Source organism: Streptomyces sp. NPDC007971, assembly GCF_042958635.1.
Classification (GTDB): Bacteria; Actinomycetota; Actinomycetes; order Streptomycetales; family Streptomycetaceae; genus Streptomyces.
Map to the genome: position 1 here is coordinate 1 of NZ_JBIBJK010000037.1, position 55,319 is coordinate 55,319.

Annotated in this window: 55 protein-coding genes, 1 rRNA gene and 1 riboswitch (1 of these 57 running past the window's edge); of the genes, 34 read left to right on the top strand and 22 right to left on the bottom strand. The window is 71.4% G+C overall.

The annotated features are described in order from the left end of the window. From rrf to ACFZCP_RS43680, 11 genes are all read left to right on the top strand, one after another. Positions 1-95: ribosomal RNA gene (rrf, locus tag ACFZCP_RS43630) — 5S ribosomal RNA — on the top strand; the annotation flags it as partial. Positions 96-205: 110 nt separating this feature from the next. After that, a complete protein-coding gene (locus tag ACFZCP_RS43635; RefSeq protein ID WP_391442317.1) occupies positions 206-814 on the top strand; it encodes a CDP-alcohol phosphatidyltransferase family protein in 609 nt (202 codons plus the stop codon). 113 nt (positions 815-927) lie between these two features. Next, positions 928-3,423: a sugar phosphate nucleotidyltransferase gene (locus ACFZCP_RS43640; RefSeq protein WP_391442318.1), complete on the top strand. Its 2,496-nt coding sequence runs from the start codon at positions 928-930 to the stop codon at positions 3,421-3,423. A gap of 118 nt (positions 3,424-3,541) precedes the next feature. After that, a complete protein-coding gene (locus ACFZCP_RS43645) occupies positions 3,542-4,459 on the top strand; it encodes a DUF881 domain-containing protein (protein WP_391442319.1) in 918 nt (305 codons plus the stop codon). Beyond that, on the top strand, positions 4,456-4,788 hold the full coding sequence (locus tag ACFZCP_RS43650; protein ID WP_003988855.1) for a small basic family protein: 333 nt from the start codon (positions 4,456-4,458) through the stop codon (positions 4,786-4,788). The genes ACFZCP_RS43645 and ACFZCP_RS43650 overlap by 4 nt, the downstream gene beginning before the upstream one ends. A 5-nt stretch (positions 4,789-4,793) precedes the next feature. Beyond that, positions 4,794-5,630 (top strand): DUF881 domain-containing protein, encoded by an 837-nt coding sequence (locus ACFZCP_RS43655; protein ID WP_391442320.1) that lies wholly within the window; start codon positions 4,794-4,796, stop codon positions 5,628-5,630. A gap of 190 nt (positions 5,631-5,820) precedes the next feature. Then, complete coding sequence (locus tag ACFZCP_RS43660) at positions 5,821-6,651, top strand: FHA domain-containing protein (RefSeq protein ID WP_391442321.1); 831 nt, start codon at positions 5,821-5,823, stop codon at positions 6,649-6,651. Positions 6,652-6,691: 40 nt separating this feature from the next. Next, on the top strand, positions 6,692-7,429 hold the full coding sequence (locus ACFZCP_RS43665) for a MerR family transcriptional regulator (RefSeq protein WP_362700823.1): 738 nt from the start codon (positions 6,692-6,694) through the stop codon (positions 7,427-7,429). 85 nt (positions 7,430-7,514) lie between these two features. Further along, positions 7,515-7,988 carry a bifunctional nuclease family protein gene (locus ACFZCP_RS43670; RefSeq protein ID WP_026253112.1) on the top strand — a complete coding sequence of 158 codons (474 nt, stop codon included), beginning with the start codon at positions 7,515-7,517 and terminating at the stop codon, positions 7,986-7,988. Between the two features lie 260 nt (positions 7,989-8,248). Then, complete coding sequence (locus tag ACFZCP_RS43675) at positions 8,249-8,893, top strand: MerR family transcriptional regulator (RefSeq protein WP_391442322.1); 645 nt, start codon at positions 8,249-8,251, stop codon at positions 8,891-8,893. 246 nt (positions 8,894-9,139) lie between these two features. Beyond that, positions 9,140-10,492, top strand: a complete 1,353-nt coding sequence (locus tag ACFZCP_RS43680; RefSeq protein ID WP_391442323.1) for a DNA polymerase IV — start codon at positions 9,140-9,142, stop codon at positions 10,490-10,492. 175 nt (positions 10,493-10,667) lie between these two features. Here the strand turns inward: ACFZCP_RS43680 and ACFZCP_RS43685 are convergent, their stop codons facing one another. Beyond that, a complete protein-coding gene (locus ACFZCP_RS43685; RefSeq protein WP_362700817.1) occupies positions 10,668-11,036 on the bottom strand; it encodes a PRC-barrel domain-containing protein in 369 nt (122 codons plus the stop codon). Positions 11,037-11,155: 119 nt separating this feature from the next. Then, positions 11,156-11,250, top strand: a riboswitch (glycine riboswitch). Positions 11,251-11,424: 174 nt separating this feature from the next. Here ACFZCP_RS43685 and gcvP point away from each other — a divergent pair. Then, on the top strand, positions 11,425-14,310 hold the full coding sequence (gene gcvP, locus ACFZCP_RS43690; protein WP_391442324.1) for an aminomethyl-transferring glycine dehydrogenase: 2,886 nt from the start codon (positions 11,425-11,427) through the stop codon (positions 14,308-14,310). Between the two features lie 68 nt (positions 14,311-14,378). Here gcvP and ACFZCP_RS43695 read toward each other — a convergent pair whose 3' ends face one another. The 4 genes from ACFZCP_RS43695 to modA all read right to left on the bottom strand — a co-directional run bounded on the left by ACFZCP_RS43695 (position 14,379) and on the right by modA (position 17,854). Continuing rightward, positions 14,379-14,798 carry a TOBE domain-containing protein gene (locus ACFZCP_RS43695; protein ID WP_391442325.1) on the bottom strand — a complete coding sequence of 140 codons (420 nt, stop codon included), beginning with the start codon at positions 14,796-14,798 and terminating at the stop codon, positions 14,379-14,381. A gap of 28 nt (positions 14,799-14,826) precedes the next feature. Continuing rightward, a complete protein-coding gene (locus ACFZCP_RS43700; RefSeq protein WP_391442326.1) occupies positions 14,827-15,918 on the bottom strand; it encodes an ATP-binding cassette domain-containing protein in 1,092 nt (363 codons plus the stop codon). A gap of 266 nt (positions 15,919-16,184) precedes the next feature. Then, a complete protein-coding gene (gene modB, locus ACFZCP_RS43705; RefSeq protein ID WP_391442327.1) occupies positions 16,185-17,033 on the bottom strand; it encodes a molybdate ABC transporter permease subunit in 849 nt (282 codons plus the stop codon). After that, complete coding sequence (modA, locus tag ACFZCP_RS43710; RefSeq protein ID WP_391442328.1) at positions 17,030-17,854, bottom strand: molybdate ABC transporter substrate-binding protein; 825 nt, start codon at positions 17,852-17,854, stop codon at positions 17,030-17,032. The genes modB and modA overlap by 4 nt, the downstream gene beginning before the upstream one ends. Positions 17,855-18,046: 192 nt before the next feature. Here modA and ACFZCP_RS43715 point away from each other — a divergent pair, with 192 nt between their 5' ends. Then, positions 18,047-18,544 carry a molybdopterin-dependent oxidoreductase gene (locus tag ACFZCP_RS43715; RefSeq protein WP_391442329.1) on the top strand — a complete coding sequence of 166 codons (498 nt, stop codon included), beginning with the start codon at positions 18,047-18,049 and terminating at the stop codon, positions 18,542-18,544. A gap of 164 nt (positions 18,545-18,708) precedes the next feature. Here ACFZCP_RS43715 and ACFZCP_RS43720 read toward each other — a convergent pair whose 3' ends face one another. Beyond that, positions 18,709-19,104, bottom strand: coding sequence for a molybdopterin-binding protein (locus ACFZCP_RS43720; protein WP_067312120.1), 396 nt, complete (start codon positions 19,102-19,104; stop codon positions 18,709-18,711). 123 nt (positions 19,105-19,227) lie between these two features. Between ACFZCP_RS43720 and ACFZCP_RS43725 the strand changes: the two genes are divergently transcribed. Then, the gene (locus ACFZCP_RS43725) at positions 19,228-19,839 is read left to right on the top strand and encodes a DUF1707 domain-containing protein (RefSeq protein WP_391442330.1); all 612 of its coding nucleotides are present in this window, start codon (positions 19,228-19,230) and stop codon (positions 19,837-19,839) included. A gap of 108 nt (positions 19,840-19,947) precedes the next feature. Here the strand turns inward: ACFZCP_RS43725 and ACFZCP_RS43730 are convergent, their stop codons facing one another. Next, positions 19,948-21,900, bottom strand: coding sequence for an APC family permease (locus ACFZCP_RS43730; protein ID WP_391442331.1), 1,953 nt, complete (start codon positions 21,898-21,900; stop codon positions 19,948-19,950). A 421-nt stretch (positions 21,901-22,321) separates the two neighbouring features. Further along, entirely contained in the window at positions 22,322-22,852 is a 531-nt protein-coding gene (locus ACFZCP_RS43735; RefSeq protein WP_391442332.1) for a universal stress protein, read from the bottom strand. Between the two features lie 316 nt (positions 22,853-23,168). On the opposite strand from ACFZCP_RS43735, the gene ACFZCP_RS43740 reads away from it, so the two are divergent. Both ACFZCP_RS43740 and lysA read left to right on the top strand, forming a co-directional pair. Further along, the gene (locus ACFZCP_RS43740) at positions 23,169-23,519 is read left to right on the top strand and encodes an SAV_915 family protein (protein ID WP_391442333.1); all 351 of its coding nucleotides are present in this window, start codon (positions 23,169-23,171) and stop codon (positions 23,517-23,519) included. Beyond that, positions 23,516-24,964: a diaminopimelate decarboxylase gene (lysA, locus tag ACFZCP_RS43745; protein ID WP_391442334.1), complete on the top strand. Its 1,449-nt coding sequence runs from the start codon at positions 23,516-23,518 to the stop codon at positions 24,962-24,964. Before ACFZCP_RS43740 ends, lysA begins: the two co-directional genes overlap by 4 nt. Before the next feature lie 273 nt (positions 24,965-25,237). Here the strand turns inward: lysA and ACFZCP_RS43750 are convergent, their stop codons facing one another. Both ACFZCP_RS43750 and ACFZCP_RS43755 read right to left on the bottom strand, forming a co-directional pair. Further along, the gene (locus ACFZCP_RS43750) at positions 25,238-25,444 is read right to left on the bottom strand and encodes a DUF5999 family protein (RefSeq protein ID WP_116152356.1); all 207 of its coding nucleotides are present in this window, start codon (positions 25,442-25,444) and stop codon (positions 25,238-25,240) included. Positions 25,445-25,798: 354 nt separating this feature from the next. After that, positions 25,799-26,383: a hypothetical protein gene (locus ACFZCP_RS43755; protein ID WP_391442335.1), complete on the bottom strand. Its 585-nt coding sequence runs from the start codon at positions 26,381-26,383 to the stop codon at positions 25,799-25,801. Between the two features lie 566 nt (positions 26,384-26,949). Here ACFZCP_RS43755 and ACFZCP_RS43760 point away from each other — a divergent pair. Continuing rightward, entirely contained in the window at positions 26,950-28,467 is a 1,518-nt protein-coding gene (locus ACFZCP_RS43760; RefSeq protein WP_362700789.1) for a glutamate--cysteine ligase, read from the top strand. Between the two features lie 288 nt (positions 28,468-28,755). Continuing rightward, complete coding sequence (locus ACFZCP_RS43765; protein WP_362700787.1) at positions 28,756-29,595, top strand: type II CAAX endopeptidase family protein; 840 nt, start codon at positions 28,756-28,758, stop codon at positions 29,593-29,595. 12 nt (positions 29,596-29,607) lie between these two features. On the opposite strand, the gene ACFZCP_RS43770 is transcribed toward ACFZCP_RS43765, so the two are convergent. Next, a complete protein-coding gene (locus ACFZCP_RS43770; RefSeq protein WP_391442336.1) occupies positions 29,608-30,420 on the bottom strand; it encodes a PhzF family phenazine biosynthesis isomerase in 813 nt (270 codons plus the stop codon). 666 nt (positions 30,421-31,086) lie between these two features. Further along, positions 31,087-31,314: an NAD-binding protein gene (locus ACFZCP_RS43775; RefSeq protein WP_391442337.1), complete on the bottom strand. Its 228-nt coding sequence runs from the start codon at positions 31,312-31,314 to the stop codon at positions 31,087-31,089. A 475-nt stretch (positions 31,315-31,789) separates the two neighbouring features. Here ACFZCP_RS43775 and ACFZCP_RS43780 point away from each other — a divergent pair, with 475 nt between their 5' ends. Next, positions 31,790-32,425, top strand: a complete 636-nt coding sequence (locus ACFZCP_RS43780) for a helix-turn-helix transcriptional regulator (protein WP_391442338.1) — start codon at positions 31,790-31,792, stop codon at positions 32,423-32,425. A 177-nt stretch (positions 32,426-32,602) separates the two neighbouring features. Here the strand turns inward: ACFZCP_RS43780 and ACFZCP_RS43785 are convergent, their stop codons facing one another. Continuing rightward, positions 32,603-33,031 (bottom strand): SRPBCC family protein, encoded by a 429-nt coding sequence (locus ACFZCP_RS43785; RefSeq protein WP_362694728.1) that lies wholly within the window; start codon positions 33,029-33,031, stop codon positions 32,603-32,605. A gap of 317 nt (positions 33,032-33,348) precedes the next feature. Here ACFZCP_RS43785 and ACFZCP_RS43790 point away from each other — a divergent pair, with 317 nt between their 5' ends. Next, positions 33,349-34,011 (top strand): Clp protease N-terminal domain-containing protein, encoded by a 663-nt coding sequence (locus tag ACFZCP_RS43790; RefSeq protein ID WP_391442339.1) that lies wholly within the window; start codon positions 33,349-33,351, stop codon positions 34,009-34,011. Positions 34,012-34,095: 84 nt separating this feature from the next. Further along, on the top strand, positions 34,096-35,106 hold the full coding sequence (locus ACFZCP_RS43795; protein WP_391442364.1) for an EamA family transporter: 1,011 nt from the start codon (positions 34,096-34,098) through the stop codon (positions 35,104-35,106). 44 nt (positions 35,107-35,150) lie between these two features. Here ACFZCP_RS43795 and ACFZCP_RS43800 read toward each other — a convergent pair whose 3' ends face one another. Continuing rightward, positions 35,151-35,840, bottom strand: coding sequence for a pyridoxamine 5'-phosphate oxidase family protein (locus tag ACFZCP_RS43800; protein ID WP_391442340.1), 690 nt, complete (start codon positions 35,838-35,840; stop codon positions 35,151-35,153). 35 nt (positions 35,841-35,875) lie between these two features. On the opposite strand from ACFZCP_RS43800, the gene ACFZCP_RS43805 reads away from it, so the two are divergent. Then, positions 35,876-37,207 (top strand): aminotransferase class I/II-fold pyridoxal phosphate-dependent enzyme, encoded by a 1,332-nt coding sequence (locus tag ACFZCP_RS43805; protein ID WP_391442341.1) that lies wholly within the window; start codon positions 35,876-35,878, stop codon positions 37,205-37,207. Positions 37,208-37,400: 193 nt separating this feature from the next. Here ACFZCP_RS43805 and ACFZCP_RS43810 read toward each other — a convergent pair whose 3' ends face one another. Next, positions 37,401-38,336 carry a DMT family transporter gene (locus tag ACFZCP_RS43810; RefSeq protein WP_362694740.1) on the bottom strand — a complete coding sequence of 312 codons (936 nt, stop codon included), beginning with the start codon at positions 38,334-38,336 and terminating at the stop codon, positions 37,401-37,403. Positions 38,337-38,410: 74 nt separating this feature from the next. On the opposite strand from ACFZCP_RS43810, the gene ACFZCP_RS43815 reads away from it, so the two are divergent. Then, positions 38,411-39,313, top strand: coding sequence for a LysR substrate-binding domain-containing protein (locus ACFZCP_RS43815; protein WP_391442342.1), 903 nt, complete (start codon positions 38,411-38,413; stop codon positions 39,311-39,313). 3 nt (positions 39,314-39,316) lie between these two features. Here the strand turns inward: ACFZCP_RS43815 and ACFZCP_RS43820 are convergent, their stop codons facing one another. Continuing rightward, positions 39,317-39,784 carry a pyridoxamine 5'-phosphate oxidase family protein gene (locus ACFZCP_RS43820; protein ID WP_391442343.1) on the bottom strand — a complete coding sequence of 156 codons (468 nt, stop codon included), beginning with the start codon at positions 39,782-39,784 and terminating at the stop codon, positions 39,317-39,319. Positions 39,785-39,966: 182 nt separating this feature from the next. On the opposite strand from ACFZCP_RS43820, the gene ACFZCP_RS43825 reads away from it, so the two are divergent. Continuing rightward, complete coding sequence (locus tag ACFZCP_RS43825) at positions 39,967-40,611, top strand: isochorismatase family protein (protein WP_391442344.1); 645 nt, start codon at positions 39,967-39,969, stop codon at positions 40,609-40,611. Between the two features lie 6 nt (positions 40,612-40,617). Here the strand turns inward: ACFZCP_RS43825 and ACFZCP_RS43830 are convergent, their stop codons facing one another. Further along, positions 40,618-41,145, bottom strand: a complete 528-nt coding sequence (locus ACFZCP_RS43830; protein WP_391442345.1) for a Rieske 2Fe-2S domain-containing protein — start codon at positions 41,143-41,145, stop codon at positions 40,618-40,620. A gap of 205 nt (positions 41,146-41,350) precedes the next feature. On the opposite strand from ACFZCP_RS43830, the gene ACFZCP_RS43835 reads away from it, so the two are divergent. From ACFZCP_RS43835 to ACFZCP_RS43865, 7 genes are all read left to right on the top strand, one after another. Continuing rightward, positions 41,351-42,115, top strand: a complete 765-nt coding sequence (locus tag ACFZCP_RS43835; protein ID WP_391442346.1) for a HipA family kinase — start codon at positions 41,351-41,353, stop codon at positions 42,113-42,115. Continuing rightward, positions 42,112-42,561, top strand: a complete 450-nt coding sequence (locus ACFZCP_RS43840) for a DUF3037 domain-containing protein (protein WP_362694758.1) — start codon at positions 42,112-42,114, stop codon at positions 42,559-42,561. The genes ACFZCP_RS43835 and ACFZCP_RS43840 overlap by 4 nt, the downstream gene beginning before the upstream one ends. Positions 42,562-42,685: 124 nt before the next feature. Further along, entirely contained in the window at positions 42,686-43,447 is a 762-nt protein-coding gene (fabG, locus tag ACFZCP_RS43845; protein WP_362694761.1) for a 3-oxoacyl-ACP reductase FabG, read from the top strand. Positions 43,448-43,483: 36 nt separating this feature from the next. Beyond that, entirely contained in the window at positions 43,484-44,248 is a 765-nt protein-coding gene (locus ACFZCP_RS43850; RefSeq protein ID WP_391442347.1) for a glucose 1-dehydrogenase, read from the top strand. 202 nt (positions 44,249-44,450) lie between these two features. After that, the gene (locus ACFZCP_RS43855) at positions 44,451-46,028 is read left to right on the top strand and encodes an ABC transporter substrate-binding protein (protein ID WP_391442348.1); all 1,578 of its coding nucleotides are present in this window, start codon (positions 44,451-44,453) and stop codon (positions 46,026-46,028) included. A gap of 82 nt (positions 46,029-46,110) precedes the next feature. Next, a complete protein-coding gene (locus tag ACFZCP_RS43860; protein WP_362694770.1) occupies positions 46,111-46,794 on the top strand; it encodes a uracil-DNA glycosylase in 684 nt (227 codons plus the stop codon). A 154-nt stretch (positions 46,795-46,948) separates the two neighbouring features. After that, positions 46,949-47,470: a hypothetical protein gene (locus ACFZCP_RS43865; protein ID WP_362694773.1), complete on the top strand. Its 522-nt coding sequence runs from the start codon at positions 46,949-46,951 to the stop codon at positions 47,468-47,470. A 22-nt stretch (positions 47,471-47,492) separates the two neighbouring features. Here ACFZCP_RS43865 and ACFZCP_RS43870 read toward each other — a convergent pair whose 3' ends face one another. Next, on the bottom strand, positions 47,493-48,008 hold the full coding sequence (locus ACFZCP_RS43870) for a hypothetical protein (protein WP_391442349.1): 516 nt from the start codon (positions 48,006-48,008) through the stop codon (positions 47,493-47,495). A 385-nt stretch (positions 48,009-48,393) separates the two neighbouring features. Beyond that, a complete protein-coding gene (locus ACFZCP_RS43875; RefSeq protein WP_391442350.1) occupies positions 48,394-48,984 on the bottom strand; it encodes a TetR/AcrR family transcriptional regulator in 591 nt (196 codons plus the stop codon). Positions 48,985-49,068: 84 nt separating this feature from the next. Between ACFZCP_RS43875 and ACFZCP_RS43880 the strand changes: the two genes are divergently transcribed. Continuing rightward, the gene (locus tag ACFZCP_RS43880; RefSeq protein ID WP_391442351.1) at positions 49,069-50,271 is read left to right on the top strand and encodes an FAD-dependent monooxygenase; all 1,203 of its coding nucleotides are present in this window, start codon (positions 49,069-49,071) and stop codon (positions 50,269-50,271) included. 10 nt (positions 50,272-50,281) lie between these two features. Next, positions 50,282-51,187, top strand: a complete 906-nt coding sequence (locus ACFZCP_RS43885) for a Gfo/Idh/MocA family oxidoreductase (protein ID WP_391442352.1) — start codon at positions 50,282-50,284, stop codon at positions 51,185-51,187. Here the strand turns inward: ACFZCP_RS43885 and lnt are convergent. From lnt to ACFZCP_RS43900, 3 genes are all read right to left on the bottom strand, one after another. Continuing rightward, positions 51,111-52,679 (bottom strand): apolipoprotein N-acyltransferase, encoded by a 1,569-nt coding sequence (gene lnt, locus ACFZCP_RS43890; protein WP_391442353.1) that lies wholly within the window; start codon positions 52,677-52,679, stop codon positions 51,111-51,113. The genes ACFZCP_RS43885 and lnt overlap by 77 nt on opposite strands. Positions 52,680-52,762: 83 nt before the next feature. Beyond that, positions 52,763-53,245, bottom strand: a complete 483-nt coding sequence (locus ACFZCP_RS43895; RefSeq protein ID WP_391442354.1) for a nuclear transport factor 2 family protein — start codon at positions 53,243-53,245, stop codon at positions 52,763-52,765. 455 nt (positions 53,246-53,700) lie between these two features. Then, a complete protein-coding gene (locus tag ACFZCP_RS43900; protein WP_391442355.1) occupies positions 53,701-54,432 on the bottom strand; it encodes an alpha/beta hydrolase in 732 nt (243 codons plus the stop codon). Between the two features lie 378 nt (positions 54,433-54,810). On the opposite strand from ACFZCP_RS43900, the gene ACFZCP_RS43905 reads away from it, so the two are divergent. Beyond that, a protein-coding gene (locus ACFZCP_RS43905) for a VTT domain-containing protein (protein WP_391442356.1) crosses the window boundary here: on the top strand, positions 54,811-55,319 show its 5' portion. 268 nt of this gene lie beyond the right edge of the window; 509 of the gene's 777 nt are visible here — the first part of the coding sequence; its start codon is at positions 54,811-54,813; its stop codon lies off the right edge, out of view.

A 55,319-nucleotide genomic window follows, 5' to 3' on the forward strand; every position in this document is an offset into this window, starting at 1 on the left:
AAACGCCCGGTTACATTCCGAACCCGGAAGCTAAGCCTCACAGCGCCGATGGTACTGCAGGGGGGACCCTGTGGGAGAGTAGGACGCCGCCGAACTCCTTTTACAGCTCCGGCTCTTGGGCACACTGCCCAGGGGCCGGAGCTTTTTTGCGTTGAGGTAGGGTCAGGGGGCATCGTTGGCTCGTTTTCGCACAGGAGGCTCCCGGGTGGAGGTCCAGGAGACCCGTGTCCAGACAGACCGGGTCCTCACCATCCCCAACATCCTCAGCATGGCCCGGCTCGTCGGCGTACCGGTCTTCCTCTGGCTGATCCTCAGGCCTGAGTTCGGGGGACCCAACAGCGATGGCTGGGCCCTCCTCGTGCTGGCCTTCAGCGGGATCACGGACTATCTGGACGGCAAGCTCGCCAGGCGCTGGAATCAGATCAGCAGCCTCGGCCGGCTGCTCGATCCTGCGGCCGACCGGCTGTTCGTTCTGTCCACGCTGCTGGGCCTCACCTGGCGCGAGATCCTCCCGATCTGGCTGACCGCTCTCCTGCTGCTGAGGGAGCTGGTTCTGCTGGTGATGGTGGGCATCCTCAGGCGTCACGGCTATCCGCCGCCGCAGGTGAACTTCCTGGGGAAGGCCGCGACCTTCAACCTGATGTACGCCTTCCCACTGCTGCTCCTCAGTGACGGACACACCTGGATCGCGTCACCCGCTGCTATTTTCGGATGGGCGTTCGCAGGGTGGGGTACAACCCTCTATTGGTGGGCAGGAGTGCTCTACGTGGTGCAGGTCCGCCGCCTGGTTCGTGCGGACGCCGCGACCGATTGAGCTCGTTGATTGTCCGGACATGGCGGCCCGATGGCCCGCTGGCCACATCTGCGGGACAATCAGGACGGGTGAAGTCGGCTAGACCGTCGTCTCTTTAGGAGGACGCTTCCGACATGAAGGCCGTCGTGATGGCCGGTGGCGAAGGCACGCGCCTTCGCCCTATGACCTCCAGCATGCCCAAGCCGCTCCTGCCGGTGGTGAACCGCCCGATCATGGAGCATGTGCTGCGGCTGCTCAAAAGGCATGGGCTCAACGAGACCGTTGTCACCGTGCAGTTCCTGGCGTCGCTCGTCAAGAACTACTTCGGCGATGGCGAAGAGCTCGGAATGGAGCTCACCTATGCCAATGAGGAGAAGCCACTCGGAACCGCCGGTAGCGTCAAGAACGCCGAAGAGGCGCTGAAGACCGATGCTTTCCTCGTCATCTCCGGCGATGCCCTGACCGACTTCGACCTCACCGACCTGATCAATTTCCACAAGGAGAAGGGCGCACTGGTCACGGTCTGTCTGACCCGGGTGCCCAATCCGCTGGAGTTCGGCATCACGATCGTCGACGAGGAAGGCAAGGTCGAGCGCTTCCTGGAGAAGCCGACCTGGGGCCAGGTCTTCTCCGACACGGTCAACACGGGCATTTATGTCATGGAGCCGGAAGTCTTCGACTACGTCGAGCCCGACGTGCCCGTCGACTGGTCCGGTGACGTCTTCCCTCAGCTGATGAAGGAGGGCAAGCCGATCTACGGCTATATCGCCGAGGGCTACTGGGAGGACGTCGGCACCCACGAGAGCTATGTGAAGGCGCAGGCCGACGTCCTGGAGGGCAAGGTCAACGTCGACATCGACGGCTTCGAGATCTCCCCGGGCGTCTGGGTCGCCGAGGGTGCCGAGGTGCATCCCGACGCCGTACTCCGGGGGCCGCTCTACATCGGCGACTACGCCAAGGTGGAGGCCGGCGCCGAAATCCGCGAGCACACCGTCGTGGGATCCAACGTCGTCGTCAAGAGCGGTGCTTTCCTGCACCGGGCCGTCGTCCACGACAACGTGTATGTCGGCCAGCACAGCAATCTGCGTGGCTGTGTCGTGGGCAAGAACACCGACATCATGCGGGCTGCCCGGATCGAGGACGGGGCAGTCATCGGTGATGAATGCCTGATCGGTGAAGAATCGATCGTCCAGGGCAATGTCCGGGTCTACCCGTTCAAGACGATCGAGGCCGGTGCCTTCGTCAACACCTCGGTCATCTGGGAGTCCAGAGGCCAGGCCCAGCTGTTCGGCGCCCGCGGGGTGTCCGGAATCCTGAACGTGGAGATCACCCCAGAACTGGCCGTGCGGCTGGCCGGCGCCTATGCGACCACGCTGAAGAAGGGCGCCACGGTCACCACGGCCCGGGACCACTCCCGCGGTGCCCGTGCGCTCAAGCGGGCCGTGATCTCCGCGCTGCAGGCCAGCGCCATCGACGTACGAGATCTGGAGAACGTGCCGCTGCCGGTGGCCCGGCAGCAGACCGCGCGCGGCAGTGCCGGCGGCATCATGATCCGGACCTCGCCGGGCGTGCCCGACTCCGTCGACATCATGTTCTTCGACGGGCAGGGCGCGGACCTCTCGCAGGGCGGTCAGCGCAAGCTCGACCGGGTCTTCGCGCGACAGGAGTACCGCAGGGCATTCCCCGGAGAGATCGGTGACCTGTACTTCCCGGCGAGTGTGTTCGACTCGTACACCGGTTCTCTGCTGAGGAACGTCGACACCACCGGGATCGCGGAATCGGGTCTCAAGGTCGTCGTGGACGCCTCCAACGGCAGCGCCGGCCTCGTCCTGCCGAGCCTGCTGGGCAAGCTCGGTGTGGACTCGCTGACTGTCAATCCCGGTCTCGACGAGTCCAGGCCCACGGAGACGGAAGAGATGCGCCGGAGCGGGCTGGTGCGCCTCGGCGAGATAGTGGCGTCCTCAAGGGCGGCGTTCGGCGTCCGGTTCGACCCCGTCGGTGAGCGGCTGTCGCTCGTGGACGAGAAGGGCCGGATCATCGAGGACGACCGGGCGTTGCTGGTGATGCTGGACCTGGTGGCGGCCGAGCGGCGCAGCGGGCGGGTGGCGCTGCCGGTGACGACGACGCGGATCGCCGAGCAGGTGGCCGCTTATCACGGCACGCAGGTTGAGTGGACCACCACCTCTCCCGACGACCTCACGCGCGTGGGGCGCGAGGAAGGCACCATCTTCGGCGGTGACGGCAAGGGTGGCTTCATCGTCCCCGAGTTCAGCGGCGTCTACGACGGCACGGCGGCCTTCGTCCGGCTGATCGGGCTGGTGGCGCGCACCCAGCTCACCCTGAGCCAGATCGATGCGCGGATTCCCCGGGCGCACGTCCTCAAGCGAGACCTGGCGACGCCGTGGGCCGTCAAGGGTCTGGTCATGCGGCGCGTCGTCGAGGCGGCCGGAGATCGCTTTGTCGATACGACCGACGGTGTGCGGGTCGTGGAGACCGACGGCCGTTGGGTGATGGTGCTGCCCGACCCGGCGGAGGCGGTCACCCACCTGTGGGCCGAGGGCCCGGACGATGCCGGGGCGCAGGCCCTGCTGGACGAGTGGTCGTCCGTGGTGGACAGCGCAGGGCGGTAGAGCGGGCAGTTCGGACGGCAAAACCACCGCACGCGCGCGTGCCGGACAAGTGTCCCCAAGGGGGCCTGTCCGGCACGCCGGTGGGGCCATTCGGAGGTACTGGTCGCGACATGCGACGATGTGCGGCATGCCGCAGCAACCCCCCGTTCGGAGCAGCCCCCCGCGGCCGCAGCGTCCGGACGCTTCCATGTCGTTGATCACCAACGTCATGGACCACAGCCTGGACGACGGGTACGCCGAGGCCGCCGCCCGGAAGAAGACCGAGGGGGAGGGCGGGCTGCCGAAGACCCTCAGGGCGAAGCTGGGCCTGGCGGCCGGGCTGGTGCTCGCGGCGCTGGTGGTGACCGTGGGGGCGGCGCAGGCGCGCGTGGCGGCGCCCGTGGTGGCCAAGGAGCGCCAGGAGCTGATCGACCGCATCGACCGGGAGACCTCGGGCGCGGACAAGCTGGAGAGCACTGTCGACGCCCTGCGCGACGACGTCAGCGCGCGGCAGCGGGCGGCTCTGAAGAAGAGCGGCGCTGGTGCCGAGGCGGATCTGATGGGCGTCCTGTCGGGCGCCACCGCGGTGCACGGCCCGGGGGTCAGGCTCGTCGTGAACGACGCCAAGGAGGCCAGCACCGGCGGCGAGGGGACCAACCCGCGCGAGACCTCCGGTTTCTCCGACACCGGGCGGGTCCGGGACCGGGACATGCAGCGGGTGGTCAACGGGCTGTGGGCCTCCGGCGCCGAAGCCGTCTCGATCAATGGACAGCGCCTGACGGCCCTGTCCGCGGTCAGGGCCGCGGGTGACGCGATACTGGTCGACAACAGACCGCTCGTGCCGCCGTACACGGTGCTGGCGGTGGGGGACGGGGATCGGCTGAGCACCAGGTTCCAGAACAGCGCCGACGGGCTGTACCTGCACGCCCTGGAGCAGAGCTACGGGATCCGGGCCACCATCTCCGCGCAGGGTGACGTCCGGTTGCCCGCCGCACCGAGTGTGATCGTACGCACAGCACAGCCGAACGCCGAGAAGACTGAGAAGGGCACATCGTGATCGCCGTACTGGGCCTCGTCGTGGGAGTCGTGGCCGGCCTGTTGGTCCGGCCCGAGGTTCCGGCGGTCGTCGAGCCTTACCTGCCGATCGCCGTCGTGGCGGCGCTGGACGCCGTCTTCGGTGGTCTGCGAGCCATGCTCGACGGGATCTTCGACGACAAGGTCTTCGTGGTGTCGTTCCTGTCCAACGTGGTCGTGGCCGCGCTGATCGTGTTCCTGGGGGACAAGTTGGGCGTGGGCGCGCAGCTGTCCACGGGTGTCGTCGTGGTCCTGGGTATCCGGATCTTCTCCAACGCCGCGGCGATCCGGCGACACGTCTTCAGGGCGTGAGGCCGATGAGCAACCAGGAGGAGCAGCCGGAGAACAGGCTGCGCAAGGAACTGCCCGACGAGGTGCCTGCGTCGGCCGCGGAGTCCGCACAGGCTCCCGCCCACAGCGGTGAGCAGCCGCTCACCGGGCGTCAGCGGCTGGTGAAGGGGCTGTGGCCGCTGCGGCTCACGCGTGCCCAACTCATCGTCGCCCTGCTGCTGTTCGGGCTCGGCTTCGGGCTCGCCGTGCAGGTGGCGTCGAACAGCGACAGCGACAGTGCGCTGCGCGGCGCGCGCCAGGAAGATCTTGTTCGCATTCTCGATGAACTGGATTCGCGTACTCAGCGTCTTGAGGACGAGAAGCAGGGACTCGAGAAGCAGCGCTCGGAGCTGCAGAGCAGCTCCGACCAGGCTGCGGAGGCACGCAAGCAGACGGCCGAGAAGGAGAGGCAACTCGGCATTCTGGCGGGCACCGTGGCGGCGCAGGGTCCCGGCATCACCATGACGATCGAGGACACGAAGGGGACGGTCAAGGCGGACATGCTGCTCGACGCGATCCAAGAGCTGCGCGCGGCCGGCGCGGAGGCGGTCCAGGTGAACGGGGTACGAGTGGTCGCGAGCACCTACTTCACCGACTCGGGGAAGAGCGTGAGCGTCGACGGGAACAAGATCAACGCCCCCTATCGTTTCCAGATCATCGGCAAGCCGCAGGACCTCGAGCCGGCGCTCAACATCCCTGGAGGCGTGGTGCAGACCCTGGAGAAGGAGCAGGCCACGGTGACTGTGGAGCGGTCGAGCAAGATCGTCGTCGACGCCTTGCGACAGGCGAAGCAGCCTGACTACGCTCGGTCGTCCTCCCAGTGAACCGGTGGTGCATGGGGGACGTCCGGCAGGGGCATGAGGTTGCGGGGGGTCGGCGCACCGAAGGGGCGGTGCGTGGTGGAAACTGTCTGGTGGATACGGACGTTGTGAGGATGTCCGGGTCGGCCGGTGTAGGCAATCAGGGTTCGTCCTGCCCCACGGGCGGGTCTGTTTCGGTCAAGGGGAATCGCCCGTGAAGTTGTTTGCGAAGTTGTTCGGCAAGAGCGCGCGAGAGGGTAGCAACAACGCGACCGCTCGCCATCGCGCACAGCCTGACGCAGAGGGTCAGCGTCCGCTGTTCCGTGACCAGGTCGCTGGTCCGGGCGGTGACATTTCCGGAGGTCAGGGCGCGGCGTCTGTTGACCCTGCGCAGTCCGGCGGCATAGGTTTCGGGCAACCGTCAACCTCAGGTGCGGGTGGAGGGTTTGCCTCCGACCCGTACGCGACCCATGCCCCGTCGGGACAGCCGCGGCAGGAGGATCCGTCCATGTCGGCCCTGGTGTGTACGAGGTGCGGTAACCGCAATGCGGAGAACGCCCGGTTCTGCTCCAACTGTGGCGCGCCGCTGCGTGCCGGGGTGGCTCCGGAACGCGCCTCGGAGACGACGTCCACCATCTCCATCTCCGGCCTCGAGGCCTACGACGCGGAGGTGACCGGCCAGACGCCGCTGCCGATGCTCTCGCCCGAGGCGCAGGCCGCGGTCGACGCGTTGCCGCCGGGCTCGGCGCTCCTGGTGGTGCGGCGGGGCCCGAACTCGGGCAGCCGCTTCCTGCTGGACAGCGACCTGACCACGGCCGGCCGTCATCCGCAGAGCGACATCTTCCTCGACGACGTCACGGTCTCGCGGCGGCACGTGGAATTCCGGCGCTCTCCGGACGGCTCGTTCACGGTGGCCGATGTCGGCAGTCTGAACGGCACGTACGTCAACCGCGAGCGGATCGACCAGGTCCCTCTCGCGAACGGTGACGAGGTGCAGATCGGCAAGTACCGGCTGGTCTTCTACGCGAGCCGGCAGGGCATCTGACCCCGCCGGATCCCGTCCGGTGGGACCCCAGGGAAGGTCCATGCTTCAAACACCGAGCGGCGGTGCCCGAAACGGTACCGCCGCCACGGACAGTGGGCTGATGAGCATCGGCACGGTGCTGAACGCGCTGCGCGACGAGTTCCCCGAAGTCACCATCTCCAAGATCCGCTTTCTGGAGTCGGAGGGGCTCATCGAGCCGCGGCGGACCCCGTCGGGGTACCGCAAGTTCAGCGCCGGGGACGTCGAGCGCCTCGCTCACGTCCTGAGGATGCAGCGGGACCACTATCTGCCGCTCAAGGTGATCCGGGAGCACCTGGCGGCCATGGAGCGGGGCGAGGCCGTCCAGCTGCCCGTGGTGGGGCGCCAGCGTACCGGGGAGGACGTGCCGGAGCAGGTCCAGCGGCCGACGGTCGCCCGGGTCGGGCGGGCCGAGCTGCTGGCGGCCGCCGGCATCGACGAGGACGCCCTCAAGGAGTGGGAGTCGTACGGGCTCGTCGCTCCTGTGGAGGACGGGGCGTACGAGGCCGAGGCCGTCACCGTGGCCTCGCTCGTCGCCGAGCTGGGCCGGTTCGGGATCGAACCGCGTCACCTGCGGGTGATGAAGGCCGCGGCCGACCGCGAGGCGGGCCTCGTGGACCAGGTGGTGGCCCCTCTGAAGCGCCATCGCAACCCGCAGACCAGGGCACATGCCGAGGCCCGTACGAAGGAGCTGGCGGCGCTCACGGTGAAGCTGCACGCCGCGCTGGTACAGACCGCCCTCGGCGTGCGGCTGCCCTGAACGGCGGAGTTCCCGGACGGCCGGATCGGGCACCTGTTCCCGGCCCGACTACCCAAACGTCCCGGGCACGGCCTAGGGTTGCTGTGTGAACGAGCTCGATGTCGTAGGTGTCCGGGTCGAAATGCCCTCCAACCAACCGATCGTGCTCCTGCGCGAAGTGGGAGGCGACCGTTACCTCCCCATCTGGATCGGGCCGGGGGAGGCGACGGCGATCGCCTTCGCCCAGCAGGGCATGGCGCCCGCGCGACCGCTGACCCACGACCTGTTCAAGGACGTGCTGGAGGCCGTCGGCCAGGAGCTGACCGAAGTACGCATCACGGATCTGCGTGAGGGCGTCTTCTACGCGGAGCTGGTCTTCGCCAGTGGGGTCGAGGTGAGTGCCCGTCCCTCCGACGCCATAGCGCTCGCCCTGCGTACCGGAACGCCGATCTACGGCAGCGACACGGTGCTGGACGATGCCGGCATCGCGATTCCGGACGAGCAGGAGGACGAGGTGGAGAAGTTCCGCGAGTTCCTCGACCAGATCTCGCCCGAGGACTTCGGCACCAGCAGCCAGTGAGTCGGCTCCGGACGGGCGGCCGGAGGGTCTGTGACCGGCCCGTCAGCGGCGCGTCGGGCCCCCGCCCCGTGGCAATTGCCACCGGCCATTGAGAGCGTCCTACGGCTTCCCGCGAACGCATTCGGCTAGCCTTTCCCCGCGGTGGGGACGGGAAACCACTCCTAGGGTGATTATCACTCGGCGTGCCGAGTGTGGCGATCGTTGACGCACCCCTGGTGACTGCCTACCGTCGAGAAGGCAGGTCAAGGACGGAGGTCGGCGTGAGAACGAGCGGCGACGGTACGGTGGGGGGTGCCCCCGGACGCGGTCTCGGGGAGAACGGCCCGTACCCGCTTCACAGCAGCGCGGTCGGCCACGCCCAGCAGCGACCGACGGCGGTGCCGAACGGCGGAGGGGCGGCGTCCATGGCGTCCGAGGAGATCGGCTATCGAGGGCCCACGGCCTGCGCGGCGGCCGGCATCACCTACCGGCAACTCGACTACTGGGCCCGCACAGGTCTCGTCGAGCCCAGTGTGCGGCCTGCCCACGGGTCGGGCACCCAGCGTCTGTACAGCTTCCGGGACATCGTCGTCCTGAAGATCGTCAAGCGGTTCCTGGACACCGGGGTCTCGCTGCAGAACATCCGATCGGCCGTACAGCACCTGCGGGAACGCGGTTTCCGCGACCTGGAGCGCATGACCCTCATGAGCGACGGTGCCACGGTCTACGAGTGCACCTCGCCGGACGAGGTCCACGCCCTGCTCCAGGGCGGTCAGGGCATCTTCGGGATCGCCGTCGGCGTGGTCTGGCGGGATGTGGAAAGCGCACTCTCCCAGCTGCACGGGGAGCGCATCGACACCGGGGAGACGCTCATCGGGCACAACCCCGCGGACGAACTGGCGCGGCGCCGCAACCGGGCCGTCTGAACGGCCCCGGAACCCGGTCGTCTGAACGGCCTCGCAACCCGGCCGTCCGGGCAGCCCTGCCGAGCCGTCCGGGGGATCCCGCAACCGCAAGAGGGACGCCCGAGCGCACGCCCGCGCGCTGGGCTCTCGCGCGTGGAAGGGCCTGACGGCCCGGCTTGACCGCACGGGGGCCGTTCGGGCGTCGCAGCCCTGCTCCGGCCCGTCCCGTGCCGGTCCATTGTCAGTGCCGTGGTGCAGCATCGAGGTGTGAGAAACGCTCCCACGATCCTGCATCTCGACATGGATGCCTTCTACGCCTCGGTGGAACAGGCATCCAAGCCGAGCCTGCGCGGGAAGGCCGTCGTCGTGGGCGGACTGGGGCCTCGCGGGGTGGTGGCCACCGCGTCGTACGAGGCACGAGTCTTCGGGGTCCACTCGGCGATGCCGATGGCCCAGGCGCGCCGGCTGGCGCCGAACGCCGCGTACCTCGTGCCGCGCTTCACCCTGTACCGGTCGGTCAGCGACCAGGTGATGGCGCTGCTGCGCGCGCTGTCGCCGCTGGTGGAGCCGCTGAGCCTGGACGAGGCGTTCGTGGACCTGGAGGCCGGGTCGGCGGCCTGGGACGAGGAGTCGGCTCGCCTGGCGGGAGCGAAGCTGCGCGCGGACATACGGGCGGCCACGGGGCTCACGGGGTCGGTGGGGCTGGCCGCCTCCAAGATGCTCGCGAAGATCGCCTCGGAGGAGGCCAAGCCCGACGGAATGGTGCTCATCGAGCCGGGGACCGAGCGGGCGCTGCTGGGCCCCATGCCGGTGCGGACCCTGCCCGGGATCGGACCGGCCACCGGGGACCACCTGAGACGGGCCGGGATCACCACCGTCGAGGAGCTGGCCGAGGCAGGTGAGGACGAGCTGGTGCGGCTGCTGGGCAAGGCGCACGGGCACGCGCTGTACGCCATGGCACTGGCACGGGACGACCGGCCCGTGGTGGCCGAGCGGGAGACCAAGTCGGTGTCGGTCGAGGACACCTATGACGTGGACATCCACGACCGGCTGCGGGTCGGCCTGGAGGTGCAGCGGCTCGCCGAGCGGTGCGTGCGGCGGCTGCGCGAGGCCGGGCTGTCCGGGCGGACCATCGTGCTGAAGGTGCGCCGGTACGACTTCTCGACGCTGACCCGGTCCGAGACGCTCAGAGGTCCCACGGACGACCCGGCGGTGATCCGGGAGGCGGCCGCACGGCTGCTGGAGTCCGTGGACACCACGGGAGGTGTCCGGCTGCTCGGCGTGGGGGTCTCCGGGCTCGCCGACTACACGCAGGAGGACCTGTTCGCGCAGGCGGCGGGGGAGCGGGCCGCGTCCGTGGAAGCGCCGGAGGAGGTCGTTCCCGAGGCCGCGGCGGACCCGGAGCCCGCGGAGCGGCACTGGCGGGCGGGCCACGACGTACGGCACGCCGAGTACGGGCACGGGTGGGTGCAGGGCAGTGGCCTGGGGCGGGTCACCGTCCGCTTCGAGACGCCGCAGTCCCCTCCGGGGAGGGTGCGGACGTTTCTCGTCGATGATCCTGCGCTTGAGGTGGCGGAGCCGCTGCCGTTGGTGCTGGACGGGGTGGATTCCGAGGTGTAGAGGCCGCTTGTGCGGCCGTCGTCGGGTGCGGGTTGGTTGTGGTTTCTCGCGCAGTTCCCCGCGCCCCTGGGCGGGTGATGGTTGGTTGGCGGGTGCGGGTTCGTTGTGGCGTGTCACGCAGTTCCCGGCGCCCCTGGGCAGGTGACGTCGGCGGGAGGGGGCTGGCCGAGGGAGCTCAGCTTTCCTCGGTGCCTGCCAGCTTGCCGAAGTCGCGGTCCGGGGCGGGGGGTGGGGTCACGTCCAGGCCGTAGTGGTGGTAGAGCTGGAGTTCCTGCTCGGGAGAGAGATGGCGGCCCACGCCGAAGTCGGGGGCGTCCTTGATGAGCGAGCGTTCGAAGGGGACCCGGAGGGCACCCTCGACCAGTTCGCTCGGCTCCAGGGGGACGAAGGCGTCCCGGGAGAACAGCCCGGTGCGTATGGCCGCCCACTCGGGCACGCCCGTCGCGTCGTCGAGGTACACCTCGTCGACCGTGCCGATCTTGGTGCCATTGCTGTCGAACGCCTTGCGGCCGATCAGGTTGCGCGGATCGATGTCGGTCTGCACGGTCCCTCTCCCTCCACGTGGTCGCAACTCATCCGTAAGCACTACAAAAGAGCACATTCAGGGAGGCGGCCACTCGAGGGCTCGGGCGTTGACCTCGCTGGTAGGCTGACAGCGGCTGCTGATCCCGTGCGGGAGAGTCCTCCGAGCATCTCGGAGGCGCCGAAGGAGCAAATCCTCCCCGGAATCTCTCAGGCTCACGTACCGCACGGACGAGGTCACTCTGGAAAGCAGGGCGGGTGTCGACGGCGTCCGCCCTCACCGACGGTGAAAGCCGGCGCCTTCGGGTGTCCGGTGAAGCTCTCAGGTTGAGATGACAGAGGGGGAGGCCGTCGGGGCACCCACGCCGTGGTGCCCCTCGAAGGTCGTGTCAGACCAGGAGGCCTCCGCAATGACCGCCCACCGCATTCCGCTCTCCGAGCTCGAAGCGGGCATCCCCTTCGAGCAGCGCCACATCGGGCCCGACCAGGAGGCGCGGGCCAAGATGCTCGCGCACATCGGCTACGGCTCCCTCGACGAGCTGACCGCCGCCGCGGTCCCGGACGTGATCAAGAACGCGGACGCCCTGGACCTGCCGGGCGCCCGCACCGAGGCCGAGGTGCTCGCCGAGCTGCGCTCGCTCGCCGACCAAAACCAGGTCCTCGGCTCGATGATCGGTCTCGGCTACTACGGCACCTTCACCCCGCCGGTCATCCTGCGCAACGTCATGGAGAACCCGGCCTGGTACACGGCCTACACGCCGTACCAGCCGGAGATCTCGCAGGGCCGTCTGGAGGCGCTGCTGAACTTCCAGACGATGGTCGCCGAGCTGACCGGCCTGCCCACCTCCGGCGCCTCGCTGCTGGACGAGGGAACCGCGGCCGCCGAGGCGATGGCGCTGTCCCGGCGCATGGGCAAGAACAAGAAGGGCCTGTTCCTGGTCGACGCGGATGCCCTGCCGCAGACCGTCGCCGTCATCGAGACGCGTGCGGAGCCGACCGGCGTCGAGGTCGTCGTCGCGGACCTCAGCGACGGCATCCCGGCCGACATCGCCGCGCGCGAGATCAACGGCGTCCTGATCCAGTACCCGGGCGCCTCCGGTGCCGTACGTGACATCAAGCCGGTCGTCGACCAGGCGCACGAGCTGGGCGCCCTCGTCACCGTCGCCGCCGACCTGCTGGCGCTCACCCTGCTGACCTCGCCGGGTGAGCTGGGCGCGGACATCGCCGTCGGCACCACCCAGCGCTTCGGCGTCCCGATGGGCTTCGGCGGTCCGCACGCGGGTTACATGGCGGTGCACGAGAAGTTCGCGCGCAGCCTGCCCGGGCGTCTCGTCGGTGTCTCCGTCGACGCCGACGGCCACAAGGCCTACCGCCTCGCGCTGCAGACCCGTGAGCAGCACATCCGCCGCGAGAAGGCCACCAGCAACATCTGCACCGCGCAGGTGCTGCTCGCCGTGATGGCCGGGATGTACGCCGTCTACCACGGCCCCGAGGGCCTGCGTACCATCGCCCGCCGCACCCACCGCTACGCCACGATCCTCGCCGAGGGCCTGAAGGCCGGCGGTGTCGAGATCGTCCACGGCGCTTACTTCGACACCCTCACCGCGCGTGTGCCCGGCAAGGCCGCCGACATCGTCGCCGCCGCCCGTGACAAGGGCGTCAACCTGCTCCCGGTCGACGCCGACCACGTCTCCCTCGCCTGCGACGAGACGACCAACCGCGCCCAGCTGGACGCCGTCTTCGCCGCCTTCGGTGTCGCGGGCGACATCGAGACGCTCGACGCGGCCGCCGGGGAGGCGCTGCCCCAGGCGCTGCTGCGCACCGACGACTACCTCGCCCACCCGGTCTTCCACGACCACCGCTCCGAGACCGCGATGCTGCGCTACCTGCGCAAGCTGGCCGACCGCGACTACGCGCTCGACCGCGGCATGATCCCGCTGGGCTCGTGCACCATGAAGCTCAACGCGACCACGGAGATGGAGCCGGTCACCTGGCCCGAGTTCGGCCAGCTGCACCCCTTCGTGCCCGCCGAGCAGGCCGGGGGCTACCTCACGCTCATCCGTGAGCTGGAGGAGCGCCTTGCCGAGGTCACCGGCTACGACAAGGTCTCGCTCCAGCCGAACGCCGGTTCGCAGGGTGAGCTGGCCGGTCTGCTGGCCGTCCGCGGCTACCACCGGGCCAACGGCGACGAGCAGCGGACCGTGTGCCTGATCCCGTCCTCGGCGCACGGCACCAACGCCGCCAGCGCCGTGATGGCGGGCATGAGGGTCGTCGTCGTGAAGACCGCCGGGGACGGCGAGATCGACGTCGAGGACCTGCGCGCCAAGATCGAGCAGTACCGTGACGAGCTGTCGGTGCTGATGATCACCTACCCGTCGACGCACGGCGTCTTCGAGGAGCACGTCGCCGACATCTGTGCCCAGGTCCACGAGGCGGGCGGCCAGGTGTACGTCGACGGCGCCAACCTCAACGCCCTGGTCGGACTCGCCAAGCCGGGCCACTTCGGCGGCGACGTCTCGCACCTGAACCTGCACAAGACCTTCTGCATCCCGCACGGCGGCGGCGGCCCGGGTGTCGGCCCGGTCGGGGTCCGCGCGCACCTGGCGCCGTACCTGCCCAACCACCCCCTGCAGCCCGCGGCCGGCCCGGAGACGGGCGTCGGTCCGATCTCGGCGGCTCCGTGGGGCAGCGCGGGCATCCTGCCCATTTCCTGGGCGTACGTCCGCCTGATGGGCGGCGAGGGTCTCAAGCGCGCCACCCAGGTGGCCGTGCTCTCCGCGAACTACATCGCCAAGCGCCTGGAGCCGCACTACCCGGTGCTGTACACGGGCCCCGGCGGCCTGGTCGCGCACGAGTGCATCATCGACCTGCGTCCGCTGACCAAGGCGACCGGCGTGAGCGTGGACGACGTGGCCAAGCGTCTGATCGACTACGGCTTCCACGCGCCGACCATGTCCTTCCCGGTGGCCGGCACGCTGATGATCGAGCCGACCGAGTCCGAGGACCTGGCCGAGCTGGACCGTTTCTGCGATGCGATGATCGCCATCCGTGCGGAGATCGAGAAGGTCGGTTCCGGCGAGTGGCCCGCGGAGGACAACCCGCTGCGGGGCGCCCCGCACACCTCGGGCGCGCTCGGCGGTGAGTGGGCCCACGCCTACAGCCGCCAGGAGGCCGTCTTCCCGGCCGGAGTCTCGGTCGCCGACAAGTACTGGCCGCCGGTGCGCCGTATCGACCAGGCCTTCGGCGACCGCAACCTGGTCTGCTCCTGCCCGCCGCTGGACGCGTACGAGGACTGAGCGTCTTCGGGCCGAGCGCCCTGCCGGTGAGAGCCCCGCCCGTGCTTCGGGCGGGGCTCTCCCGTTGTTCACGCCGTCGCGAGCGACACCTCGGTGGATTTGATCAGGGCGATCACGTCCGAGCCCACGAAGAGGCCGAGGTCCTCGGCCGCGTCCCTGGTGATCACCGCCGTGAGTTCGCCGCCGGGCACGGCGATCTTCACGGAGGCCATGGCTGCGCCGTGGACGAGCTGGACGATCGCGCCGGGCAGCCGGTTGCGGATGGACAGACCCTCGACTTCGCCCGAGGCGAGGGCGATCTCCGTCGACTTCACCAGCGCGTGGACGCGGGACTGCGGGGCGAGGCCGAGCTGCTCGACGGCTTCCAGGGTGATGGCCGCCGTGAGCTCCTGCCCGCCGTCCAGGCGGATCCTGACCGTGGCCATGACCTCGCCGGGGTGGACCTCGGTGACGGTGCCGGGGAGCTGGTTGCGGATGCTCAGTGTCATGGGCACCCACGGTAGAGCGCGTGTCCGGTCAGGCCGGGTATGCGTGCGTCTGGGTCGCTTTCACCGTCGCCCAGACAGCTGCGCCGGGGTGCAGATCCAGGTCGGCGGCGCCGGCCGTGGTCAGATCGGCGGCGAGGGGAAGCTCGCCGGTGAGGTCGGCCCGGATCTGGTCGCCGTGGGTCTCCAGACCCGAGACCTCGCAGCGCCACAGATTGCGGGCGCTGGCGCCGGCGGGCCGCTCCCTGAAGAGGGTGACGGCGACCGGCGGGAAGGCCACGAAGACCGGGCCGGACAGGTCCTCCGTGGTCGTGACCGACGGCCCCGCCTCCAGCCGTACCGTGTGCCCGTCGGCCACTCCCCGGTAGAGGTTGAGGCCGACCAGCTGGGCGATGTAGTCCGTGCGCGGATGGCGGGCGATCTCGGACGGAGTGCCCTCCTGGACGACCCGGCCGTGTTCGACGACCACCAGCCGGTCGGCGAGCACCATGGCGTCGAGCGGGTCGTGCGTGACCAGGACGGCGACCGCCTCGAACTCGGCCAGATGGCGGCGCAGCTGGGCGCGCACCTCCAGCCGGGTGCGGGCGTCCAGGGCCGCGAGGGGCTCGTCCAGGAGCAGCAGCCGCGGCCGGGTGGCGAGAGCCCGGGCGAGCGCGACGCGCTGGGCCTGGCCGCCGGAGAGACGGCGGGGCTTGGCGCCGGCGTGCTCGGCGAGGCCCATCCGGTCCAACCAGGCGGCGGCCTGCGCACGGGCCTCGGCCTTGGTGGCGCCCTGGCAGCGCGGACCGAAGGCCACGTTGTCCAGGGCGGACAGGTGCGGGAAGAGCAGATAGTCCTGGAAGACGACGCCGACCGGGCGGGACTCGGGCGGGATGCGTTCCAGGGACGCGCCGTCGAGCCGCAGATGGCCGTCGCTGAGGGGGACCAGACCGGCGAGGGCGCGCAGGGCGGTGGTCTTGCCGGCGCCGTTGGGGCCGAGCAGCGCGACGACGTCGCCGGGGGCGGCGGTCAGCGCCACGTCGAGCCGGAAGGTGCCCTGGTCGACGACGAGGTGGGCGTCCAGCCCCTGCTCGCCCACGGCCTCGGGCGCGAGGCCGGCCTCAGGGGCGTCGATGTCGGTCATGAAGGGATCGTCCAGCCGGGTCTCGTCGGGGGCGGGGGATGGTCGTGCCGTGTCAGCGGGGGCGGCTCGGTTCGGTTGTGCACCGCCGGCGGGTGCCTGCGGTTGTGCGGTGTCGGCGCCGGCTGCGTGGCTCGTGCGGTGTCGTCGGCGGCTGCGTGGGGTCGTGCGGTGTCGTCGTCGGGCGGCTGGGTGTGGTGGTGCGGTGTCGTCGGCGGGGCCGCGTGCTGTCGTGCCACGTTCGATCGTCCCCCATGGGTGCCCGACCGTCAGGAGCCGGTCAGCCACCGGTCGCGCAATCCCGCCAGCACCGTGATCGACACGGCCAGCAGGACCAGGCTCAGGGCGATGGCCGCGTCGGGGTCGTTCTGCAGGGCGAGGTAGACCGCGAGGGGCATGGTCTGGGTGCGGCCGGGGAAGTTGCCCGCGAAGGTGATCGTCGCACCGAACTCGCCGAGCGCGCGGGCCCAGGCGAGAACGGCACCCGCGGCGATGCCGGGCGCGATCAGCGGCAGGGTGACCCGGCGGAACGCGGTGAAGCGGGAGGCCCCCAGCGTGGCGGCCGCCTCCTCGAAGCGCGGGTCGGCGGCGCGCAGGGTGCCCTCGACGCTGATGACCAGGAACGGCATCGCGACGAACGCCTCCGCGATGACGACTCCGGTGGTGGTGAACGGCAGGGTGATCCCGAACCAGGTGTCGAGCCACTTGCCGACCACTCCGTTGCGGCCCAGGGCCAGCAGCAGGGCGACACCGCCCACCACCGGCGGAAGCACCAGGGGCAGGGTCACCAGGGCCCGCACCAGGCCACGGCCGGGAAAGTCCGTGCGCGCCAGCAGCCAGGCCAGCGGTACGCCCAGGACGAGACTGACGGCGGTCGCGGCCGTGGCGCTGACGAGGGAGAGCTGGAGTGCCTGCCACACCTCGGTGCTGGTCAGCAGGTCCGGCAGGCTGCGCCAGGGAGCGCGCACGAGCAGGGCGACCAGGGGCAGCAGCAGGAACACCAGGGCGACCAGCCCGGGCAGCAGCAGCGGCAGCGGCAGCCCGGCCCGGATGCGGCGGCGCCGCGTCCCACCCGTGCGGGGCTGGGACGCGGCGCCGGGCTTGTCGAGCGGGGTCACGGCTTGAGGAACCCGGCCTCGCTCAGGACCTTCCGGCCCTCGGCGGACTGCACCAGGGCGATGAACGCCTTGGCCGTCTCCGCGTTCCTGGTGCTCTTCAGCAGGGCGATCGGGTAGTCGTTGATGGCCTTGGCGGACTCGGGGAACTCCACGCCCTCCACCTTGCCACCGGCCGCCTTCACATCGGTCCTGTAGACCACCGCGGCGTCGGCCTCCTTCAGCACCACCTTGTTCAGGGCGGACTTGACGTCCTCCTCGTAGGAGGCCGGGGTGAGCTTCAGCTTGTTGGCGTCCAGGGCCTTCTGGGCGGCGGCGCCGCACGGCACGGTCTTGTCGCACAGGACGACCTTCAGCCCGGACTTGGTGAGGTCCTTCAAGGAGGCCACCTTGTCGGGGTTGCCCGGCAGCGTGGCGATCTCCAGCTGGTTGCGGACGAAGGTGGCCGGGGTGCCGGTCGCGTCCTGCTTGTCCGTCACGATCGCCATGGTCTTGGGGCTGGCGGCGGCGAACACGTCCGCCGGGGCACCGCCGGTGATGCTCGCGGCAAGGGTGTCGCTGCCGCCGAAGTTGAAGTTGACCTTGGTGCCGGGGTGGGCCTTCTCGAACTCCTTGCCCAGGGCCGTGAAGCTCTCCTTGAGGGAGGCGGCGGCGAACACGTTGATGTCGCCGGAGAGCTTCGTGGAGGCGGAGGACGACGGGTCCGACTTGTTCGGCTCGGTCGAGTGGTCGGAGGAGGAGCAGGCGCTGAGTGCCATCAGGGCGGCAGCTCCCGCACCGGCCAGCTGCAGCATTCGCCGGGTCCGGCGCACGGAACGGGTCATCACGGATCTACTCCTCGGGATCTTGGAACAAAGGTCGCGCCCTGTCACGGCCGGAATCGGCCGTGCGGCGATGATACTGCCGCATCTGCGAGCTGTAAGTCTCCTGTCGCATTGCATGAGCTGCATACATGAGACGTGTGGCTGGCATGTGCGTTTGTACGGTGCTCAGGCGCGGGTACGGTCCTGCGGGAGGTGGTCGCGGTGACTCACGCGGAACTGGCCCTGACCGGCGATCTCGTACGACCGGACCGGCTGACCGTGCCGGACCTGCTCGCCTGGCCCCAGCACCGGGCCGACGTCAGCTTCGAGTGCGCGACCAGTGGCATCCAGCACCACCGGTTCTCCGGGCCGCGTCTGTACGACGTGCTCGCCGACGCCGGGCCCGGCTTCGACCCGGTCCGGCGCAAGGACCGGCTGCGCTTCCTGATCGCCGTCACCGGCACCGACGGTCACCACGCCCTGCTGTCCTGGGCCGAGATCGACCCGGACTTCGCCGACGCCCCCGTGCTGCTCGCCGTCACGATCGACGGCACCCCGCTCGATGCCGACGGGCCCCAGCTGGTGCTCCCGCAGGACCGCTGCGGGGCCCGGCACGTCAGCGGGATCACGGTGATCCGGGTGGACGGGGGCTACGGCTTCGACGGTCCGGCGTCCGCCACCCCCGGTCACGCGTCAGCGGCAGCTCAGTGAACCGCTCGCCCGTCGTGTCCCGTACGGCGTCGGCCAGGCCCGGTGCGGCCGGGCCCCGTAGGAGCCCCCGGATCTGCCAGGAGCCGGGGTCGGCCGCCACCCGCAACGAGTGAGCGGTCGGCTCGGTCTGTGGGCGGCGCTGCTGTGCCGGTGAGGGGGCCGGGTCAGACGCGGTCGATGTGCACGTTCGTGGACTTCACGCGTGCGGTGGCCTCCATGCCGACCTCCAGGCCCAGTTCCTCCACGGCTTCCCGGGTCAGCAGCGAGACCAGCCGGTGCGGGCCCGCCTGGATCTCCACCTGGGCGGCGACGTCACCGAGCTTGATGGCGGTGACGATGCCCGGGAAGGCGTTGCGGACCGAGGTGTAGGAGGCGTCCTCCTCGCCGCTTCCTCCCTTGGCCAGCTCGACCGAGAACGCGGCGAGGTCCTTGCCGTCGATGAGCCGCCGCCCGGCCTCGTCGCGATGGGTGGCCATCCGGCCCGCGTCGGCCCAGCGGCGGGCGGTGTCCGGGCTCACGCCGAGGAGCCGCGCGGCCTGGCCGATCGTGTAGGACTGCATGCCGGTCACCCTAGGGCCAGGTGCGGGAACCGTGGACATGGGGCTGGTCGTTGGGTATAACGCGATATAGCGTTAGTGCGTGACGGAGGAGCCCCGTGGGGGCGCCGGGATGGGGGTGAGGGCATGTCGGCCGAGCAGGTGCACGGGCAGGTGCACACGGAGATGCCGTCCGGGCTGCGGGCCTCGGACGCGGACCGGGACCGCGTACTGGACGCGCTGACCGCCGCCGTGGGGGACGGACGGCTCACGGCCGGGGAACACGAGGAGCGGGCGGCCGCCGCCCTGTCCGCGCGCACGCACGGCGAGCTGGAGGTGCTGACGACCGATCTGCCGGCCGTGACAGCGGGGCCGCTCCCGGTCAAGGACGTCGTCCGCATCGAGCAGCTGGGCTCCTCGACCGCGCGCGGCGACGAGTGGTCGGTGCCCCGCCGGATGGACATCAGCTCGGCCTGGGGCGATGTGACCCTCGACTTCACCCGGGCGGTGATCGGCCACGACACCCTCCGCATCGATCTGGACCTGCGGGGCGGGACCCTGCGGCTGATCACCCGGCCCGGCGTGGTCGTGGACAGCGACTGCCTGGCGATCGAGTACGGCACGGCAAAGGTGCGGCCGGCCGGGGAGCCCGGCACGCCCGTGGTGCTGCGCGTGGAGATACACGGGCGGCTGAGCATGGGCCGGCTGGAGGTGCGGCCGCGGCGGCGGCTGTTCGGCAGGAGGACGGCGACGGCCTGAGGCACGTGCCGTCCTGCGGAGGGAGGGCGCGGTCCCCGGCCTTGCCGTCCCTTGGGCCTCGCCGTTGCCCCATGCTCGTCGTTCTCCGGGCCGTGCCCGGTGCCGGTCTCAGCCGGTGTGCACGCGCGGGCGCCGGTCCCGGTCCGGCTCCGCCTCGCGCAGCACCTCGCGGGTGACCGGCGCGACCTCGCCCTGCCCGAACAGGAAGAAGCGCAGGAAGTTGGCGAACGGGTTGCCCTCGGTCCACTCGAAGTAGATGTGCGGAGTGCAGCCCGTCATGTCCCGGGTGTGGAGGAGGAGCGCGGCGAGGGCGTTGGGGATGGAGGCGGACTCCACGGTCAGCACGCGGTAGCGGTTGTGCAGGACCTCACCGCGTACGGTCAGGCACGCCTCGAACTCGGAAGGGTCGGTCACCGTGACCTCGACGAAGACGAAGTCCTCCTGCTCGGGCATCTCGTTGTCGGCCCGGATCTGCTCGATCTTGTCGCGGTACTCGGCCTTGTCGCGCCGGTCGGGCTCGTTGGCGATGAAGCGCATCTTGCGGCTGGCCATGTCCCGGACGAATCGCTCCGCCATCGGGTCCATCGACACGCTGGTCACGCGGAGCTCGAAGGCGCGGGCCAGCCGGGACAGCAGCGAGACGAGGATGATGCCCGCGATGAAGCAGGCGCCGATCTTCACACCGTCCGGGCGCTCGATGACGTTGACGACGGTCGTGTAGAGGAACACCACCGAAATGATCGCGAACGTGATGGTCCAGCCGCGCTGGCCCGCCTTGCGGGCGGCGATGGTCACCGCGATCGCCGCGGAGCTGATCAGCACCAGCACACCCGTGGCGTAGGCGCCGCCCTGGGCGTCGACGTCGGCGTCGAAGATCCAGGTGACCAGGAAGGCGACGAGTGTGAAGACGATGACCATGGGCCGGACGGCCCGCGCCCAGTGGGGAGCCATGCCGTACCGGGGCAGATAGCGCGGCATCAGGTTGAGCAGGCCGGCCATGGCGGAGGCGCCGGCGAACCACAGGATGGCGATGGTCGAGACGTCGTACACCGTGCCGAAGGCGTTGCCGAGGTACTCGTGCGCGAGGTAGGCGAGCGCACGGCCGTTGGCCGGGCCGCCTGCCTTGAAATCGTCCGCCGGGATCAGCAGCGTGGTGATGAAGCTGGTCGTGATCAGGAAGACGCTCATGATCAGGGCGGCGGTGGTCAGCAGCTTCTTGGCGTCCCGGATCCGGCCGGTCGGCCGCTCCTCGGTGTCGTCCGGGTCGCCCTTGACGTGGGGCATGACGGCGACGCCGGTCTCGAAGCCGGACAGACCGAGTGCGAGCTTCGGGAAGACGATCAGGGCCACGCCGATCATGACGAACACGTTGCCGTGTTCCGCGGTCAGGGCGCTGGTCCAGTCGGTGATCACGTGCCCCGCGGTGACGACGTGCCACAGGCCGACGATCACGACGACGACGTTGAGCGCGAGGTAGATGCCGACCAGGGCGACGGCGACGCCGATGGCCTCCAGGAAGCCCTTGAGGAACACCGCGCCGAGCAGGGCCACCAGGAAGAGTGTGATCACCATCTGGTGGCCGCTGAGCGCGCTGTTGAGGTGCGGGTTCTCCACCAGGTGGGTCGAGGCGTCGGCGGCGGAGAGGGTGATGGTGATCAGGAAGTCGGTGGCCGCGAAGCCCAGCAGGGTCAGCACGAACAACTTGCCCTGCCAGAAGGAGAGCAGCCGCTCCAGCATGGCGATGGAACCCTCGCCGTGCGGGCTCTCCTCGGCGACCCGGCGGTACACCGGAAGGGCGCCCGCCAGGGTGACTATGACGAGCACGATGGTCGCGATGGGCGACAGCAGACCGGCCGCCAGGGCCGCGATGCCTGGCTGATAGCCGAGGGTCGAGAAGTAGTCGACACCGGTCAGGCACATCACGCGCCACCAGCGCTGGACCGAGTGACCGGTCTCCGGTTCGGCTGCGGAGCCCTCGTGGCCGCCGTGCTTGCCCATGTCGGACAGCCCCTCCAGCATCCAGGCGCGCAGGCGACTGGGGGGGTGCTCGGTCGTGACCATCGGCGTGCTCCTGGTGTGTGGCTCAGTTGATTCCGGCCATCACGCGGACGGCGGCACCAGCGTATGCAGAGAGTGACGTCCTGGCCCACGGAACGGTGGTCCGGGGGCGTCAATCTTGCGTTAAGAATGACCCGACGGGGGAGGCGACGCATCAAGAAGCGGAGGCCCGCATGCCCATGGGGCGACTTTGCGCTGTATGGGGGCTGCCTGGGGGAGGCGCGGCCACGGACGGGGACCGGACACGGTGCGTCATCTCGTACGACGTATCCATGCTGCCCCGCCCGCAGAGGATCCGCAGCCGCAGCGACACGCCTCAGGGCACCCGTCTCCGGGCCGGAGCACGGCAGGCTGATGCGCACCGGGACACGGGAGCCCGGCAGGCCGGCTGCACGGCCGGGCGTTCAGGCCTGCTCTGCGGCCGTCACAGTCCCCGGGTGTCCATGCGCAGATGCCAGGTGTTGCGCCGGTGGACCGCCACGAGGTCGGACTCCAGCGGCGACGGCGGCACCGCGAGGACCGGGCAGACGGCGTGGGCGAGACAGTGCCGGGAGACGCGGCCCGAGAAGGCGCGCTGCAGTCCGCGCCGGCCGGCGCCCACGACCAGGACGTCGTCCTCGCGGTCGGCGGTCGCCACCAGAGCCCGGCCCGGGGTGCCGCGCACGATGACGGCGTGCATCGGCACGCCCGGGCCCTCCTCACCGAAGATCTCGTCGAGCACGGACAGCAGCCGCTGCTTGGCGAGCCGCTGCCACTCCTCGACCAGCAACCCGGCGGCGGGCGAACGGCGGGCGGCGGGATCGCCGCCGGGCGGCTCCCAGGCCAGCACCGGCCACAACTCGGCTCGCAGGCGCCGCGCCAGCGCGGTGCCCCGGCGCAAGGCCGTGACGCTGCCCAGGGAGCCACTCACACCCACCACCACACGGGCAGCCGCCGAGGCGTCGTAACCGGACATGACTTCACCGTTCCTCACGGGTGCGCGCGAGCCCTTCCCACGGGCGGTCCGCGTGCCGGGCCCTGCTTCCATCCCACTCCCGTGCGCGCGGTTCGACCAGCCGGGGGACTCTTTTCCTGTCAGGTTCCTGATGCATCCGGGCAGCCTGTCGCGGGTACCTGTCAGCATCGCGTCAGCGTCGCCCCCGTCCTCGTCAACATCGCGTCAGGGGGCGTCGGCGGGTGGGCCCGGACGGGCATAGCGTCGGGGCAGCCCCGATCCACGCCTCCCCGCGTCCGGGGCACCGAGACCAGCCCATCCGCCCTGGAGGCGACCCATGCTCCAACTCCTTTGCGACGACGACCCGGAGCCTTCCGAACGCACCCCGGCCGGACCGTTGTACGTGCCCGTCCGGCCGGGACCCGCCGGGTGCGCGACGCGTTTGTTCCGCACCCCCCTGGGTGGCCGCACGGCCGTCGCCTTCACCTCCGTGCGCCGTCTGGCCGGCACGTTCGGCCCCGACCAGCAGTGGATACGCCTCTCCGAACCCGCGCTGCGCGCCCTCATGACGCCGCTCGGCGTCACCGCCCTCACCGTCGACCCCTCGTTGTCGGCCCCGACAGCCGTCCCCGCCGCACGAGCCGTCCCGATTCCTGCCTTCCGGATCACGGAGGGGAGCACCCGATGACCACCCTGCACGAAGCCGTCGCCCCCGTATCGGCCACCGCCCCGGTCGCCGCCACCGATTCGCTCCCGGCCACTGCCCCGGTCGCCGCCACCGACTCGGTCCCGGCCGCCGCCCCGGTCACCGCGGCCGACTCCGTCGCCGCCCCCGCACCCGCCGACCTCTCCGTCTGGCCCGCCTCCGCCACCGAACCGAGCCCGGGCGATCCGGCCGTCGCCGGTGTGCCGCTGACCGAGATCGCGGACCGCTTCGGCACCCCCGTCTACGTCGTCGACGAGGGCGAGGTGCGCGGGCGCTGCCGTGTCTACCGGCAGGCCTTTCCCGACGCCGAAGTCCTGTACGCGGCCAAGGCGTTCCTGTGTCGGGCCATGGTCAACTGGACCGCCGAGGAGGGCCTGGGCCTGGACGTCTGCTCGGCCGGCGAGCTGGAACTGGCGGTCACCGCCGGGTTCCCGCCCGAGCGGATCGTGCTGCACGGCAACGCCAAGTCGCCGCAGGACCTGGAGACCGCGCTGCGCCTGGGCGTGGGCCGGATCGTGATCGACAGTCCCTCGGAGATCGCCCGGCTGGCCGCGACTCTCGGGCCCGAGCGCCGGCAGCGTGTGATGGTCCGGGTGGTGCCCGGGGTCGGCGCGGGCGCGCACGACAAGATCCGCACCGGCACCGAAGACCAGAAGTTCGGCCTCTCCGTCTCCGACGGCCACGCCCAGCACGCCATCACCCGGATACTCGACCAGCCGCAGCTCGAACTCACCGGCCTGCACTGCCACCTGGGCTCGCAGATCACCAGTGTGAAGCCGTATGTGACGGCGGTGCGCCGTATGGTCGGCCTCATGGCCCGGCTCCGTGACCAGCACGGACTCGCGCTGCCCGAACTCGACCTCGGCGGCGGCCACGGCATCGCCTACCGCCCCGGCGAACCGGCCCTGGACCCGGCCGTCCTGGCCCGCAGGGTCCACGCCGAGCTCGCCGCGGCCTGCGCGGCCGCCGAACTCCCGGTGCCCCGCCTGATCATCGAACCCGGCCGGGCGATCGCCGGGCCGGCGGGGGTGGCCGTCTACCACGTGCTGGCCGTCAAACGCACCGGCGCCCGGACCTTCGTGGCCGTCGACGGCGGCATGAGCGACAACCCGCGGCCCGCGCTGTACGGCGTCCGGTACGCGCCGCGCCTCGTCGGCCGGCCCGGGACCGAGCCCCTGACTCCGGTGACCGTCGTGGGCCGGCACTGCGAGGCCGGTGACGTTCTCGCCGAGGCCGAACTCCCCGGCGACGTACGCCCGGGCGACCTGCTCGCCGTCCCCGTGGCCGGGGCCTACCAGCTCTCCATGGCCTCCGCCTACAACCTGGTGGGGCGCCCGCCCGTGGTCGCCGTGCACGACGGCCGGGCCCGGCTGCTGGTCCGCCGGGAGTCCCTGGCCGATCTGCGCAGCCGGGACGTGGGCGTCTGACGTCCCGTCGCACCCCGACTCCCGGGCGGGCCGGCCTTCCCTCCCTCGCCGGCCGGCCCGCCCGGGCTCTGTCTCCGCCGCCGCAAAGGGCCGCGGACCGGAGACCGTCGCCGGGGTTTCGTGGTCTCCGGCGTGTGAGAGGCGCTGCGGCAGCGTGCGGCTACGGGCCGTGACCGACTCCGGACACGCGTCGGGGCCGGTGCGCACCGTGGGTGTGCGGCCGGCCCCTCGTGTTCACCGGGCGGTGCGGCGGACCGCCCGGGGTGTGGCGGCTCAGGCGGCGGTCATCACATGATCCGCACCGAGCGGACGGTGCGGGGCGATGACCCGGCCGTCGGGCAGAAGCTCACCGGTGTCCTCGAAGAGCAGGACGCCGTTGCACAGCAGACTCCATCCCTGCTCCGGGTGGTGCGCCACGAGGCGGGCGGACTCCCGGTCGGCGGACTCGGCTGGCGGACACGGCGGCTGGTGCTGGCACATGGGTGGGATCTCTCGCTCTGTTGTGGTCATGTCCGTCCCCCGTGGTGTTTGGTCGGTCGGAACCAGTGTTGTCCTCTGGGCGTCATTCCGCAGGGATTTCGCAGCACCGCTTCTCACAGGTTCATGACGCGTCACCCGCGCGGACGGTTCATTCCAACTGCACTGTCCCTTTGGGTGGTTCTCAGTGGCCGGATAGGGCTAGTCCGAGCGGGAGAGATCCTTTATTGGCTCGTAGGAGCGGGCAATTGCTCGTACGAGCGCAATCTGCTGGGAAAGCAGTGGAACGGTAAACGGTCGAACGGAAAAAAAGGCGTACCCCGCTCCCTTCCGGGCAGCGGGGTACGCGGGTGTCGGTCAGGCGGGCGAGCCGAGCAGACGGATCGGAGTCGCCCGGTGGGTCAGCACCGGCAGCAGCTCGGCGACCCGGTACGGCCGGTGGGTCGAGATACCGGGCGGGGCCGGTGCCAGCGGGACGAGCAGGTCGGTGGCGGCCGGATGGCCCTCGGTGCCGTCGGCGGCGGTGTCGCCGTGCAGCCACAGGGTGAGCATGTACAGGCCGGGCACGGACAGCAGGCGCGGCTGGTACGGCTGCGTCAGGGCCTCGGCCTGCTGCAGGGCGCGCTCGGTGGAGCCGATGTAAGGGCCCTCGAAGAAGTGGGAGAACGCCCACCCGTCAGGGGTGAGCATGGTGTCGGCCGCGGCCACCGCGCGGTCCCCGCAGCGGATCAGGAAGCGCCAGCCGGCCAGCCGGGTCGCGGACAGGCCCTGCGCGGTGATCCGGTCCAACACATGCACCGGGAGAGGGAGTTCGGGTATCGCGGGTCCCTGGGCGACGCGCAGGGACGGGGTTCGGGCCTCGCGGACCGCGGTGGGGGAACCGAGGGCCGTGAGGACGGAGCGCAGTGCGGGCGCGGGGGCAGGGGGCACGTGCAGCGGCATGGTGGGTCGCCTCTCGTTCGACAGGCGCGGCGGCGCGAGGAGGGTGGGGCGGACGACGCTGTCTGCTCACGGGGGTGGCCAGAGGGGAGGGGGCCCGAGGAGTGAACGAGGGGCCGAGGTCTGCCGTCCGTCACGTTGACAGCAGGAACACGGCAGGAACCAGGACTGCGGGCGCCAACCTTCTGCCTTGTACGCGAAGTTTATACGACGCGTGTTCAGACCTTGTTTCATCTATCGGACCCCGGTAACCCGGTCAAGGTGTCATTCAGCCGCTGATTCGCGGTAAACATCCCGATTTCCTGGCCCGGCGGGCGCCGCTGACCTCGCAATATGCCGCCGTCGCGGTCGGCCGAATGTCGTCGGCGTTTTTCACGAGGTACTCGGGGCATATGAACGTGCGTGATGCGACTTGCCCCGTGAATGTGCCGCGGGGAACCTTACGACAGACTAGCGGGTGCCGGGTCCGCGCGGGACGTTATCGATCGCTTTCCCTGGGCATCATCCCACCTGACCCGGGACCCCGGCGGCCGGACATGCGGCCCGCCCATCCGAGGAGGGACACTTCGATGGGGGAAAAGGTCGTGGCAGGGCGGATCGATCTGTCCGATCGCCAGCACTACCGCGAAAAGCTCCAGAAGTGCCTGGCGGGACTGGAGCGACTGCTGGAGGAGAAGCGGTTCGATCGCCCGAAGAACCTCATGGGGGTGGAGATCGAGCTGAATCTCGCGGGGCCCGACGGCATGCCGAAAATGCTGAACGGGCAGGTGTTGGAGCGCATCGCGAGCCGCGATTTCCAAACAGAACTCGCCATGTTCAACCTGGAAGTGAACATCGCCCCACACCGGTTGGGCGGCCGGGTATTCGACCGGCTCACCGAGGAACTGCGCACCTCCCTGGCGTATGCCGACCGGAAAGCCGGTGAGGTGGACGCCGGGATCGTGATGATCGGCATTCTGCCCACGCTCGACCGCGACGACCTGGTCTCCGCCAATCTCTCCGAGGCGGACCGCTACACCCTGCTCAACGACCAGATCGTGGCCGCCCGTGGCGAGGACTTCCGCCTCGACATCGAGGGGGTGGAGCACCTCGTCTGCACGTCGAAGTCGATCGTCCCCGAGGCCGCGTGCACCTCCGTACAGCTGCACCTCCAGGTCACCCCGGCCCGCTTCGCCGATGTGTGGAACGCGGCGCAGGTGGCGTGCGCCGCACAGATCGCCGTCGGCGCCAACTCGCCCTTCCTGTTCGGGCACGAGCTGTGGCGCGAGTCCCGGCCGCCGCTGTTCCTGCAGGCCACCGACACACGCCCGCCGGAGCTCCAGGCCCAGGGGGTGAGGCCGCGCATCTGGTTCGGCGAGCGCTGGATCTCCTCCGCGTACGACCTGTTCGAGGAGAACCTGCGGTTCTTCCCGCCCCTGCTGCCGATCTGCGACGAGGAGGACCCCCTGGCGGTCCTCGATGCCGGGGGCATCCCGCGGCTCGCCGAACTCGTCCTGCACAACGGCACGGTGTACCGCTGGAACCGGCCCGTCTACGACATCGCGGACGGCGTGCCGCACCTGCGCGTGGAGAACCGGGTCCTGCCGGCGGGGCCGACCATCATCGACGTGATCGCCAACGCGGCTTTCTACTACGGCCTGGTGCGAGCCCTTGCCGAGGAGACGCGCCCGGTATGGACCCGGCTGTCCTTCGCCGCGGCCGAGGCCAACTTCGACGCGGCCTGCCGGTACGGCATCGATGCGCGGTTCGTCTGGCCGCGGCGGGGGCGCTACGGCGGTACCGGCGAGGTCGACGCGGTCACCCTGGTCCGGGACGAACTGCTGCCGCTGGCCTCCGCGGGACTGGACGCGTGGGGAGTGGAAGCCGCCGACCGGGACCTGTACCTGGGCGTCATCGAGGAGCGGTGCCGGCGCCGGGTCAACGGGGCGTCCTGGCAGGCGGCCACCTTCCACCGGGCCCGGGAGCAGGGCCTGAGCCGTGCGGCGGCCCTCGCGGCGACGACCCGGCGCTATGCGGAGCTGATGCATATGGGGGAGCCGGTGCACACATGGCCGGTGGGCCTGCCGGAGGCCGTACCGCTCGGCTGACGCGCGCCGCCCGCGGGCCGGACGACGCACCGACGGAACGGCCGAGGGGTGCGGGGCCCGTCTCTCTGCGGCTCGGTGCGGTCTGCGGCCGGTCCCTTGGCGGCTTGGCCGGTCGGGGTGCCGGTTTTTCTGTGGCCCGGTGCGGCTGGGAGGCGGGTTTCCCTGTGGCCCGGTGCGGTCGGGGGACGGGTTTCCCTGCGGCTCGGTGCGGCTCCGGGGGCGGTCTCCCCGCGGCCCGGTGCGTGGTGGCCGGTAGGCCTTCTGCGATCCTTGCGGGACCAAGGAACGATGGAACGCAGGGGGCCGGTGAGCTGCCTGTCGGTCGGAGCGCAGGTGGAGGCTGACCCGGTGGCCGAGGCTTTTCCGCAGGAGCGGTTCTCGCGACGGATCTACCGGGACGAGACGCTGCTCGTCCTGGCACTCTCGCTCGGGGCGAGCGGGGTGTCCGCGCTGATCAGCTTTGTCGGGTCGGTGACCAAACCCGGCGGGCTCAAGGACCAGGCGGCCACCCTCAACGCCTCGGCCGCGCCCGGCCGCCCCTGGCTCGACCTCGCCTGGCAGCTCTTCGGCATCGCCTCCGCGCTGGTCCCGGTGGCCCTGGTCGCCCACCTGCTGCTGCGCGAGGGCGAGAGCCTGCGGACGCTGGGCTTCGACCGCACCCGTCCCTGGTTCGACCTCGGTCGGGGTGCGGGGGTCGCCGCCGTGATCGGCAGCACCGGCATCGCCTTCTACCTGGCCGCCCGCGGCCTCGGCTTCAACCTCACGGTGGTGCCCGAGGCGCTGCCCGACGTGTGGTGGAAGTACCCCGTGCTGGTCCTGTCCGCGTTGCAGAACGCGATCCTCGAAGAGGTCATCGTCGTCGGCTATCTGCTGCGCCGGCTCGGGCAGTTGGGCTGGACGCCGGGGACCGCGCTGGTGGCCAGTGCGGTCCTGCGCGGCTCGTACCACCTCTACCAGGGTGTCGGCGGCTTCCTCGGCAACATGGTCATGGGCGTGGTCTTCGTCTGGCTCTACCGCCGCTGGGGCCGGGTCGGCCCCCTGGTCGTCGCGCACTCCCTGCTCGACATCGGCGCGTTCGTCGGCTACGCCCTGCTCGCGGGCAAGGTGGGCTGGCTGCCGACGGCCTGAAGGCCCGTCGGCTCAGGCGAGCAGCTCGCCTTCGATCACGGTGACCGCGCGGCCGGTGAGCAGGGTGCGCCCGCCGCGCAGTCCGGTGCGCACCAGCCCGCTGCGGCGCGAGGCCTGCAGACCGACGAGGTCGTCCCGGCCGATCCGCGCCGACCAGTGCGGGGCCAGCGCGGTGTGGGCGCTGCCGGTGACCGGGTCCTCGTCGATGCCGACGTTCGGGAAGAAGCAGCGGGAGACGAAGTCGTAGCCGAGCGAGGGGTCCTCGGCGCGGGCGGTGGCGATGACGCCGCGCGTCGAGTGGGCGCCGAGCGCCTTGTGGTCGGGGGCGAGCCCGAGCACCGTCCGCTCGTCGGCCAGTTCCACCAGCAGGTCGCCGACCTGGGGCCCGGTGTCGTACGCGACGAGGGGTTCGGCACCCAGCGCCTTGCCGAGGCCGGCCGGCACCTCGGCCTCGGTGAGCGGTGCGGTCGGGAAGTCCAGGGTGATCCAGCCGTCGGCGCCGGGCGTGGCGACGAGCACACCGCTGCGGGTGGCGAACCGCACCGGTCCCTCGTGGGCACCGGTGGTGCGCAGGACGTGGGCCGTCGCCAGCGTGGCGTGCCCGCACATCGCGACCTCGGTGGCCGGCGTGAACCAGCGCAGTGCCCAGTCCGCCTCGCCGCCCTCGGGCAGGCGGTGCGCGAACGCCGTCTCGGCGTGGTTGACCTCCGAGGCGACGTTCTGGAGCCAGTCGTCGTCCGGAAAGACGTCGTCCAGGAGCAGGACTCCGGCCGGGTTGCCGGCGAAGGGGCGGTCGGTGAAGGCGTCGACGATTCGGATGCGCATGACGTCGACGCTAGAGCGGCCGCAAGCCACGGGCCAAGGCCAATCCACGAGCCCTGGACCGATTTCGCGCCGACGGGGCAGCCGTTCCCCGCTCGACCCGCTCGACGGGTGGGCGGCTCACTCGCGCGGGCTGGAGGATTCGCCTTCGTCGGGCGGCTCCTCCTCATGGACGTCGGGCATCCGGAGTGGCTGTTTCTCGCGGACGTTCACGGCCACCGGCGAGGGCCCTGCGCGGCGAACTGCCGACTTGACGGCCCCAGCGGTCCAGGACGCTGGTCATGGGTCTGTCATCGAGGACCTTCGAGGACCTTCGAAGGTCGTTGACGTCAGTTGCGGTTGCGGTTGCGGTTGCGGTTGCGGTGGTTGCCGTACGTCGCTGCTGTACGGCAACTCCGCTGCCACCAGGCCGTTGTCAGTGCCCCCTGCTAGCTTGCCGGGTGGAGAGAGACCGGTCAGAGAACCTTCGAGGTCCGCGGTCAAGGGGGGTGGGCACAAAGGTTCCCAGGAGCCACCTCGGGACTATGGTGCAGGCCGCAGACCCCACCCCCCTCATCCCCCCTCATCACCTGGCCCGAGGCATCCCGCGTCTGTCGGTGATCCAGCCGGCCTTGTGCCTGGGCACGAGGCCAGTCGCCGTCTCATCCGACCGAGTCGAGCCGTAGCAGGTCAGGCATGCGGTGACAGGCCGTCGTCCACCGGGAAGTTCTGGGCTTCCAGCGTGATGCCGGAGTTCCTGGCCTGTTCGACGATCAGGGCGGCGAAGTCCTCCTCGACGTGCCCCGCGCCGATGGCACTCGCGACGAGCTGAGCGGTGGCGGCGGCGAGCGGCATCGGGACCTCCAACTCGCGGGCGGCGGCCAGTCCCAGGTCGAAGTCCTTGCGGAGCAGCGGCATGGTGAACGTCGGCGTGAAGGCAGGTTGGGTTCCCGCTCACCAGGGGCGGCCAGGAAGCCGGTCCCGCGTTTGGCGGCTGCTTTCCGCATCAGCGCAGACGTCTGCGTGGACACCGTGGAGCTGCCGACCCACGGCGGCCTCGGCACCGGTTTGTCCGACCATCCCGTCCCGCCTGCGGCAGCGAGGATCGAGCCCTGCTGGACCGCACGCGCGTATGCGATCACCTGTGAGTCTGCGTCCCCACACGCTCGTTCGCCTACAGGCGCACCTGTAGGCACCCCGGGCGGGTGACGGTGTGCCTCGCCCGGGCCGCATCGACCGGGTTGGCTGAGACGGCGACCGGCTTCGACGAGAACGGACAGCCGGCCTCTCCGGAAGGGGCTTGTCATGCGATCGGTTCCGATATATCGTTGAGCCATCGCGTAAGGAACGCGAGTGATACATGACAGATCAACGATGGAATGGAGTGATCGCGATGCGCACCCACGGATTCGAGCGTGGACATCGTGAGGGCGGCCCGGGCCGGCACGGTCGGGGCGGCTTCGGTGGATTCGAGGCCCGGCGGGCCGCCTTCGGGCCCTTCGGTCCGGGCGGTCCCGGGTTCGGGCCCGGCGGGCCCGGTTTCGGACCGGGACCCTGGGGGCCGCGAGGGCGCGGAGGCCCGAGGGGGAGGGCGCGGCGCGGTGATGTGCGCGCCTCGATGCTCGCCCTGCTCAAGGACCGGCCGATGCACGGCTACGAGATGATCCAGGAGATCGCCGAGCGCAGCGGCGGCGCCTGGAAGCCCAGCCCCGGTTCGGTCTACCCCACCCTCCAGCTGCTGGAGGACGAGGGCCTGATCACGAGTGAGAGCGAGGGCGGCAAGAAGCTGTTCTCCCTGACCGAGAGCGGTCGCAGTGCCGCCGAGGAAGGGCCGGACGCCCCCTGGGAGGAGGCCTCTCGCGGGGTCGACTGGGAGGCTCTCGGTGAGATCCGCCAGGCCGGCTTCGGTCTGATGGAGGCCTTCGGGCAGGTCTGGAAGACCGGTACGAAGGAGCAGCGCGAGAAGGCGCTGGCCGTCATCAACGACGCCCGTAAGAAGCTGTACCTCATCCTGGCCGACGAGCACTGACGAACGGTGGGACCGGTGTGGCGGTCGAGGCGCCCCGCGGAGTCCTCCGCGGGGCGCCTTCCCGTGTCCGTGCCCCCGCCGGTGTCGGTGCCTGGTGTCGGTACCCGTCCCGGTGTCGGTGCCGGTGGCTGCGCCTGTACCGGTAGGTGCACCCGGGACTGTGTCCGCGGGCGGGGTTCAGGTCACCAGGCCGTCCAGCTTGCGCAGCGACTCGTTCAGGGCCGCCGTCGCCGAGTCCTTGAGCTTGCCCGCCATCAGTGACACCGCGGCCCCCGTGAACTCACCGTCGATACGGACCGTCGTCGCGTCCCCGTCGGGCGTGAGTGTGTAGCGCGTGGCGACGGTCACCGCCATCGGGCCCTTGCCGCGGATGGCGAACAACCGGGCCGGTTCCAGTTCCTCGATGGTCCAGTCGACCTCCGCCGGGAAGCCCATCAGCTTCATGTTCTCCTGGAACGTCCCGCCCACCGCCAGGGACTCGGGTCCCCCCTTGGGGAAACTGGTGTGGGTCGCGTTCCACTCGCCGTACGACGACCAGTCGGTGAGCTGGGTCCACACCTTCTCGGCCGGCGCCTGGATCCGTGCCTCCGCGCTGACTTCGGCCATGCGACCACCCCTTCGTATGCGGCTACGCTGTCGCGGAACGTAGCCGCAGGGCCTCGAACATTCAATACTGATGAACTGTCAGAAGGTGTGCCGACGGCCGGTCGGGTCGCCATCCTGCATGAGTGGCCGTCCTGCGTGGTCGCCTCGGGGGTACGTGACAAGTCGACGCGCGCCATGTGGCTGGAATCGGCCTGATCTCCTCCGTAAGGATGAGATGCGGACAGGCGATGTCCACTCTGCGTGGGACGCACACATGGTTCCCCTCGTCGATGACGTGGCACCGTGAGGCTGATGGGGTAGAGGGTGTGCAACGCCGTATGACCCGCCAGCCCGCCCACGACCTGGGCGGTCCGCGCCCGCACGACGCTGCCGGGCTCGGTGCCGAGCTGACGGCGGTGGTCGCCGGTGCCCGCCGCAGGGCTGTGCGGGACGGGGACCGGCAGATCGACACCGCCCACCTGCTCCACTCGCTCCTGGAGTCCGATCCCGAGGTCCGTGCCGTCGTCGGGGACGCGCCGCAGCTCGCCCGGCTGCTCGGCTATCTCGTGCAGCGCAGCATCGGCTACGGGCTGCGCTGGCAGAGCACCGTGGAGGACTCCGGCGCGATCGCCGTCGTACCCGACCCCTCTGTGTACGGCGGTGAAGCCAAGGACGCGGGTCGCTGGTCGCCGGCCGCGGCCGCCGCGATGGAGGACGCCCGCCGACGCGCCCGCGAACGTGACGAGATCCGTTCCCGCGAGCGTGAGGACAGCCGTTGCCGTGAGCGCGACGAACTCCGTTCCCGTGAGCGTGCGGAGACCCTTTCCCGTGAGCGTGCGGAGACTCGCGCGCGCGGCACCGATCTGCTCGCCGCGCTCGTCGTGGACCCGCAGTCCCGGTCCGTCGAGGTCCTCGCCCGCGCCGGCATTTCCGTCCATGAACTGCGCACCCGGATCGAGGCCCGTGAAGAGGAGCACGCCGACGGCGGGCCGGCCTGCTGAATCCGGACGCCGCGAGCCCGGGCGCGTCCATCCCGTGAGACAGGTGTCATGAGGGATGACGCTCATGTCGCGCCCTGTCATCATGTGCCGGTGCATACGTCTGAGAGCAGTCAGGGCAGCCACGGCAAGGGTGTCGGGCTCGGTCTCGCGCTCGCTTCGGCGCTCGCCTTCGGCGGGTCCGGAGTGGCCGCCAAACCGCTGATCGAGGCCGGCCTCGACCCCCTCCACGTGGTGTGGCTGCGGGTGGCCGGCGCCGCCGTGGTCATGCTGCCGCTCGCCGTACGGCACCGCGCTCTGCTGCGCCGCCGCCCGGCGCTGCTCGCCGGGTTCGGGCTGCTGGCCGTCGCAGGCGTTCAGGCCTGCTACTTCGCCGCGCTCTCGCGGATCCCGGTCGGCGTGGCGCTGCTCGTCGAGTACCTCGCGCCCGCGCTCGTGCTCGGCTGGGTGCGGTTCGTGCAGCGGCGGCCGGTGACGCGTGCGGCCGCGCTCGGCGTGGTGCTCGCGGCCGGGGGCCTCGCGTGCGTGGTGGAGGTGTGGGCGGGGCTGAGCTTCGATGCGCTCGGCCTGCTGTTCGCGCTCGGTGCCGCCTTCTGCCAGGTCGGCTACTTCGTCCTGTCCGACCAGGGCAGCGAGGCGGGTGAGCGGGCACCGGACCCGCTCGGTGTCATCGCCTACGGTCTGCTCGTCGGCGCTGCCGTGCTCACCGTTGTGGCCCGCCCGTGGACGATGCACTGGTCGGTGCTGGCCGGCTCCGTACGCATGAACGGCACCGCCGTCCCGGCCGTCGCCCTGCTCGCCTGGATCGTCCTCGTCGCCACGGTGATCGCGTACATCACGGGTGTGTCGTCCGTGCGGCGGCTGTCCCCGCAGGTCGCGGGCGTCGTCGCGTGCCTGGAGGCGGTCATCGCGACCGTGCTGGCCTGGGTGCTGCTCGGAGAGCACCTGTCGGCGCCGCAGGTGGTGGGTGGCATGATCGTCCTGATCGGCGCGTTCATCGCCCAGTCCTCGACACCCGCCAAGGGCTCCGCCGAGCCGGTGGCCGCGGGAGGCGCGGAGAGGGAGACGTCCCCGGAAGAGGCCCACGCCGTCGGCTGAACCCAGCTCGGCAGCGGACGGCCCCCGCCACGCGCCTCGTCCCGTCAGACGGCCCGCCCCGTCAGGTAGTCCGGGAGGTCGATGCCGGGCGCCAGGTCGGCATTGGCGACGGGGGTGTCGTAGCCCTTGCGGAGCGGGACGACGCCGGCCCAGTGCGGCAGGGACAGGTCCTCGGGCTCGTCGTTCGCGCCGCCGGTGCGTACCTTGGCGGAGACCTCGTCGAGGTCGAGGCGGATGACCGCGGTGGCGGCCAGCTCCTTCTTGTTCGCGGGCCGGGAGTCGGCGGCCCGGCCCGGTACGACGTGGTCCACCAGCGCGTCCAGGGCCAGCCTGCGCTCCTCGGGGTCGGTGACCTCGTGCGCGATGCCGTGCACCACCACGGAGCGGTAGTTGATGGAGTGGTGGAAGGCGGAGCGGGCCAGCACCAGCCCGTCGACATGCGTGACCGTCAGGCACACCGAGAGCCCGGGGTCCGTCCGGCCGGTCATCCGCAGCGGGCGCGAGCCGGTGGACCCGTGGACGTAGAGCCGCTCGCCGACCCGGCCGTACAGCGTCGGCAGCACCACCGGGGCGCCGTCGCGGACGAAGCCGAGGTGGCAGACGTAGCCCTCGTCGAGTATCGCGTGCACCATCTCCCGGTCGTACGAGGCCCGGTCGGCCGACCGCGTGGGCACGGTGCGGTCGGTCGGGGTGTAGGCGGCGGGCTGCTGCGATGTCTCCCGGGTCCCCTGCATGGCGTTCTCCATTGCACTAGTGCATAATAAGGTTTGTGCTAGGAGAGTATCCGATTCAGGGCGGCGGCGCAGCAGAGATCGCGGCCAGCGTCGAGCGTGCCGTCGGTGCGGGGGAGCTGGCGCCGGGCCAACCGCTGCCTCCCATGCGGGAGTTGGCCGTGCAGCTCGGGGTGAACCCGAACACGGTCGCGGCCGCCTACCGCACCCTGCGCGAGCGCGGGGTGATCGAGACCGCCGGCCGCCGAGGCAGCAGGGTGCGGCCCAAGCCGGCCACGACATGGCGCGAGCAGATCCGCGTGGACGTGCCGGACGGCGTGCGCAACGTGGCCGACGGCAACCCGGACCCCGCGCTGCTGCCCCCTCTGGCCGAGGCGTTCGCCGCGGCCGCGGGGCAGAGCGACCGGGAACCCGTGCTGTACGGGCACGATCCGGTGGAGCCGGAGCTGATGCGCCTGGCCCGGGCCGCTCTGGACGCCGACGGTGTGCCGGACGGGCCCGTCGCCGTGGCCTCCGGCTCGCTCGATGCCGTCGAGCGGGTCCTCGTGGCCCATCTCAAGCCGGGCGACCAGGTGGCGGTGGAGGATCCGGGCTGGGGGAGCCTGCTGGACCTGGTTCCGGCGCTCGGGCTGCGCACGATTCCCGTCGGCGTCGACGACCAGGGGCCCCGCCCCGACGACGTCCGCCGCGCGCTGGAGTCCGGCGCGCGCGCCGTGATCGTCACGGACCGGGCGCAGAACCCGACCGGTGCCGCGGTCGGCGCCGCGCGCGCACGGGCACTGAGGGCGGTGTTCCGGGAGCATCCCGAGACGTTGCTGATCGAGGACGACCACGGCCACGGCATCGTCGACGTGCCGCTGCACCCCCTTGCCGGCGTCACCCGCCACTGGGTGTTCGTGCGCTCCGTCGCCAAGGCCTGGGGTCCCGACCTGCGCCTGGCGGTGTTCACCGGGGACGCCGTCACCGTCGACCGGGTGCGGGGGCGCCAGAGCCTGGGCCCCGGCTGGGTCAGCCGGCTCCTCCAGCGGGCCGTGGTGCGGCTGTGGCGCGACGGCGCGGTCGACACGCGCGAGGTGGCGGCCTCGTACGGCGCCCGCCGGGACGCCCTGATCGAGGCGCTGGCCGAGCGCGGGGTGGCGGCGCAGGGCCGCAGCGGCATGAACGTCTGGGTGCCGGTTCCGGACGAGACGGGCGCGGTGGCCCGTCTCCTGCACGCGGGCTGGGCGGTCGCTCCGGGTGCCCGCTTCCGGCTGAACGCTGCGCCGGGGATCCGTATCACGGTGTCGACGCTGACCGCGCAGGAGGCCGGTCCGCTCGCGGCGGCGGTAGCGGCGGCGGTGGGGCCGGCGCCGGTCAGGACCTACGTGTAGGGCGCACCGGCCGGCATCGGGGCGCCAGGGGGATCCGCGCGGGCGGCCGCACCGCACCCGCAGTCGCGCGGGGACCGGGCTCTCCCTTTTCGAGGAGTTGCCAGGCCCTCCCTCTTCCCGGGGTGTACCGGGCCCAAGCTCTTCCAGGGGTGTGCCCGGCCCCCCTCTTCCGAAGGTGTCGTGCTTCTGCCGCTCAGGTGCCCCGCCGCACCTGGGTGAGCGCAGCCCCGGCGAGGACGATCACCGCTCCCACCGGGGTGGTCCACCGGAGCGACTCCCCGAGGATCGCGACTCCCGCGGCCGTGGCGATGACCGGAATGAAGTAGGTGACCATCTGCGCCGTGGTGGGCCCCACTTCGGCGACCAGCCCGTACTGGAGGAGCACGGCCAGCCCCGTCCCGAGAGCGCCCAGTGCGGCGATCGCCAGCAACGGCACCCATGACACATGTGCCGGGTAGCCGCTGAACAGCGGTGTGATGAAGGCAAGTTGGGCCGTGGCCAGGAGCAGCTGCGCACCGGTCATGGACAGATGGGAGTTACCGGTCCCCGCCAGCGTCCGCCGCACGTAGATCCACCCGACCGGATAGCTCAGCGAGGCCAGCAGCGCCATGGCCGTGCCCGTGGCGTCCAGGCCGTGGAACCCCTGCCAGGCGCCGAGAACGGTCAGTACCCCGAGGAACCCCAGGCCGAGTCCGGCGACGCGGACGCGTGTCGGCCGGTCCTCGGAGAGCGCGACCAGGGACAGGGCCATGCCCCACAGCGGGGAGGTGGCGTTGCAGATGCCGGCCAGGGTCGACGGGATGGTCAGCTCCGCGTAGGCGAACAGGGAGAACGGCAGGGCGTTCAGGAAGAACGCGGCCACCGCCAGGTGGCCCCAGACGCGCGCACCGCGCGGCAGCCGCTGCCGTTTCACGGCCATCGCCGCCGCCAGCACCGCCGTACCGAAGACCAGGCGGCCGAGGGTGACCTGGAAGGGCGCGTACCCCTCCGTGCCGACCTTGATCAGCAGGAAGCTGAAGCCCCAGATCGACGAGAGGACGCCGAAGCGCAGCCGCCAGTCGAGGCGGGGTCGGGGAGGGGCCGGGGCGGTGGTGGTGGACGGGGTGCCGGGTGCGGCGACGGTACGCATGGCGTCAACGATGCCGGAGGCAACCTCGTAGCACAATCGAGAATTCTCGCCGGATACCTCTTAGGATTGCTTATATGTTGAACCTTGAGCGCCTGCGCACCCTGGACGCACTGGCCCGGCACGGCTCGGTCAGTGCCGCCGCCGACGCACTGCACGTCACGACGTCCGCGGTCTCCCAGCAGCTGGGCAAGCTGGAGCGGGAGGTGGGCCAGCAGCTGCTGGCCAAGAACGGGCGGGGGGTGCGCCTCACGGACGCCGGGCGGCTGCTGTCCGAGCATGCGTCCCGGATCCTCTCGCAGGTCGAGCTCGCCCAGTCGGACCTGGAGGCGCAGCGCGGGCAGGTCGTCGGCGAACTGAGGCTGTCGGCGTTCCCGACCGCCGCCCGCGGCCTGTTCCCGACGGCGCTCGCCGCGCTGCGCGCCCGGCACCAGGGGCTGCGCGTGCGCTCCAGCGAACTGGAGCCGGAGCAGGGGGTCGCCGGGGTCGTCCGCGGCGACCTGGATCTCGCGGTCGTCCTCGACTGGTACAACAAGCCGATGCCCGTGCCCGACGGCCTGGTCAAGGCTCCGCTGCTGGACGATCCGGCCGAGGTCGCGCTGCCCGCCGGGCACCGGCTCGCGGACCGGGACGAGGTGGACCTCGGTGAGTTCGCCGAGGACGAGTGGATCACCTGGGGCGAGGGCGAGTTCTGCCACGAGTGGCTGATGTTCACGCTGCGCTCGAAGGGCATCGAGCCGATCGTCGGCCACCGTGCCGGCGAGACCCACACCCAACTCGGCCTGGTGGCAGCCGGGCTGGGTGTGTGCATCGCACCGCTGCTGGGCCGACACCCGGTGCCGCCGGGCATCGTCATGATCCCGCTCAGACAGCGGGTGCGCCGGCATGTGTACGTCGTCTGGCGCGCGGACGCCGACCGCAGGCCCTCGATCCGCGCGGCGGTGGAGGCGCTGCGGGCGGCGGCGCAGCAGCTCGGCTGACCGCTATCCGCCGAGCTTGCGGAAGTCCCAGGAGACGATCTTCTCCGGGGTCAGCCGGGCCCACGCGTGCCGGCCGTCGTGCGGCATCTCGTCCAGAAAGAAGTTCTTGCGCGCGAACAGCGTCTCGGCGGTGTCGAGTTCCGCGCACAGCTCCCCGGTGCGCGGCACCTCGCCCACGAACTCCACGCGGCCGGTCAGCTCGACACCGCGCAACTGGTCGTACTCCTCGCCGGAGTCGACCACGACCGCCACCCGCGGATCGCGGCGCAGCTGGGTCCAGCGCCTGCTGCGCACCACCGAGTACAGCCACAGCGAAGTGCCGTCCCAGGCGAACCACAGCGCGCTCACATGCGGTGTGCCGTCCGCCGAGACGGTTGCGACCCGGCAGGTGCGCTGGCTGGTCAGGAACGCGTCCAGCTCGCCGGGCGTCATCATGATCTTCCGGCCCCGGCGCTGCTGAGTGACGGTCATACGGCCCCCTCTTCTCCCACGTCGTGCCAGAGGAACGTCCTTGCTCCGCTGATCCTCTGACATCACGTCAGAAAAGGGAATGGTCCGTCCTGGCCCCTGCCGGCCCGTCAGTCCGCCCGTCTTCCGCTCGCGCCCCCGGCTGGTTACTCTCGCCGCCCCGCACCTCGGCGAACGGAGGCGGCATGCCGTCGTACGGAGATCTCGGCGACCTGCTCGACCCGGCGAGCACCGTCCTGCTGACCGTGGAGTGCCAGCAGGGGGTGGTCGGCCCGGACAGCGCGCTGCCCGAACTGGCCCGCGAGGCCCGCTCCTCCGGCGCGCTGCACAACGTCGCCCGGATGGTCGGCGCCGCGCACGCCACCGGGGTGCAGGTGATCCACGCCGTCGCCGAGCGCCGTCCCGACGGCCGCGGCGCCAGCCGCAACGCCCGCCTCTTCCGCGCCGCCGAACGGCTCCCCGTCCAGCAGCTGACCGGCACCACGGCGGTGCGCGTCGCGCCCCCGATCGAGGTCGCCGAGGAGGACTTCGTCGTACGGCGGCTGCACGGCCTGTCCCCGATCCAGGGGACCGATGTCGACGCCCTGCTGCGCAACCTCGGCTGCCGCACCCTGATCGTCACCGGTGTCTCCGCCAACGTGGCCGTCCCCAACGCGGTGTTCGACGCCGTGAACCGCGGCTACACCGTCGTCGTCCCGGCCGACGCCGTCGCGGGCGTGCCCGCCGACTACACGCCCGCGATGATCCGCAACACCCTGGCGCTGGTCGCGACGGTCACGACCACGGACGAGGTGCTCGGCCGCCTCGCCCGGCCGCACCGGCGGACGTGACGCGGCTCAGGCCAGTTTGATCTCCTCACCGGAGACGGTGATCTTCGCGGGAGCCAGTGGCTGGGTCGCGGGACCCTGCTTCACACTGCCGTCCGTGGCGGAGAAGTGGCTGTTGTGGCAGGGGCAGACGATGACGCCGTTCGCGACGCTGCCCACCGCGCAGCCCTGGTGGGTGCACTTCGACGAGAACGCCTTGTAGGTGCCCGCCGCCGGCTGCGTGACCACCACGCCCTGGTCCTTGAAGATCTTGCCGCCGCCCTGCGGGATGTCGGAGGTCTTGGCGAGGGCCGTGCCGCCGGCCGATCCGCCCGAGGCCTGGGAACCGGTGTCCTGCGAGGACCCGGCGGCCCCCGTGGACCCGGTCCCGGTGGAGCCTGTCGTGCCGGAGGAGCCGGAGCCGGTGTTGACGGTGTCGGACGAGCTGTCCCCGGAACCGCAGGCGGTCAGCGCGGCGGCGAGCCCGGCCGCTCCGGCCGCCGCCATGACGGTACGACGGGCCGGTCCTGCTTCGGGCTGGGGCGATGCGCTGGTCATGGATGCGTTCCCTTCCGCAAAGCTGTTCGTTGATCCGTCCAGGGGTACGGTTGCGGAGCACCACCTGTTCAGACGGCAACCAGATCTTTGCGCCCCGGACATGGGACGGCCGTGAGCCACGCCAGCCCGAAAGCTCTCGGCGGCTTTCGGCCGGGTGGGCCGCCGCTCCGCCGGTCTCCCGGCCACCGCCCAGTAACCTGGGGCGATGCTCAAGGAAGTCACCGCGACCCGCTACATCACGCCCCTGCGTGAGGGCGGCTCGCTGCCGGGGCTCGTCGAGGCCGACGACTTCGGGACCTACGTCATGAAGTTCACCGGCGCCGGACAGGGCCGCAAGACCCTCGTCGCCGAGGTCGTGTGCGGCGAACTCGCCCGGCGGCTCGGATTCCGGATGCCCCGTCTGGTCACCGTGCAGCTGGACTCGGTCCTCGGCCTCGGTGAGCCCGAGCAGCAGGTGCAGGAGCTGCTGCGCTCCAGCGGCGGCACCAACCTGGGCATGGACTTCCTCTCCGGAGCCCTCGGCTACGACCCCCTCGCCTTCCCCGTGAGTCCCGAGGAGGCCGGGCGCGTCGTCTGGTTCGACGCCCTGATCAACAACGTCGACCGCTCCTGGCGCAACCCCAACCTCCTCGTGCACCGCGGCGAGCTGTGGCTCATCGACCACGGCGCCACGATGATCTGGCACCACAACTGGCCCTCCGCCGAAGCCTCGGCGGCCCGCCCCTACGACGCCGGCGACCACGCGCTGGCCCGGTTCGCCCCGGACGTGTCCGCCGCCGCGGCCGCGCTCGCCCCACGGGTCACCGAGGACCTGCTCGCCGAGGTCACCGCCGAGATCCCCGACGCCTGGCTGGCCGACGAGCCCGGCTTCGACACCCCGGACGACCTGCGCAGGGCCTATGCGCGGCTGCTGTTCGCCCGGGCGGCCGTCATCGCCGAGCGCATCACCGGCATCGAGGAGGGCAAGTGAGCGAGACCCACATTCACATCGCCGGCCATGTGGCCGAGCGCCACATCACCCGGGCGGGCCAGGGCGGCGACCGGGACGTGTTCGAGTACGCCCTGCTGCGGGTCGTGCCCCGTGTCGAGCGCGGCGAGTGCATCAACGCCGGCGTGGTCCTCTACTGCCGCGCACAGGGCTACGTCGGCGCCCGCACCCACCTCGACGAGGCCCGGCTGCTCGCGCTCGACCCGGACGCGGACGTGGCCGGGGTACGGGCCGCGCTCGGCGCGATCGAGCGCCACTGCGCGGGCGGCGAGGAGGCCGGGCAGGCGGCCCGCGACGACGCCGGGCGGCGCTTTCGCTGGCTGATCGCGCCCCGCTCGGCCGTCGTGCAGCCCGGGCCGGTGCACACCGGTCTGACCACCGGTCCGGCGGCCGAAACGGAACGCCTGCTGGACCTCCTGGTGAGGTAATGGATCACACCGGCCCTGCCTCCCGTTGACACCGGGTGCCAGGGCTTCTAGCGTCACGTGTACTGAAGGTACTAAGCGGTCGCTCACCGCGCCGCGGGTTCTCTCAAGGGCGAGGAGAAGCAGCATGTCCACCACTGCACAGCGGGTCGCGGTAGTCACCGGCGCGGCGCGCGGCATCGGCGCCGCCACCGCCGTACGACTGGCCGCCGAGGGTCGCGCGGTCGCCGTGATCGACCTGGACGAGGCCGCCTGCAAGGACACCGTCGAGAAGATCACCGCGGCGGGCGGAAAGGCCATCGCGGTCGGGGCGGACGTCTCCGACGAGGCCCAGGTCGAGGCGGCCGTCGCCCGGGTCGTCGCCGAGCTGGGCGCCCCGACGATCCTGGTCAACAACGCGGGCGTGCTGCGCGACAACCTGCTGTTCAAGATGAGCGTCTCGGACTGGGACACCGTCCTGGGCGTCCACCTGCGCGGCTCGTTCCTGATGACCAAGGCCGTCCAGAAGCACATGGTCGACGCGGGCTTCGGCCGGGTCGTCAACCTCTCCTCGTCCTCGGCCCTCGGCAACCGCGGCCAGGCCAACTACTCCGCCGCCAAGGCGGGCCTGCAGGGCTTCACCAAGACCCTGGCCATCGAACTGGGCAAGTTCGGCATCACCGCCAACGCCGTCGCCCCCGGCTTCATCGCCACCGAGATGACCAAGGCCACCGCCGACCGTGTCGGCATGGGCTTCGACGACTTCAAGAAGGCCGCCGCCACCCAGATCCCGGTGCAGCGTGTCGGCGAGCCCGAGGACATCGCCAACGCGATCGCCTTCTTCACCGGCGAGGCGGCCGGCTTCGTCTCCGGCCAGGTGCTGTACGTCGCCGGCGGACCGCTGGACTAGGGAAGCCGGGACCAAGGGATATTGGGGAACACGGACATGACTGAACTTCCGGAGCTGTCCGGCAAGGTCGCGCTGGTCACGGGCGCGAGCCGGGGCATCGGCTACGGCGTCGCCGAGGCGCTCGTCGCCCGCGGCGACCGCGTGTGCATCACCGGCCGGGGCGAGGACGCCCTGAAGGAGGCCGTCGAGAAGCTCGGCGCCGAGCGGGTCATCGCCGTCGCGGGCAAGGCGCATGACCTCGACCACCAGACCGAGGTCGTCGAGCGCACCATGGAGGCCTTCGGCCGCGTCGACTTCCTGATCAACAACGCCGGCACCAACCCGGTCTTCGGGCCCATCGCCGACCTCGACCTGAACGTCGCGCGCAAGGTGTTCGAGACGAACGTGATCTCGGCGCTGGGCTTCGCCCAGAAGACCTGGCACGCCTGGCAGAAGGAGAACGGCGGCGCGATCGTCAACATCGCCTCGATCGCGGGCCTCGCGCCCTCGCCGTTCATCGGTGCTTACGGCGTCAGCAAGGCGGCGATGATCAACCTGACCCAGCAGCTGGCGCACGAGTTCGCGCCGCGGGTGCGGGTCAACGCGATCGCGCCGGCCGTCGTGAAGACCAAGTTCGCGCAGGCCCTGTACGAGGGCCGGGAGGCGGAGGCGGCCGCCGCCTACCCGCTCGCCCGGCTCGGCGTGCCCTCCGACATCGGCGGGGCGGCCGCCTTCCTCACCAGCGAGCAGTCCGACTGGGTCACCGGCCAGACGCTCGTCGTGGACGGAGGCATCTTCCTCAACGCCGGCGTGGGCGCCTGACCCCCCTGCTTTCCGGTCGTCTCTTTCGGGCGTCGTTTCCCAGCGGAACGGCGCCCGAAACGCGTTGCACGGTCCGCATAGTGGAATGACAACGTCGTCATAGCACATTCGATCAAGAAGGCCTGCTCCGGGGTGGTTCAGAGGCCCAGACGCTGCGGTATGGTCTGCCGACCCTTGGTATGGCAGATCGAGGAGCGTGCGCGTGTTCAAGCGGAACCGATTCCTGCGGAGAGTCGCGGCGATCGCGTCCATATCCCTGGTGGCCGGCTGCGGTCTGCTCTCCGGCGGCGACTCCGGCAACAAGGGGCCGATCGTCGTGGGCACCACCAGCGCGCCCAGCACCCTGGACCCGGCCGGCGCCTGGGACGGCTCCTGGGAGCTGTTCCGCAACATCTACCAGACGCTCCTCGCCTATCCCAACGGTGCCACCACGCCCCAGCCCGACGCCGCCGAGAACTGCTCCTTCACCGACGCGGCCAGCCGCACCTACCGCTGCAAGCTGCGCGCGGGCCTGAAGTTCGCCGACGGCGACCCGCTCGACGCCAAGGCCGTCCGGTACTCCATCGACCGCATCCGCACCATCAACGCCCCCAGCGGACCCGCCGGCCTGCTCGGCAGCCTGGACCATGTGGAGACGGTCGGTGACCGTGAGGTGGTCTTCCACCTCAACCAGTCCGACGCCACCTTCCCGTTCGTGCTGGCCACCCCGGCCATGTCGGTCGTCGACCCGGACGACTACCCGGCGAACTCCCTGCGCAAGGACGACCAGGTCTTCGGCTCCGGGCCCTACAAGCTCCAGTCCTACCAGGAGGACGACCAGGCCGTCCTGGTCCGCAACGACCACTACGAGGGCTTCGCCCAGCGCCAGAACGACGCGGTGACCATCCGCTACTTCCAGGACTCGTCCACCATGGTCAAGGCGCTGCGCGACAAGAAGATCGACGTCACCTACCGCGGCCTGGCCGCCGACGACATCCTCGCCCTGCAGCGCCACGGCAACACCGACCTGCAGCTGGTGGACGGCGCGGGCACGGACATCAGCTACCTGGTGTTCAACCCCAAGGACCCGTGGGCCAAGCAGCCCGCCGTCCGCAAGGCCATCGCCCAGATCGTGGACCGGGGCGCGATCACGCACAAGGTCTACAAGGACACCGTGGACCCGCTGTACTCCATGGTCCCCAAGGGCCTCACCGGCCACACCACCTCGTTCTTCGACGACTTCGGCGACCCGAGCGTCCCCAAGGCCCGCAAGATCCTCACGGACGCGGGCATCACCAAGCGCATCCCGCTCACCTTCTGGTACACCACGGACCGCTACGGCTCCGAGACGGCGCTGATGTTCCGGGAGCTGAAGCAGGAGCTGGAGGGCTCCGGCCTGTTCACGATCACCCTCAAGAGCCGCCCCTGGAAGACCTATGTGGTCGGCTACCAGAAGGGCGAGTACCCGGTGTTCGGCCGCGGCTGGTTCCCGGACTTCCCCGACGCGGACAACTTCATCGCGCCGTTCGTCGGCGAGAAGAACGCGCTCGGCACGCCGTACCCGTCCAAGGAGATCACCACGGTGCTGCTGCCCCGCTCGCGCAGCCAGAGCGACCGCGCCAAGGTGGTCAAGGACCTGGAGTCGGCCCAGCAGATCCTGGTGAACGACGCCCGGCTGCTCCCGCTGTGGCAGGGCCGGCAGTACGTGGCGGCCAGCGACGACATCTCGGGCGGCGAGCAGGCCCTCGACCCGTCGACGATCATGATGATGTGGGAGCTGCACCGCAAGACCAGTTGGTGAACGGGGATCGCGGCAGCGGTTGTCAGTGGTCGCCTGTAGGTTCTGAGATCTGCAAGTGACCGCACATCGTGAGGACGTTGACGTGACCGACATCGCCATGCTGCCCGAGTCCTGGCGCGGGGTTCTGGGCGACGAGCTGCAGCAGCCCTACTTCAAGGAGCTGACCGAGTTCGTCGAGGAGGAGCGGGCGAAGGGTCCCGTCTATCCGCCGCGCGAGGAGGTCTTCGCCGCCCTGGAGGCGACGCCGTACGAGAAGGTCAAGGTCCTCGTCCTCGGCCAGGACCCCTATCACGGCGAGGGCCAGGGCCACGGCCTGTGCTTCTCCGTCCGCCCGGGCGTGAAGACCCCGCCTTCCCTGAGGAACATCTACAAGGAGATGCAGGAGGAGCTGGGCCTGCCCGTCCCGGACAACGGCTATCTGATGCCGTGGGCCGAGCAGGGCGTGCTGCTGCTCAACGCGGTCCTCACCGTCCGGGCCGGCGAGGCCAACTCGCACAAGGGCAAGGGCTGGGAGAAGTTCACCGACGCCGTCATCCGCGCGGTGGCGTCCAGGCCCGACCCGGCGGTCTTCGTGCTGTGGGGGAACTACGCGCAGAAGAAGCTCCCCCTGATCGACGAGAGCCGACATGTCGTGGTCAAGGGCGCCCACCCCTCGCCGCTGTCCGCCAAGAAGTTCTTCGGCTCGCGCCCGTTCACGCAGATCAACGAGGCGATCGCCCTCCAGGGCCATGACGCCGTGGACTGGCGGATCCCCAACCTGGCCTGATCCGGGAGCGTCCCCGGCACGCACGGCCGAACCGGCGGATCGGGGCCGCGCGGCCCCGTGTCGTACGGGGCCGCCTGCCCGGGATTGCCGGTACGTGCGGCTAGCGTCGGGGCAGACGGCTGACGAGCAAGCCGACGACGGCCCGGAGGACGCGGTGGCGGAGCGACAGGAGAAGGCGGTGCCGGATGCCGTGCTGACGCGGATCGGGCAGGTCGTGATGCTGCATCACGGCGGTGACCGCGAGGAGGCCCGGCGCCGCTTCCTGGAACTGTGGGTCGAGATGGGCGAGGCGGGAGACCCGCTGCACCGCTGCACCCTGGCCCACTACCTGGCCGACACCCAGGACGACCCGGCGGACGAACTGGCCTGGGATCTCAGGGCGTTGTCGGCGGCGGAGGAGCTGACGGCCGGGCGGTCCGGGCCGGGCCCGTCGGCGGTCCACGGCTTCTACCCCTCCCTGCACCTCAATCTCGCCGCCGACTATCTGAAGCTGGGCCGCTGCGAGGCCGCCCGTATCCACCTGACCCGGGCCCGCCGCGCGGCCGACGTCCTCGCCTACGACGGGTACGGCACCGGTGTACGGGCGGCGATCAGCCGTCTGGAGCTGCGGCTGGGGGACGACGGAGCCGCGGACGGCGACGGATGGGGACCGCCGCGGCAGCGGCCCACACCGTAACGGGCATGCGCCCCCGGCCGGGTCAATGGCCGTACGTGCGCTCGCAGATCACCGACTCGGGGCTGTCCTTCCGCCAGCCGCCGTACGCCTTGCCGAGGGCGCACACGTCCGAGCCCTGCCCGGCCGGCGGCGGCGTGTGCGGGCGCGCGTGCGGGACGTCGGCGCGCGGCCGGCCGGGGCGTTCCGGCTGCGGCCGGGGGTGATGGGGGACGTCGGCGGGCGGGGCCGGCGGGCGGTGCGTGGCCGGTGCGGCCGGTGGCGCCGGAGCCGTCGGTGCCACCGGAGCCGCCCGGTGCGGTGCGGACGGTGCCGTGTGCCCGGGGCGCGGCGACGGGCCGACCATCTCCAGTGCCTCCCGGACGGGGGCCTGCACCACGCGCGGCCGCGTACTGCCCTCCGGCCGTGGCGCCGTCGGCTCCGAGGCGGCGCCGTCCGGCGGGGGACCGGGGGCCGGCGGGCGCTGTACCGTCACACAGCCGGCGAGGGCCGAGACGGCCACGGTGACCAGAAGCGCTGCGGCGGTCGTCGTTCGATACACCCGGGCAACTCTGCTGGGTCGGCAGCCGCCTTGGCACCGTACGCCGGAGACCGATGCCCCCGCACGGGTGATCTCGTGCCCCGTAAGAGGGGACTTCCGGTGCCGAGGATGACGTTCAGTCGCCGGTGGCGCCGTCGATCCGCTCCCGGGCGAGACCGGCGTGGCCGTTGTGCCGCGCGTACCCCCCCGACGGTGTGGGTGCGGATCCGGCGGGGGCTGAACGGTTCCTCGGTGAACCGGCCCGTGCCCCGGGAGAGGGCGTCGAGCGCGAGCCCGGGGGCGTTGCGCCGGGCCGCCCCGATCTCCGTCCGCCAGGTGCCGCACGCCTCCTGCCGGTCACCCGCGCTTCCCCGCAACGGCGTGCCGGGTGTCACCAGGAGGCCGCTCAGGTGCCCAGCATCCCCGTCAGCAGCTCCCGCAGCCCGCTGCGCACCTCCTCCAGGCTCGGCACCTCGGCGCTGAAGGAACCGGCCGCGCAGGAGAACATCAGCCCGTCCGCCCAGGCGATCAGCGACAGCACGTGCCGGTCCGGGGCCGGCGAGCCGACGGCGATGAGCAGCGCGGCCAGCTGCTCCTTGAAGACGGCGCCGGTCGCGTCGTAGAAAGCCCGCAGCTCAGGGCGGCGGGTGGCCTCCAGGGCCAGTTCGTAGCGGGCGATCAGCAGGTCACGGCCCCGGGTCAGGGAGCGGTGGACCGCCAGGGCGAGTCCCTCGGCCAGCGCATCGAGCCCGCCGTGCGGGTCCGGCAACTCCTCGAACGCGAGCACCCGCGCCTCCCGCTCGGCGTGCCGCCGTACCGCGAGTTCCAGCAGCGCCTGCCGGGTGCGCGCCAGGTTCGACGTCGAGCCCTGGGGCAGCCCGGCCGCTTCGTCCACCGCCCGGTGGGTCAGCCCACGCATCCCGCGCTCGGCGAGCAGGGCGAGGGCGGTGTCGGCGACGAGATCGGCGCGGGAGGCGCTGGGCGCGGGTGCGGACATGAACCGACCCTACCCGCCGCACTACTGCTGTAGTAAGGTCGTGCGCACTACAGATGTAGTTCCGTGGGGAATCCAGGAGGAGCCATGGCACAGCCGGCACACGCGTTCGTCATCGGAGGCGGGATCGGAGGCCTGACCGCCGCCGCGGCCCTGCATCAGGGCGGCTGGGACGTCACCGTCCTCGAACGGGCCCCCGCGCTGGAGCCGGTGGGCGCGGCCATCTCGCTCGCCCCCAACGCCCTGCGCGCCCTGGACGTCCTGGGCCTCGGCGACGAGATCCGTGACCTGGCCGCCTGGCAGGGCGACGGAGGCCTGCGCACCCCCGGCGGGCGCTGGCTGTCCCGCTCCGACGCCGAGGCCGCAGCCGCCCGCTTCGGCGGTCCGCTCGTCCTGCTGCCCCGCGCCACCCTCCTCGACCGCCTCGCGGCCCTGCTCCCGCCCGGCGCGATCCGCACGGCGGCGGCCGCGACCCTCACCGACCCCGGGGACGCCACCCGCCCGGCCCGGGTGCGCTGCGGCGCCGAGGAACTGGAGGCCGGCCTCGTGGTCGGCGCGGACGGCGTCAACTCCCGTGTCCGCCGCCTGCTCTTCCCCGCCCACCCCGGGCCCGTCTACGCCGGATTCACCACCTGGCGGGTCCTGATCCCCGTGCCCGGAGCGCAGTTCGCCTCGCACGAGACCTGGGGCCGGGGCCGCATCTGGGGCACACACCCGCTCAAGGACGGCCGGGTGTACGCCTACGCGGCCGCCACGGCCCCGGCCGGGGAGCACGCCCCCGACGACGAGAGGGCCGAACTGCGGCGCCGGTTCGGCAACTGGCACGACCCGGTCCCCGCCGTCATCGCCGCCGCACGCCCCGAGGACGTCCTGCGTCACGACGTCCACCACCTCGCCGAGCCGCTGCCCGCCCACCACTGCGGCCGGGTCGCCCTCCTCGGCGACGCCGCCCACGCCATGCCGCCGACCCTGGGCCAGGGCGGCAACCAGGCGATCGAGGACGCCGTCGTCCTCGGCCTCACCGCCCGGCCGGGCCCGGGGACGTCCGTCCCCGACCACCTCGCCGCCTACACGGCCGCCCGCCTGCCCCGTACGACCGCGATCGCCCGCCGGGCCGTCGGGGTGGCCCGCCTCAACATGGCCGGCAGCCGCACCGCCGTCGCCGCGCGCAACACCGCGATCGCCCTGGTGTCCAAGGCCGGACCGGCGCTGTTCCTGCGCGGTTTCGACGGCATTGCCGACTGGCGGCCCCCGTATGCTTCCGGGAAGGCACCCGCAGGAAACCGGTAGGGGAGAGCACGTGAAGGTCGGCTGCATCGGACTCGGGGACATCGCGCAGAAGGCGTACCTGCCGGTGCTGGGTGCGCAGCCGGAGACCGAACTCCACCTCCAGACCCGCACGCCCGAGACCCTCGCCCGGGTCGCCGACTCGCTCCACCTGCCTGCCGGCCGACGGCACACGAGCCTGGACTCCCTGCTCGACGCGGGACTCGACGCGGCCTTCGTGCACGCACCCACCACCGTCCACCCGGAGATCGTCACCCGGCTGCTCGATGCGGGCGTCCCCACGTACGTCGACAAGCCGCTCGCCTACCGGCTCGCCGACTCCGAACGCCTCGTGGACCTCGCCGAGCGGCGCGGCGTCTCGCTCTTCGTCGGCTTCAACCGGCGCTACGCCCCCTCGTACACGCAGTGCCTGGACCATCCGCGCGAGCTGATCCTCATGCAGAAGAACCGGATCGGGCTGCCCGAGGAACCGCGCTCGATGGTCCTCGACGACTTCATCCACGTCGTCGACACCCTGCGGTTCCTGGTGCCGGGCCCGGTCGACGACGTGACCGTGCGCGCCCGCAGCGAGGGCGGCCTGCTCCACCACGTCGTGCTCCAGCTCGCCGGGGAGGGCTTCACCGCGCTCGGCGTGATGAACCGGCTCAGCGGCTCGGCCGAGGAGATCCTGGAGGTCTCCGGCCAGGACACCAAGCGTCAGGTGCTCAACCTGTCCGAGGTGATCGACCACAAGGGGCAGCCGACGCTGCGCCGGCGCGGCGACTGGGTGCCGGTGGCCCGGCAGCGGGGCATCGAACAGGCGGTTCTCGCCTTCCTCGACGCCGTGCGCACGGGCAAGGTGCTCAGCGCCCGGGACGCACTGGCGACCCATGAACTGTGCGAGCGGGTGGTACGAGCGGTTGCGCCCGGCGCGGCCTGACCGCCCGCAGTCCCTCGGTCGCACCCAGCGCGGTCAGCACCAGCAGGGCGCCGTACACCGGCCAGTCGCCGAAGCGGACGTACGGGGTGATGCCGTGCGCCAGCGGCACGTCGTACACATGGGCGGTACTCGCGTCGGTGCCGAGCCACGGGCCGAGGCGCTGCCCGTCCGGGCCGTAGACGGCGGAGACGCCGGTCAGCGTCGCGTGCACCATCGGGCGGCCGGTCTCGGCGGCGCGCAGCGCGGCCAGCGAGGCGTGCTGCTCCGGGGCCCAGCTGCCCTGGAACGTCGAGGTGGAGGACTGGCCCAGGAGCATGTCCGCGCCGTCCTCGGCGAGATGGCGGCTCATGTCGGGGAACGCGGTCTCGAAACACACCAGAGGGCCGACGCGCAGCCCGTGCCCGACGTTCATCACGACCTGCTCGGTGCCGCGCCGCCGGTCCTCGCCGGCCGCCCTGCCGACCGAGGTGGCCCAGCCCAGCAGCGAGCGGGCCGGGATGTACTCGCCGAACGGGATGAGCCGCATCTTGTCGTAGCGCTCGCCGGTCGGCCCGTGCGGGCCGATGAGCACCGAACTCTTGTAGATGCCGGGCCGGTCGGAGCGGCGGGCGTCCACATTCACCAGTACGTCGGCGCCGGTCTGCCGGGACAGTGCGGCGATCCGGCGGGCCAGGTCGGGCCGGTCGTTCAGATCGAAGCCGACGCTGGACTCGCCCCACACGACGAGGTCGACACCCTGCCCGGCGAGCGGGCGGGTCAGCTGTTCCTCGCGGTCGAACCGCTTGTCGGGGCTGTCGTGCCCGTCCACGATGCCCGGCTGGACGACGGCGATGCGCGTCCGGCCGTCGACGTCAGGACGGGGCGCCCATGCCCAGGCCGCCGAGGTCGCCGCGGCTGTGGCGAGCAGCGAGGCCAGCGCCGGCACCCGGGCCTCGCGCACGGACATCAGCACCGCCGCGGCCACGTTCACGGCCACCACCAGGAAGCTGAGCAGCCACACCCCGCCCACCGACGCCAGCCGCAGCGCCGGGCCCACCTGCCACTGGCTGGAGCCGAGCATGCCCCAGGGGCCGCCGAGGCCCTGCCAGGAGCGGACCAGCTCCACCGCCAGCCACGCCGACGGCAGCACCAGCAGCGCGGCAACGCCCCGTGCCGGCGACGGAACTCCGCCCAGGAACCGGCGGACCAGCCAGCCCCAGGGCATCCAGAGCAGGCCGAGCAGCCCGGCTATCAGGAAGAGGAAGACGTTCAGGCTCGGCAGCAGCCAGTGGTGCACCGCCACGATGAACCCGAAGCCGCCGCACCAGCCGTCGTACGCGGCCCTGCGACCGGTCGGTGCCGCGCGGGCCAGCAGGATCCACGGCACGAGCGCGACGTAGGCGAACCACCACAGCGAGGGCGCCGGGAACGCGAGCACGGGCAGGGCGCCCGCGAGGGCGACGACGCAGGAGCGCCGCCAGGGTGAGGTCAGCCAGCGGTCGATCGTCCTCATACGGAGTCTCCCTACCCGGGGCTGACTCCAGTGTGCGCGTCCGGAGCGATCTCCGACAGAGGGCATCGGGCTGCCCGGCCGGGTCAGTCGGGAACGGCCGCCGGGCTGCGATCGGGCATCCGCCGCCACTTCTCGTGCACCACGACCTCACGCAACCGCCAGCCCTCCGGAGTGCGCAGCAGCCCGAAGTCGTACCGGCCGCCGCACACCAGGTCCGGGGCGCCGCGGTCGCCGGCGCCCGCGAAGCGCATCGGGTTGATGTAGTCGGCCCGCACCCGGGCGGTGTCGCCGGTGTCGTGGTCCAGGACCCCGAAACGCAGCCGGCGGTTGACGATCAGATGCTGCCGCATCGCGAACAGCTCCAGGCTCTCGGCGAGCCATCCCGCCACCCGGCCGGCTTCGCCCTCGATGCCGCCGGCGGAACGGTAGTCGGCCCGCCCGTCGGCCGTGAACAGCCTTTTGTACGCGGACCAGTCACCGTCGTCCACCGCCCCGGCGTACTCGGTGACCAACTCGTCCACGGCCAGCCGGTCCATTACGGTCGCGAGCTCCACACGCTGCGTCATCGGCACAGTCTTGGACACCGGGGGACGGGTGCCAAGAGGCACGCCGGATATTCGGTGATGCAGGAGGGACCGGTCACCCGAACCCGCGCTCGCATGTCTCGCCCGCGCAAGTCTCGCCCTCGCGAGCCTCGCCCACGCAGGTCTCGCCCACGCGAATCGCGCCCGCTGGCGCTGCCGCTTCCACTGCCGTTTCCACTGCCGAGGACGACGACAGCTCGCGGACAGGCGACAGCAACCCGCGCACAGGCGGCAGCAACCGTGGAGGGACGGGTGCAGCCAGTGGAGGGGAGAAGGGGAACCGACAGATGGGTGGCAGCAACCCGGATACCGAGGAGAGCAGTCCGTGGTCGGACGACGCAACCCGTGGTCGGACGACAGCAACCCGTAGGCAGGGTCGGTCGCAGCGCGTGCCGGCGCGGGGACCCAGGACACCCCGGGCGCTCAGGACCACCGCGTCAAGAATGTCTGTCCGGTGCGAAGTCCGCGGCGCGGGCGAGGAGTTGAACCGTCAGGGTTCCGCCCCGTACCGCGTGGTCGGCGAGGCTGGGGCGGCAGCGGCCGTGCGCGGGGTCGAACTCGGTCATGATCACGCCGGCGTGGTCGGTGTCGGGCTCGTGGAGCGAGGCCGGCCAGCCCCGTTGCTCAAGAGCCGTGCGGAGCCGCCGGGACTGTCCGGCGTCCACGACCGGATCGGCGGTGCCGTGGATCAGCCGGACAGGGAGAGCGGGCGGCAGTTGCCCGAGCCCCGTCAGGTCGTCGAGCGGGGCGCGGCCCGTCAGCGGTTCCGGGCGGGTGTATCCGCCGGCGATGCCTACGACGGCGCGGGGCCGCCAGCCGTCGAGTGCGCCGGGGTCCAGGGCGGCAGCCACCGCGGCCTTGCCGCCCAGCGACCAGCCGGCGAGCACGATCCGTTCCGTGTCCCCGCCGAAGTCGGAGGCGTGCTCCCGGACGAACAAGGCGGACTCGCGCAGGTGGGTGCGCCCGCCGTCGGGGGCGTCCGGCCGCCAGTCCGGAACGAAGCAGGTGATGCCGAGGCAGGCGGCGGCCCTGGCGAGCGGCGCGAGCACGTCGCGCTCATCGGGACCTCTCCCGTGCCAGAGCAGCACCACGGGCGAAGCCTCCGAAGCGGTCCCCGGCCGGTACACGTCCAGACGCTGTCCGGCGGTCCCATAGACGAGTCCGCTCACGACAGCGATATCCGCGGTCAACCCCACCCACCCCGTTCTGCCCGCCTGCCCGGCGCGATCCACCCTTGCCATGACCCTATCGGTCGGGCTGCCCACCCCCGCTTCCGTCCAGAGGAAGATCGTTGCTGCTCCCGTCGGGAAGGCGATCGTTGCTCCGCGGGCGCGGGCGCGGGCCGACCCCCAGTAGGACAACGGGGTGTCGCAGGTCGATCCCGGTCGGGCCGTGGGGTGTCGCAGGCCGATCCCGGTCGGACTGTCGGGTGTCGGCGCTCGCCCCCGGTCGGACAACGGGGTGTCGCGGGCGGTGTTCCCGTGCCCATCAGGGCTATGAGGCGCACCATACGGCGATCACACACGCCGGTCGGCTAAGGTCGCCGGATGCTCGATGCCGACCGCTCCGGCACCGCCACGGCCTCTGCCCGGGCCGCCGCCACGGAGCTTGCCGTCCCCGCGGCCGCACTTCAGGCGCTGCCGCGCGCGGGTCTCGCCGCCCGCTGCAGGCACGCGGTGCTGTCGCCGTACGCGCGGCTGTCGCTGCTGCTCACGCTGCTCGCGGGCGCTGCGACCTGTGTGCTGCTGTTCGAGCCGCAGCGGCTGTTGACGCACGGCTGGCCGCCGCAGCTCGGCGGGGCCGCGGCGGCGGTCGTGTTCGCGGCGGCCTACGGGCTGTGCACGGTGGCCTTCGTGCCGCGCCCGCTGCTGAACCTGGCGGCGGGCGCGCTGTTCGGCTCCCAGCTCGGCCTGGGGACGGCGCTGGCGGGCACGGTGCTCGGGGCCGCGGTGGCCTTCGGTCTCGGCCGGGCGCTCGGGCAGGACGCGTTGCGCCCGCTGCTGCGCGGGCGCTGGCTGAAGGCGGCGGACGGGCAGCTGAGCCGGCACGGGTTCCG

Excerpts from the sequence above, each read along its gene's own strand:
- ACFZCP_RS43640 (WP_391442318.1), top strand. The coding sequence starts at position 928 with ATGAAGGCCGTCGTGATGGCCGGTGGCGAAGGCACGCGCCTTCGCCCT.
- ACFZCP_RS43645 (WP_391442319.1), top strand. The coding sequence starts at position 3,542 with ATGTGCGGCATGCCGCAGCAACCCCCCGTTCGGAGCAGCCCCCCGCGG.
- ACFZCP_RS43655 (WP_391442320.1), top strand. The coding sequence starts at position 4,794 with ATGAGCAACCAGGAGGAGCAGCCGGAGAACAGGCTGCGCAAGGAACTG.
- ACFZCP_RS43665 (WP_362700823.1), top strand. The coding sequence starts at position 6,692 with ATGCTTCAAACACCGAGCGGCGGTGCCCGAAACGGTACCGCCGCCACG.
- gcvP (WP_391442324.1), top strand. The coding sequence starts at position 11,425 with ATGACCGCCCACCGCATTCCGCTCTCCGAGCTCGAAGCGGGCATCCCC.
- ACFZCP_RS43695 (WP_391442325.1), bottom strand. The coding sequence starts at position 14,798 with ATGACACTGAGCATCCGCAACCAGCTCCCCGGCACCGTCACCGAGGTC.
- ACFZCP_RS43700 (WP_391442326.1), bottom strand. The coding sequence starts at position 15,918 with ATGACCGACATCGACGCCCCTGAGGCCGGCCTCGCGCCCGAGGCCGTG.
- modA (WP_391442328.1), bottom strand. The coding sequence starts at position 17,854 with ATGACCCGTTCCGTGCGCCGGACCCGGCGAATGCTGCAGCTGGCCGGT.
- ACFZCP_RS43720 (WP_067312120.1), bottom strand. The coding sequence starts at position 19,104 with ATGCAGTCCTACACGATCGGCCAGGCCGCGCGGCTCCTCGGCGTGAGC.
- ACFZCP_RS43725 (WP_391442330.1), top strand. The coding sequence starts at position 19,228 with ATGTCGGCCGAGCAGGTGCACGGGCAGGTGCACACGGAGATGCCGTCC.
- ACFZCP_RS43730 (WP_391442331.1), bottom strand. The coding sequence starts at position 21,900 with ATGGTCACGACCGAGCACCCCCCCAGTCGCCTGCGCGCCTGGATGCTG.
- ACFZCP_RS43735 (WP_391442332.1), bottom strand. The coding sequence starts at position 22,852 with ATGTCCGGTTACGACGCCTCGGCGGCTGCCCGTGTGGTGGTGGGTGTG.
- ACFZCP_RS43740 (WP_391442333.1), top strand. The coding sequence starts at position 23,169 with ATGCTCCAACTCCTTTGCGACGACGACCCGGAGCCTTCCGAACGCACC.
- lysA (WP_391442334.1), top strand. The coding sequence starts at position 23,516 with ATGACCACCCTGCACGAAGCCGTCGCCCCCGTATCGGCCACCGCCCCG.
- ACFZCP_RS43750 (WP_116152356.1), bottom strand. The coding sequence starts at position 25,444 with ATGTGCCAGCACCAGCCGCCGTGTCCGCCAGCCGAGTCCGCCGACCGG.
- ACFZCP_RS43755 (WP_391442335.1), bottom strand. The coding sequence starts at position 26,383 with ATGCCGCTGCACGTGCCCCCTGCCCCCGCGCCCGCACTGCGCTCCGTC.
- ACFZCP_RS43760 (WP_362700789.1), top strand. The coding sequence starts at position 26,950 with ATGGGGGAAAAGGTCGTGGCAGGGCGGATCGATCTGTCCGATCGCCAG.
- ACFZCP_RS43765 (WP_362700787.1), top strand. The coding sequence starts at position 28,756 with ATGGAACGCAGGGGGCCGGTGAGCTGCCTGTCGGTCGGAGCGCAGGTG.
- ACFZCP_RS43770 (WP_391442336.1), bottom strand. The coding sequence starts at position 30,420 with ATGCGCATCCGAATCGTCGACGCCTTCACCGACCGCCCCTTCGCCGGC.
- ACFZCP_RS43775 (WP_391442337.1), bottom strand. The coding sequence starts at position 31,314 with ATGCCGCTGCTCCGCAAGGACTTCGACCTGGGACTGGCCGCCGCCCGC.
- ACFZCP_RS43780 (WP_391442338.1), top strand. The coding sequence starts at position 31,790 with ATGCGCACCCACGGATTCGAGCGTGGACATCGTGAGGGCGGCCCGGGC.
- ACFZCP_RS43785 (WP_362694728.1), bottom strand. The coding sequence starts at position 33,031 with ATGGCCGAAGTCAGCGCGGAGGCACGGATCCAGGCGCCGGCCGAGAAG.
- ACFZCP_RS43790 (WP_391442339.1), top strand. The coding sequence starts at position 33,349 with ATGACCCGCCAGCCCGCCCACGACCTGGGCGGTCCGCGCCCGCACGAC.
- ACFZCP_RS43800 (WP_391442340.1), bottom strand. The coding sequence starts at position 35,840 with ATGCAGGGGACCCGGGAGACATCGCAGCAGCCCGCCGCCTACACCCCG.
- ACFZCP_RS43810 (WP_362694740.1), bottom strand. The coding sequence starts at position 38,336 with ATGCGTACCGTCGCCGCACCCGGCACCCCGTCCACCACCACCGCCCCG.
- ACFZCP_RS43815 (WP_391442342.1), top strand. The coding sequence starts at position 38,411 with ATGTTGAACCTTGAGCGCCTGCGCACCCTGGACGCACTGGCCCGGCAC.
- ACFZCP_RS43820 (WP_391442343.1), bottom strand. The coding sequence starts at position 39,784 with ATGACCGTCACTCAGCAGCGCCGGGGCCGGAAGATCATGATGACGCCC.
- ACFZCP_RS43825 (WP_391442344.1), top strand. The coding sequence starts at position 39,967 with ATGCCGTCGTACGGAGATCTCGGCGACCTGCTCGACCCGGCGAGCACC.
- ACFZCP_RS43830 (WP_391442345.1), bottom strand. The coding sequence starts at position 41,145 with ATGACCAGCGCATCGCCCCAGCCCGAAGCAGGACCGGCCCGTCGTACC.
- ACFZCP_RS43835 (WP_391442346.1), top strand. The coding sequence starts at position 41,351 with ATGCTCAAGGAAGTCACCGCGACCCGCTACATCACGCCCCTGCGTGAG.
- fabG (WP_362694761.1), top strand. The coding sequence starts at position 42,686 with ATGTCCACCACTGCACAGCGGGTCGCGGTAGTCACCGGCGCGGCGCGC.
- ACFZCP_RS43850 (WP_391442347.1), top strand. The coding sequence starts at position 43,484 with ATGACTGAACTTCCGGAGCTGTCCGGCAAGGTCGCGCTGGTCACGGGC.
- ACFZCP_RS43875 (WP_391442350.1), bottom strand. The coding sequence starts at position 48,984 with ATGTCCGCACCCGCGCCCAGCGCCTCCCGCGCCGATCTCGTCGCCGAC.
- ACFZCP_RS43880 (WP_391442351.1), top strand. The coding sequence starts at position 49,069 with ATGGCACAGCCGGCACACGCGTTCGTCATCGGAGGCGGGATCGGAGGC.
- lnt (WP_391442353.1), bottom strand. The coding sequence starts at position 52,679 with ATGAGGACGATCGACCGCTGGCTGACCTCACCCTGGCGGCGCTCCTGC.
- ACFZCP_RS43895 (WP_391442354.1), bottom strand. The coding sequence starts at position 53,245 with ATGACGCAGCGTGTGGAGCTCGCGACCGTAATGGACCGGCTGGCCGTG.